Consider the following 42,442-nt stretch of genomic DNA (forward strand, 5'->3'; position numbering starts at 1 on the left):
AAGCTTCTAAAATAGGATTAAGATCTAAATATATTGTAACTGTTAAAGATGCTTTGTACTTATCAAAAGAGTGTATACAAAAATATCCTACAAATCAAGTACCTGAAATTAATGCGATGAAAAGGAATGTGTATTTTCCAATTGCTGTTAGATTGTAATAGTTTTATAAATATATTAAAATGAGTTTTTTTCATCGTTTTACATATAAAAATTATTAAATTAATTGCATAATGTGTTGGTTCTTTTTCTTTTTACATTTCACTAAATACCGCTTTATCCCGTTAAATCCCGCTTATTCGCTGTTGTGTGATGGTCTATTGCTTGGATTTATCACATACTATTTTACTTCCTAACATTTTTATAATGATGCAGTAAATATTAATACAATTTTTTTCATAGCTAATAATTTTCAAAATATAATTTTTTATATATCGAGGCTCAATGATTTTGCTATCATATCCATTGTAACATCCTTATATAGAGTTTTATTAGGCACTACATTACCATTAAATTGTTTAGGGGTTATTTTTAATTCATTAGTATTTTCTGTATTCATGTTTTAGGCAGCTTGTAAAATCATACTTGTTTTATCTAAATATACTTTTTTATCATCATTATATTTAAATGTTATATACATTCTCACATTTGACATAAGGTTATGCTCTATAGTAAAATAATTGTCTTTATAAACTATATTGCAAATAAGTCCTTCTATATTTTGATTATAGCTTTTAAAAGCAATATTGCCAATATATTTATACTGATTATTTTGTTCTATTTGAAATAAAGAATAATAATACCAGTAATTATTTTTTAATATTACCATCTCATATGATGAATTATCAGTAAATCTAATTTTTCTAATGGCATAAACTGACAGATCTTTATTGTTTTTTAAATTTCCATTTTCAGTAAAATATTTTTCATTTACTTTTATAGGTTTGCCGTCAATATTTTGAGAATAAAGATTAAAAGAAAATATAATAACAAATATTAATACAAATCTTGTTAACATAGATAACAAACTCCAAATTATAATAAATGAAGTTATACCCTATAACCCTTTATTTGTCAATATTTAATGATTGTTAAAATAAAAAAGCCATTCCTAAAATATTTAGAAACGGCTCATTATTTTTTAGTATATAATTTTTATGCTCCCATATCCATTATACCATCATTAAGCATAGCATCATTATTGTCTGGCATGTATGACGGGAAGTCATTAGGTGAAGAAGGTACTGTATTGTTACCCGGATTGGATCTTGCTTCATATTTCTCTAATATTCTAGCAGCAACAGTAGCGTCCATCAAACTTAAAAGGTATGAAGTAGTACTGTTTCTTCCTTCAGCAGCAGCTATAGAATCCATTTCAAGAAGTACATCTATTACCAAATCATCAGAGCCGTTTGCAGCAAGCTGATTAAGCAAAGCTACAGAGTTTTGAGGAGGCATGCTGTTTATTTTGTTTGCTAAATCTGAAAGTACTAATTGATACTGTGAAGATTCGTCCATTGTTGCCTGATAATTAGACCAAGCATTTAATAGATTTTGTCTGTCTTGTTCTATCAATTCAGACTGAGTATTTAATTCTAATGCTCTGCTTGCTATTAGAGATTCCTGAGCCTGTAAATCTTTTTCTCTTAAGTTAAAAGATTCTCTCATTTTATTTAAATCATCTCTTGCAAGTAGAGACATATCTTCTACTCTTTGCTTTTGAGTAAATCTGTTAAAAAATCCTGGTACATTAGGAGCTATTTTATTACGCATTAATGTGTAGTAATTCACAACTCCGAAAATATCAAACATATAGAGTAATGCTATAAATGCTATTAAATTGACTATAGTTAAAATTGCTATTTTAAATCTCATAACCCTTAATCACCTTATAATATTATTACAACATAATATAGATAAAACAATAATATGTCAACTAGATTTTGTTATCATAATTATTATCGTAATAATAAAATATTTAGTTATCATATTTTTTTTATTTTGTACAAATAAAAATAATAAAAAAAGAGGCTTTTTATTAAGCCCCTTTTATATATATGCCCTAATTTTATCTTATTTCTTAAATATGCCTAGAGGTTTTCCCACAGGAAGTACAACTCTTCCTAAATTTTTGTTTAAAACTCCAGCAGCAGCACCATAAAAACCTAATAAAGCAGCAGCAAGTTCTGAAATACCAGCTATTATTTGAGTTTCTTTTACTGCTATTCCTAAGTAATTTAATGCCATAGCCACTAAAAGTACATCTACAGCAACAAATATGAAGAATAATACTTTATGAGCTTCAGCAGCACCGAAAGTCAAAGGTCCTACAAGAAATAAATAACCTATACATACAACTCCGAATTGTCTCATATCTATAGTACTTTTCATTTCTTCTCCAAATACTCCCAAAGTAGTAAGCCAAATAAAGGCTACAGCTATCCAGAATAATCCGAAAGAACCAAATACTGTTGCCCCAAATACGTTTTCTTTTTTGAAGTCAACAATAGCAGCAACAAATTGTGTTATACAGCCAAGAAATATAGCCCAAGGAATAAGCCCTGAAAATCCAGATGTAAGCCCTAATTTTTGCGTTGAAGCTACGAATGTTATTACTGCAAGACCAAATAAACCGAAAGGTGCTGGGTCTGCAAGTGTTTGTGTTACTTTTACTTCATTATTCATAATACATACTCCTATATCCTATTTTTTAAATAGTATAGAAAAAAAAACTGCTATGTCAAATTTTATGAACATAAAATGATGAAAAATTTACAAAAAATATTGATTTATGTGATTTTTTTAATTTTTTATTATTTATTAATTTTAATATATTAATTATGAATTATCATTTAATAATATATATGTTTGTATTTATATGTATTTTATTTTATATTGAGTTCACATGTAATATGATAATATAGTTAAAAAATGTAAACGGTTACTTTATTTTTATAAAAAATATTTATATATAATTAATAGATTATTATATACTGTAGAATTTGGGTATTTAATAGTGTATTATAATATAGAATAATGATAAATTTAGAATATTATTCAGTTCTTCTTAACATTATCATACTTATATCATCAGATAATATATTGTTTGAGAAAGATTTTAATTCTTTTATTATACATTCTTTTATTACATTAACATCTTTATGTGAATGTTTTATGAATGTATTTTTTAAAAGTTCATCTCCGAACATTTTGCCATTTTTATCAAATATTTCATAAGCTCCATCAGTAAATATGAATATGATATCATTATGATTTAACTGTATTTTAGTTTCAGTATATTCTGTATCTTCCATCATACCTATGAGAGGACCTCCTATATCTATTTCCATTGCTTTATCTTTAGTTTTACATATAGGTTTTGGAGATCCTGCAGAAGAGCATATTAATTCTCCTGTTTCATTATTATATATTGCGAAAAAAACAGATGCGAATAAATTTTTATCAAAATTTTCTCCTATAAAGAAATTATTCATCTGTTTTAAAAATTCAGCGGGCTGAGTATTTTTAGAATCTATAATAACATGCGAATCAAAAAAGGATTTTATAAGTATGGTAAGCATACTAGCAGCCACTCCATGACCTGATACATCTGCAAGAAGTATAGCATACCATCCGTCATTAATCGATTTTATACCGCTATAATCTCCAGACACTTCGTTAGGAGCATAATGAAATATTGACATATCATTTTTTGGTATAGAAGTATTACCATAGGAGAGAATAGATTTCTGCAGTTTTGAAGCATATTCAATATCCTGTTTCAATATATTCATATACATAAGGTTAGATTCTATAGCTTTTTTTAGTCTTATATATGCTTTCATTTTTGCTAATAATATATCGGTGTCCATAGATTTAAGAAAAAAGCCATCAGCGCCGCATTCATAAGATTTTAAGCATTCACTTTTATTGTCAGTTGCAGTTAAAAACAAAACGGCTATATTTTTTAATATATTATCATTTTTTATATGTTCAGAAAGCCTTGAAGCACCTGAATTTGGAAGCATATAATCTACAAGTATGCAGTCTGGTATTTTATCATAAGCCATGTTTAGAGCATCTTCATATGATAGGGCTATATAAGATAAATACCCCGATTCTTTTAAAAACTTCTGTAAAAAACTTGCATAATCTATATTAGAATCTGCTATTAAAACTTTTTCTGTTAAAATATTACTATTTTTCATATTAACTGCTTATCAATTTTAGTGGACATATCTTCTAGCTTCTACATTAAATATTAAACCTATAGAAATAGAAAAAGTCCATATTGATGACCCTCCGCTGCTTATAAAAGGCAATGTTAATCCAGTAATAGGCATCATACCTACAACCATGCCTATATTAATTATAACATGGCATAAAAACATGGCAATAACCCCAGATACTATTAATGCCCCTAATCTATCTTTGGCAAAATATGCTGCCATAGTTCCGCGTATAAATATAACTGCATATGCTAAAACTACTAAAGCACTTCCAACAAATCCCCATTCTTCGCATATATTTGAAAATATAAAGTCATTTACCTGCTGCGGTATGAAATTTAATTGAGATTGGCTTCCGCTTAAAAATCCTTCCCCAAATAATCCTCCGCTTCCTACAGCTATAAGTGACTGTATAATATTATATCCAGAACTTAATCTAGTTAATTGAGGATTCATAAATACTAATAATCTTTGTTTCTGATATTCTTTTAAACCTATATCAAATATTAAGGCAGCTCCCATACATAAAAATAATACAAAAAATGTAAATGATAAAAGACCTACATATTTGCTGTTCATATAAAAATTAAGCGTAATTAAAAGAGCAGATACAAAAAGAAATATTCCAGCCAAATATCCTATATATATTCTTTGGGATAAAAAGTTAAAAAGTATATTATCTATATCATCAGACATTCTTTTATATTCCAAAAACATAGGTATTGAAAGCCCTACAACACCAATACTTATTAATGCTATAATATATCTAGTAGGCACACCTCCCACAAAAAGCATTATAAATACTATAAAACAATATACTAATACAGTACCTAAGTCTGGCTGCAATAAAACTAAACCTATAGGTATTGCAATAAAAACACCAGCTAAAGCAAAGTATTTTATTTCTTTTATTTTATCTCCTATTTGATCTAAATATCCTGCTAAAAATATTATAACTACAATCTTACCAAACTCAGAAGGCTGCATACCAAATAACCAACTGCTGCTGCCGTTTACAGTAGTTCCAACCCCCGGTATTAATACAAGTATAAGCACCCCAAGCATCGGTATATATAAAGACATTCTGTGTTCGGCCAATTTTGTATAGTTAATAAACATACTTATAAATATGAGTACAATTCCAGTAGCACAGAAGAATATAAATTTCAAAAACATCCAGCTAGTTTTACCAGATTCAGGAGAATATGTAGAAGAGTATACAGCTATAGCGCCTGCTACCATTAAAAATACAACAGCTGCTAATATTTTCCAATCGAAGACAAATAATTTTTTTAATTCTTTTTTATCATTCATATTTTATCCTTTCATCTTCATTTGCATCTTTTTTATCTTCTTCTTTTTGCTGTTCTCCGTCAATATTTTCTGGATTTTCGCCGTTTTCCTGTTCTTCTTTCATTTTTTCTCTTGCTAATCTTATCTGCTCATAAATATACTGCATTCTAGCATATATAACGTTTCTAGCCTCAACAGCATTTTCTCCGCCTAATATAGAACGAAGCATTGCAGTAGCAATAGGACCAGCAGTAGCACCACCACCACCACCGCTATGCTCTAACATAACTGTAACAGCTATCATATCATCAGTAGGTCTAGGATTATAAGGTCCGAATATTGTAACCCAAGTATGGTCTTTACCTTGAGCGTTTTGAGCAGTACCTGTTTTTGCGGCCAATTTTATATGAGGAGACCAAGCACCATTTCTTGCTGTACCGCCTGATACGGCCATTCTCATACCTTCTTTTACTACTGTAAATATGTTTTTATCTATATCTAGCTTTTTGATTATAATTTTATCATTATTGTATATAACTTCATCTGTTTGAGAACTTCTTATTTCTTTAACAACATGAGGTCTATACATAACTCCGTCATTAATTATAGCTGAAGTAGACATATGTACAGCTATAGGGGTAGCAGACATGTATCCCTGACCTATAACATATTGAATAGTATCTCCGTCCCACCAGTATTCTCCGATTTTTCTTCTTTTCCAATCAGCACTAGGAACAACCCCCACTTTTTCACCTGGTAAATCTATACCTGTAATGTCTCCGAAACCTAGCATTTCAGCATATCTTTTTATGAAGTTAGGACCAAGCTCATATGCCAAGTTATAGAAATATGTATTGCATGAGAACTGAATAGCTCTGTACATATTTACATAACCATGCTGACCAGTACATCTGTAGAACCTATTTTCAAGAAGCATACCGCCTCCGCAGTATCTTGTAGTATTTACTCCTATTCTTTTTTCAGCTAAAGCTCCTACAGCAGTAACTAGTTTGAATGTTGAAGCTGGTGGGTATCTTCCTCTTATAGCTTTGTTCCAGAATGGATTTGCAGGGTTGTTAATAAGTTCTGCGTACTTTTGTCTGTCTATTTTACCTATAAATATATTAGGATCATACCAAGGAGAGCTTACCATTGCTAATATTTCTCCTGTAGTAGGTTTTGATACTATTACAGTACCTACTTGCCCTCTGATTAGGTCTTCAGCATCCTTTTGTATTTTAGAATCTATGCTTAATATAAGTTTTTTTCCAGGTATAGGCTTTCCTATTGCAGGGCTTATAGTTTCTTTTACTCTGTTTCTTGAGTCTACTATCCATTGAACATAGCCGTCTATTCCTCTAAGCTCTTTGTCATAAAACTGTTCAACACCTTCTTTACCTATTACACTGTTTCTTCTGTATCCCTCTGCCTGTTTGCTTTCAAACTCTTCCTGTGATATGTTTCCTATATATCCAAGTACATGCGTCATAGTTTCGCCAAGAGGGTAGTGTCTTACCGATTTGCTTCCGTAATAAACCCCTGGATATTCTTCAGACCTCTCTGCCAAATAACTCATTTGTGCCATGCTTATATTTTCTGATATTTCTACTGATTCATAGCTGTTTTTTGATACTTTTTCTAAACTTGATTTTATATGTCCTAAATCTATATTGAATACTTTTGAAACTCTGTATAATAATTCCTCTCTCTCAAAATAATTTTTTGGAAGATAAACTGGTATCATATACATTGTGTATGTTTTTATATTTTCAGCTACTATAATACCGTTTCTGTCATAAATCTCACCTCTGTATGCATCTATAGGTATTATCTGTTCTTTATTATTTCTTGCCAAACTGTCATAATGTTCATTTTGTATTATCTGCAGATAAAATAATCTTAATAACAGCAATGTTGTTACAAGTACCGATATTATAAATACAACTATTAATCTTTTTCTATATTTGAAGTCTTCGCTTATAATTTTTTTATCTTTATTTAATTCTATTTCTAAAAAATTCATGCATAAACCTTCTTAAAGAATTTATATAAGTAATATTATACTAACAAAAAATTTTTATCAATACTATAAGTAACGGTATTTTTTACTGTATTATTAACATTATTATTTATTTATATAATAGAATGTTTCAGCATTAAAAATAATTAATATTTAAAATACTGAAACAAATAATTTTATAATTGAAAATATTATAAACAGTTATATTAATTTTATTTTAAATACTTATGATATTCATTTAAATCCAAATTATCAGTACTAGCCTGATATATGCAATATGGATTTTCTACTTTTAAGCCTAAATATTTAAAACTTGTGTTTATAGGAGATAGTATAGTATTAATACCAAACTCCAAAGAATCATAAAAAGATTTCTCTCCGCCTGCAGTAGTAATTATTTGAAAAGTTTTGCCTTCTAAACATTTGCTTTCACTTCCATAGAGTATATCAGTTAAAACAGTATCCTCCCATTCTTTTAATAGACTTGGAGTACTGAACCAAAATAATGGAAATTGAAATACTATTTTTTCATGTTCTTTTAATAAAGATATTTCTGACTTCACATTTTCCTTACTTATTTTATTATCTTTATATATTTCATTTAAATTATGAATTGTGATATCTTTAAAATCTTTTATCGATTCTAATAATTTACGATTAACCTTTGAATCATTCCAATAGGTATGTGAAAAAATTATAAGTGTTTTCATTTTATTTTTCTCCTTTTTGATATATTAATTTATATTATTATTATTTTTTCTAATTTTTGGTAAATAGTAGCTTATAAATATAAATAAACCCATTATAGATAAATAATCCATAAAGAAAAGTATTACAGGCTCTTCATAATTAAAAAAAGCAAACTCTACAAGCAAAAACATTTTATTATATAATTCTCTTTTTATAAATGAAATAATACCATATACAGCAATTAATGAAGCTATTATTAATGCTATTTGTTTTTTTATATTTATAAACTTTTTACTTATATTGATAAACATACCCCAATGCATTCCCAAATGTGCCGACATAAATATAAATCCCCAAGAGTTTGAAATCATATGAAGACGTCTTGTAAACATTCCGCTGTTATGAATATTCAAAAATCCAAGCACCCTTTGAGAAAATAGTATTCCGCTTATCATTAATCCTATCATACATAAAAAAAGCATAGTATTAATAAATGTACTTAAAACCCTATTAAAACTATATTTTCCTTTGGGCAAGTTTTTATACCAATTAAAATTAAGTATATGATGAAGTATAAAAAATATAAAAAGAAGAAAACCCAAATATTCATGTACGGCATCTCCAGTGAAATGATATGCCATCAAAATAAAAAATAGTAAAGTCATTATTATGTCTACGATTATTTTTATTATTTTTTTACTCATTATGTATTTTTACTCCTTAATTATATTATAATTATATTCATCACAATTTTTTAATATTCCAACTTTCTAAGCCAATCTAAAACCTTATTTTTTGATGTTTTTACTTCTGGTCTGTATATTCCTATAGGCTCTAATACTTTGCAGTCATCTGGAAGTAAGTTTCTCAAATCTCTTATCGTTCTTGAAAGTCCTCCTGTTCCATGAGTACAAAATGGTATTATGGTTTTTCCAGATAAATCATAGCTTTCAACGAATGTAAAAATAGCCATAGGGCAAGTATACCACCAATTAGGAAAACCCAAAAATATAACATCATAATCATCTATATTATTAACTCTTTGAGTAAGTCTTGGTCTTTCGTTATTATCCCTTTCTTTTCTAGCTTGATTAAGACATTCATCATAATCGCTTGAATATTTATTTTCTGTTTTTATACTAAATAAATCGCCTCCTGTTTCTTCTTGTATCCAGCTAGCAATTAATGCAGCATTACCCGGAGAAAGTACGCTTGCAGAAGTTTCAGCGTCTGGGTCTATAGATGAAGGATTTTCTACTACAGTATTGTCTGCCCAAGTGAAATATGCTATTAATATTTTTGAATTGCTTTGAGTATAATTGATGTTAACATAATTATTTTGAGTATTATAATTATTATCACTTTCTATATTAGAAGTATTGTTATTTCTGCATGATATAATTATTGATAAAAGTAAAAAAATTAAGATTAAATTTTTCATATAATCTCCTTAGTATTATTTTTATGCCGCTTATTGTTTTTGGTAAGTATTTAATTTAATAAGCGGCTTCAAAAAAGTTTTATTAACAAAATGGTATCTACTGTCTATTTTTTTAAATTTAATTTTCTTATCCAAGATTTTATTATACTGTCCGAAGATTGTATATTAGAAGAGTCTAATGCCAAGCCATCTAATATATTGGCATTTTTTATCATGTTTCTAATAGTATTATATGATCTTCCAGCACCGTATCCGTCATGAGTACAAAATGGTACTATAGTTTTTGATGATAAGTTATAATCTCTTATAAATGAACGCACTGCCATTGGTACATCAGTTGCCCATACAGGATATCCTATAAAAACTGTATCATATTTGTTTATATCAATGTTTAACGGCTTTATTTTCGGAAAATAATTGTTACGCATCTCTTCATGATTTTTATCAACTAAATCGTCAAAGTTATCAGTGTATTTATCAGATGTTTCTATTAATCTTATATCAGCATTTAATTCATTTTTTATTATATTAGCAGCATATTCTGTAGTACCTACTTTGTTATTATTTGCTACAATGCTTGCTGAAGTTGAGGCGTCTATATTATCTTTAAACAAAGTGTTTCCTACTCTTGAAAAATAAACAATCAGAATTTTTGAATTCTGTCCATACCCTATGTATGTAAATACTATAGAAAACATTATAATAATATATTTTTTCATGCACACTCCTTTTTATAATAAAATTGATTTCTATATTTTATAAATGTATTGTCAGCTTTTTTGACTCAGCATATTAAAATTTATTTACAAAGGCAAGTCTAATCCCAACAAATAAATATAAAATACATTTTTACAAACTTAAAAATTTTCAGTATAAACTAAAAGTTATGTCTGCTATCCTTTCTCCGTTGTTATATAAATCATGAAAAATACTTAAATCTGATGTAACTTTTCCAATTGGTATAACCTCCATAGTAAGATTGGGATTAGATGACTGTGAGTAGAATATTGCAAGTGAATTATTTCTGGCACAGTATGTTATATCACCGTTTTGAAAATTTAATTGTCCTTTTGTTATATTTTTTGGTCTGTAGTCTATTGAGCCGTAATATTCTCTATTACCATAACCTGCCATAGAAACGGTAATTGGAAATATATTCATTATCTCTTTTGATAGTTCTGTATCATAAATAACTCCTTCCAATACTTGATTGTTTACAGTAATTTTGATTTTTGTATTCTCTTGAGCATTACATAAACTAAAAAATATAAAAAACATCATTATAATAATTTTTTTCATAAGATTTAAACTCCATAATTAATTTTGACTTGCTGACAATTAAAAATTCTTTAATCAGCAGCAAGCCAATTATAAAAGCCTTAAAGTATATTTATATTTTGAAGCCATGTTCTTATATTATTTTCTGAGCCATTAACGCTTCTTCCAGATATACTTAGATGGTTTAATATATCAGAGTTAGGGCATAAAGTTTTTATATCATTTAAACTTCTTCCCATACCGCCGCCGCCATGTGTGCATAAAGGAGCTATTTTTTTACCGCTGAAATTATGAGTTTGTAATAATTGTTTTACTGCCTGAGGGATAGTGCCCCACCAATTAGGATAACATAATATTATAGTATCATAATCTGCCAAATTATTTATATTAGCACTTAATCTCGGTAAAACATTATTATTTAATTCATCTCTTGCCTGATTTATAGTGTCATTATAATCAGTAGGGTAGCTTTCTGCAGTTTTTACTTCAAACATATCTGCCTTAGTCATGTTTTTTATCATATTGGCAGCTGTTCTCGTGTTTCCTCCCCAAGAGAAATACACTATTAAAGTTTTTGAGCTTTGAGCATGCAAGCCTCCCATTAATAATGTAGATGAAAGAAGTGCATACATTAATATTGTTTTGATAAATTTTTTCATTTTTACTCTCCTTTTAATTAATTTTTTCATTAACTTTCATAAAAAATGTATAGTTATTTTGCATTTTTTATTTATGTTATTATTAATTAATATAATTTTTAATTTATTTTATTATATATTGTTAATTACTGTTATAGCGTTCAATGTTCTTGGGTATCCTATATAAGGAAGGCATTGAGTTACAGCTTCTATCATCATATCTTTTGTGTTTCCCATAGCTATATTAGCATTTGCATGTGCTATAGCCTGAGGTTCAGCACCGCCTAAAGATATTATCATTATGAATGTTAAAAGCTCTCTTGTTTTTAAATCCAAACCTGTTCTAGTATAGAAATCTCCGAAACAGTTAGCTGATAAATAGTTCTGAATGTGTTTTTGATTAGGAGCCGCATTTGAATGAGCAGTGAGTATTGCATTTCCAAATATGCTTATCTGAGTTTCTAATCCTTTATCAAATCTTGTTTCTTCTGTAACAGTAGATTGAGATTCTATAGGAAGTGATATATTTTTTGCTTTAAAAACTTCATTTGCTTTTTCTAATGCCGCAAATACTCTTGGAAAACCTACATAAGGAGAACATTGATATAGTGCCTCTTTTATCTCTATAGGTGTAACTCCAACATTCAAAGCTATTTCTACATGATCTTTTATAAAGTCAGTGCCTTGCGAAGCTGTTAGAGAAACTAATGTTACAAGCTCTCTTAATTTTGCATCTAATGAGCCATGATTATAAACTTCGCCGTATAAAAAGTTATTGAATATACTTTCTAATTCTTCATCATTGGGTTTTGTAGAAGCTGCATCTCTTTTAAATAATTCATTATATTTACTGTTTGCTTTTTCTGTCATAGTTAGATTTCCTCCTTTGATATTGGTATTATTATTTGCCTGACAAGATAATATTGTCATTAATAAAAATATAGATAAACTTAATTTTAACATTTTTTTCATTTAATAATCTCCTTTATATTAATATTTCATATTTAATAATTGTTTTATAAACTTTTCATCTTCATTAAGAAATATTATATTTTTATTATTGTCTAAAGTTTTTATAAGATTCATATCATTATCATCTAATATAAAATCAAATATTTTAGAGTTTTCTATTATTCTCTCTTTATTAACACTTTTTGGTATAATAGGTATATTTCTTTGAGTTAGCCATCTTAAAATAACTTGAGCTGCAGTTTTATTATATTTTTTTCCTATGCTTTTTAATATTTCATTATTGAAAATATTATTACTGCCTTCTGCTAAAGGAGCCCAAGATTCTAATGTGATATTATACTCTTTCATTAATTCTTGATCTTCCCATCTTTGAAAGAATGGATGTGTTTCTATTTGATTAATAGCTGGCATTATTTTATGATTATATAAAAAATCAATTAATCTTTCTTTATAGAAGTTGCAAACTCCTATAGCTTTTATATGTCCAGCTTCGTATAATTCTTCCATTGCTTTCCAAGCGGAATAATAATTACCAAAAGGCATATGGAGCAAATATAAATCTAAATAATCTAATCCTAATTTTTCCATAGATATTTGAAACGCTTTTTTTGCTTTATCATAATCTGCATCTTGTATCCATAATTTAGTAGTTATAAACATATCTTTTCTATCTATACCGCTTTCTTTTATAGCATCTCCTACCGCTTTTTCATTCATATATATAGCTGCTGTATCTATATGTCTGTAGCCAGCTTCAATAGCATAAAGACATGCTTTTTTGCATTCTTCGTAATTGTCTATTTTGTATACCCCAAATCCAAGAATAGGCATTTCAACACCATTATTTAATTTTATATTATTCATAATCTCTCCATTTCTTAATTGTACCTATTTTATTTTTTTATTTTATCATTAGAGTTTACTCCAATGTCAATATCAAAATTACAATTTTTTATTTAATTTTATAAATTAATAATTTTTAATTTGATTTCTCTATATGAATTTCAAAATCTCCTTTCATATTTGAAAGTTTTGATATATCAGAAATATTTTCAAATCTTCCCAAATAAATTAAATTATTTGAATATCTGAAGTCTTTATAAAATATAGCCAAATTACCCCAAGGAGCATAATAAGTTATATCACCTGCTTTTGGAGTTATTCCGTCTGGTTCATTTTGAGTATTTAGTTTTTTACTCAAATATGATATTTTCTCTGTACCATTAAAATCTTCTATTTTCAAATTCATAGGCAGAAGTGATAAAAAATCATTTCCAGCATTTGAATTTGTTATTAAAGCATAAATCTCATTATCATTAAATGTTAATTTTATTCTTGTATTTTGTGTAAAAGCATTCATTGTAAATATACTCAATATAAGTAATATAAAAGTAATAGTATTTTTCATAAATAAATCTCTTATAAAAATATTTTAATTAGTTTATTATTGATTAGTATAGCTGTAATATTCTTCATCAGTAACATGTTCCATCCAAGTAACATTGTTTCCGTTTGAATCACCTGTTATAGCAACATGTTTCATATAAGAATTAGGTGAAGCTCCATGCCAATGTTTAACATTTGAAGGGCAGTATAAAATATCTCCAGCTCTAAACTCCTGAATAGGTTTTCCTTCTTCCTGAGTAAGTCCTATACCTTCAACAACTATTAAATGCTGTCCAGCTGGATGGGTATGCCATGCACTTCTTGCACCAGCTTGAAATGTAACATAAGCTACTGAGAATTTAGATGTTTCATTAGGTGCTGTTATACTTTCAACTTCAACATCTCCTGTAAAATAGTCTGCTGAACCTTTGGATTTCTTACCTTCGCCGTTTTTTATCAATACTGTTCCTTCTGGTGATTTGGCATATTCATAAATGTTTGAAGCCTCTTTACTTCCTGCATTACATGATATAGCAGTAAATATTATTGATAAAGTAAAAGTAATTAGTAAATATTTTTTCATTTTCTCTCCTTATTTGTAAAAATGTTTTATGATTATAGCATTAGAGTGAACTCCAATGTCAATATATAATTATGAGAAATTGAAAATTTTAAATAATTTTTTAGTTATTATTTTGTTTAAAAGCTATTTGATGATTATCAGTTTTACTATTAGAATTAATTTTATTTATTTTTATTCTTAGAATTATTCCTATCAATGCTATTATGAATGTGATAAATAATGCTTGATATAAATTCAATTTTATATCATATTTTAGAAAACTTATGCTGCTGAAATTTTTTGCTAAATCTATTAAAAGTGAAGAACAAAACTCTACTGTTAAAGCAGGATAAACTGATATAGGACTAAATATTATATATGAAACTATAGTTATTATCGATGATGAAAGTATTATAAATGATAAAGGCACTGCAAATATATTGGCTATTATAGAGGTTAGATTTAATATTGAAAAATGATATATGCTGAGTGGAAGAACTATTACAAGTGCGAATATATTGATAGATAAAAACGATATAGATTTTATTATGATACTTTTTATTATTTCTGAGACTTTATTATTAGTATTTTTAATATTTTTTATTATATAGAAATTAATAATAGGGTAGTAAAGAATTATTCCTAAAGTTGCTAAAAATGAAAATTGAAAGCTGATATCTTTTATAGAATTAGGATTAAGTAGAAGTATTATCAAAGCAGATAAAAATAATGCATTAATAGAGTTTCTATTTCTGTCAAAATAATATGATATAGTGAAACATACTGCCATTATACTTGCTCTTATTATAGAAACAGAAAATAAAGTAATAGGAGGATATATTATTACTGTTATGATTGCTGATATTAATATTCTTTTGTAAAAGTTTATAGGGAAAAATGATAATATTAAATATAGAATTGAAAGTATCATTGAAATATGAAGACCTGATATAGAAAGTATATGAGATATTCCAGAATCTATAAAATATTTTCTTATATGATAAGGAATGATATTTTTATCACCTATCATAATACCTTGTGCTATAGTATAGGGTATTGCATCAATATTTTCTCCAAGTGATTCTTTGATAATGTTTCTTATTTTCAGAGCATATGCATTTATATAGTTTATAATAGAAAATCCTTCTTTTTGAACAACAAAATTATTATACGGATATATGCTTGCCACTCCGTAAAGCATTCTTTCAGAAAGTACTTTTATTATAGTTTTTGAATCGTAAATATCATCATTGGTTAATATATTTTTATATAGATTTAATTTTGAAGACACTGTTATTTCATCATTAATGTATATTGGTTTTATAGAACTATTATAAAGTCTTATATTTCCTGCATAATGATACCAATTCGTACCATCATAAACTTTATCTACATAAGCAATATATCTATCTCTGAAACCTACAACTCCGTCATATGATAATATTTTTGCATTGTATGCTTTTATTGGTTTATCAAAAGTATTAAGAGGATTTTTAAATATGTTATAATATCTTGTAATAGTGTAGCTGTATCCTATAAATAAAGATGATAGTATAATTATTATTAAAGAGAGATAATAATATTTTTTTAATGCTAGTATTATTGATATAATAATTAATGTAAATGCTACTGTAACCGAAATATATGGAAATTTTTGATTTACAAATGCTAAAGAAATACCTACAGCAAAAAATAAAGTTATGTATATAATATATGTAAGCGGATATATAAAAATATTTTTCATTATATTAAATTATCTTTTGACAATTCCGTAGAATATGATATTTATAATAATATCCAAATCCTTTTCATAGTCTCCAGAATTTTTATTTTTTACCCACTCAATCTCAAAGCCTTTTATAATAGCCAAAATAGCCTCTGTAGCAAGTCTTAAATCTATATTAAATAGTCCCTTTTTTACACCGCTTCTTAATATCATTTTTATAGTGTTGTACTCTTCCTTATGATACTGTGCTCTCATATGCTCTATAAGAGTAAAGTCTTCAAATATTTCGCTATGCAATGCCTCATAAAGATTTGCTAATTTTATATAACCTTTCTGTCTTGTGAGAATATATGCTCTTAATTTGGCTTCGGCTGTGTCTTCTTTTTTTATAGCCTCGTATAATTCTTTTTTTAAGTCATTAGCTTCATTTTCAGCTATGGCAAAAAATATCTCCTCTTTGCTTTTGAAATAGTGATAGATGCTGCTTTTAGATTTATGAACCATCAAAGCTATATCGCTCATAGAGGCTTTTTTAAATCCGTACTTTTTGAATAGTCTTTTCCCAGCATTTACTATTTGTTCACGAGGCGTCATCTATATTTACCTTTTCCCTCATATTTAATTATTATTATATACTCTATTTTTTATTTGTCAAAGATGTATATATTATCTTGTTTCATTAGTAATAATTAAAGTAGTTCTGTTTTCATTAGTATTTCCAACATAATCAATAGATGCAGCTTCAGTATTATTTTCGCTTACAGTTTTATCATTATATTTTTCATAATAATTTTTAACATCAGTCATATTGGATGCTTCAGGTATTATGGTTTCAACATAAGGCATAGAAGTTACTTCAATTATATTATTTGCAAACTCTTCATTATTAGGTTCTATATCTTTAATTGATAATTTATTAGAATTGTCAATATTAACTTCTGTAAACTGAGCAATTTTAGTTCCATTAACTTCGCCTTCTCCGTATAGGAATTGAGCTTTTGTGTTTCCGTTAGTATATGATATTGCAGCCGCTCCCGATACTTTAATACTTGCATTAGAAGTTAATACTGTAATAGAGTCTGCTTTAGCATTTGATGAAGATGCAATTAAAAAATCTCCATTATCTAAAGTTAATTTTGTATTTCCAGTTTTATCATAGGATTCATCTATATTTAGAGAAGAGTTTTCTTTAACTTTGAATATATTGTTGCTTTCTAAATATGAAGTTAGAGAAGAATTATTTTCTGTGGATATATTATCTTTAGTGAATAATAAATCTCCGTTTCTTGCAGGTTTTACTATAGCCTTTTGAGAAGATATTTTTACTCTTCCTTTAACATCGACTACTTTCATATACTGATTTGTTTTATATGCCGACTGCAGTGTTAAAGCTATGGAAAGCATTAACAATATAGAAATAATTTTCTTATTCATAGATAAACTCCGTAAAATACATATTACACTATTAATATTATCGGCATTAAAAAAATTATCAATACAGTTTTTTTTTACTGTACGTATATTTTTACAGTAGAGCTTTTTATAGTCTCTCCGCTATCTGTTTTTGCCTCTATATAAAAAGTGTAATCTCCATGTTTTAATGTCCATTTTATATAATCTTTTTTTAAATCATCAATATTTGCTATTACTTCTTTGTTGCAGTATAACTCAGCAGACACTATATTTTTTGGTATGTATGATGATATGAATATATTTTGATATTCTATAGGAAGAGTGGAGTCTATTTTGTATACAGAGTTATCAGTAGGTTCTTTTATTGAAAGTCTTTCTCTTATATTGTTATATGTTTTTATTTCAGATGATGTATTATAAGAATTTATATTATTTACATTCATTTGAACTCTGTCAGCTGAATTTAAATCAAAACCATTTTCCTGATTTATATTTTCTAAATTGCTGTTTTGATTATTATTTTTTATTCTATTATATGCATAAATATTATTAACTTTTCTCCACTCTGAAGTAGGACGCTCTATTTGCTGCTCTCTTATCCAGCCGTTATATTCATTAGGAAGATTAATAAAAACTTTTTCTGTAAGAGATCCGTCAGAATTTGTTTTTATATATAAGTTATGAACATCGCATTCTTCTTTAGGCACATTTATATGAGAGAACTCTTCAACTCTTGTTTCTTTGCAGAACTCCCCTCTAAGTTTTCCGCTTATAAGGCATATTTCTCTTTTTACTATAGTATCTGGTTTATCCCATTTAGTTTCTTTCTGACTTTTATTAAGCATAGTAAATAAATCATAAAGTATAGGCACAGCACCATTTCCGCCTGTTATATTAATCATCTCACTTCCAGCAAAATCTCCAAGCCAAATACCCACTATATAATCTTTAGTATAACCTACAGCCCATGCATCTCTTGATCCTTTTGACGTACCTGTTTTTATTGCTATAGAAAATGGATACACTATTCCTTTATAGCTTCTAAAAGAACCCATTCTTGCATTTCTGTCAGATAGTATGCTTGTTATTAAATATGCACTCTCTTCTGATATAACTTTTCTAGTAGTCTTTTTAGGAAGTGTTATAACTTCTCCGTTTGCTTTTTTTAATGAAGTTATTGAGTAATGATTTATAAATGTGCCAGAGTTTGGAAATATACTGTATGCAGAAGCTAAATCTATTAAACGAACTTCAGCACTTCCTAATACTAAAGAATATCCGTAATAGTCTGGGTTTTTATCTATAGAACTTAATCCTGATTTTAAAAGTATATTCTGAAAATCTCTTATACTGTATCTTGCAAGCCATTTAACAGCTGGTATATTAAGAGAATTGGCTAATGCATCTCTTATAGTAACGGGACCTCTATATTTATGGTCAAAGTTTTCTGGTATATAATCTCCGCCGGGTGAATTAATATAAGTTTTGATATCAGCTATAACAGAAGCAGGGGATTCTCCTTTATCAAATATATATGCATACATAAAAGGCTTTAATGTACTTCCAGCCTGTCTTAATGCAACCGCTCCATTTACTGCTCCATGAGTTTCTGTATCAAAATAGTCCATAGAGCCTATCATTGAAAGCACTTCTCCTGTTTTTGCATTAAGTATCACGCATGAAATATTGCGTACATTGAAAGTATGAAGCGACTGACTTGAATTGCTTATAACTAAAACTGCTTCCTTTTGCATATTATAGTCTAATGTAGTTCTTAATTCTGTTACACCTGTATATTTTAATTGTTCTAGAGATTCTTTTGCATACATTGTAAAGTGAGGGGCTTTGAAAGTATATTTATCTTTATCATTATATATATTTAATTTTTCATTGATATATTTGTTATAATCTTCTTCTGTAATAAAGTTATTATTTTTCATCTCTCCTAATACATATATTTTTCTTGATTTTAATCTCTCTTCATATTTATAAGGATTAAACTTTGTACCAGACTTTATTATAGAAGCAAGCATTGCAGATTCATTATTATTTAAATTATTAACTTTTTTATGAAAGTACAAATCACTAGCAGCCCCAACTCCGTAGCAGTTGTTTCCAAAAAATACTCTATTTAAATATTCAGTAAGTATTTCTTCTTTTGTGAGATTTTTTTCCAGTCTTACTGCATCAAGTGCTTCATAGAATTTATTAATATATGTTCTTTCACGAGGAATTATACTTTTAGCTAGCTGCTGAGTAATTGTACTTCCTCCTGAAACTACCTTTCCGCTTATTAAGTTTGATAAAAATGCTCTTATTATAGCCTTATAGTCTATACCATTATGATTAAAGAAATTTTTGTCTTCGGCACTCACTACGGCATTAATCAAATTTGTAGATAAATCTTTATATTTTACCTCTTCAAAAAATCCTCCATGCTTTGGAAATATGGTTGATATTAGTATTGAGTTTCTATCATATATTTTTAAAGCTCTCTCTTCATTTATGGATAATTCGTCTTTTGAGAATGGTTTGTTTATATATTCCTTGCAATGTTTATAAAAGTTATATCCTTTTGGTATGAATATAATTGATAGTATTATTAAAGATAATAATATAGTATATATTATAGTTAGTGCCGTTCTTCTTATGATTTTTTCCATTGGCATTATTTTACATAAAAGAAAAAAATAGTCAAATTATTTGTGATTTTATGCTGTTTCTTTGATAGAAGTAAATAGATTAAACTGTTTCAATTTTTTTTTATAACAGTTAGTATTATAAAATATATATTATAAGTTTACACACATTTATTGTTATATATCATTTTTTATTTTTTTATGTAATATCATCTAAATACTATGTAAATATATATTTTTACTATGCTAGGTAAGTTTTAGTATCTAGTAGGTGCCTAGACAGCAAAAAAAGTAGAATTTTGCGTATATTGCATAGCAAAGCTGAAATTATAAAAATTATAAAAATATCAGTATATAGATATATAAAAATGCAGTAGGTGTAATTTAAAATATTATTTTGTAAAATTATTGACAATAGTAATTTTTTGATTATACTTATCACATATACCCTAATAGTGTTTATATGATATTATCATATTTGGAGTTTATTATGAGCAAATTTAGTAGTTTATCATTTAAATTACCTGCTATTATTATTCTGATGTCTGTATTAATGCTTGGATTTTTATTAAGTGCTTCAATTTATTTTGCCAATAAAGGTATTACTCAGAGTACATATACAGGATTTCAGAATACTGCTGAAGGATATGCTAATTTATTCGATTCCATATTAAATGCTCAAATTATGGTTTCTGTAGCATATGCAAGCAGTTCAAATATAAGAAACTTTTTAATATATAAAGATGATGCCTATAGAAGAGCTGGTTTGGTAGATTTAGATTTGTTTGTAAAAAGAAATGAGTATATAGAAAATATTTATATACTTGACACTAACGGAACTATTGTTTTAGACAGAAATAATACCTTATATGGACAAAGTATAACACAATACAGACCAAATTTATGGAATAGTTTAAGAGGCGGGGAGGAGTATGCTTTTTCTAAAAGTTTAAGACTATCTCCTACAACGGGTGAACTTACTTTAGCTTTGGGTATAGAAGTTCTTGATTTTGAAAATAGAGTAATAGGTTATTTGATAATGGTTATACAAGGTGCTGTTATACATCAGAAATATTTTGCTCATGTTCAGCTTGGAAGAACAGGAAGAATAATAACTGTAAATGATAATTCTATAATTACTATGGATACAGATCCTACTGAAATAAGTAAAGAGGCTCCTTCAGAATATACTAAAATAATACAAAGCGGATCTTTAGAAGGGCAATTCAGATATGAATTTAATAATCATATAAGAGCTGGATATTATCAGAAAATGACGGTTCAGCCTTGGATAGTTGCTTATGCTATGGACGAGGAAGAAATATATGAAATTAATAAATCAATAGTTGCTACAAGTATAATCATAGGTATAATATCTGTTATTTTTATGGCATTGATTGTATTTTTATTTACTAGAAGCATTATAAAGCCTTTAAAAATTATAGTTGAAGAAGCGAAAGAAATAGAAAGCGGAAAGCTTATTATGCATAGAAGAAAACTAAACAGAAAAGATGAACTTGGAGATTTATCACATTCTTTTCATAATATGAAATATAAGCTTATAGAGGTAATAGAAACTACACTTCATAATGCTGATAAAATGGCACAGGCTGCTAATAGTCTGGCTGCTGGTAATAAAGATTTGGCACATAAGGCAGAAAATACGGCTGCTAATCTTGAAGAAACTGCTTCTTCTATGCAGGAAATAGCTTCAGCAATAACTATGGCTACTAATAATTCTGTAAAAGGAAATGAGATGATGAGTGACTGTAAAATAGCTATAGAAAATGCAGCTTCTGTCGTTTCAAATACTGTAAAAAGCATGAATGAAGTTAATAATGACAGTGAAAAAATTAAAGATATTATAAAGGTTATAGAAGGCATTGCTTTTCAAACTAATATATTGGCACTTAATGCAGCGGTTGAAGCAGCACGTGCAGGAGATCAAGGTAAGGGTTTTGCGGTTGTAGCGAGCGAAGTTAGAAGTTTGGCACAAAATAGCCAGACTTCTGCTAAAGATATCACAGAATTAATTAATCAGGTATATGAAAAAATAAATAAAGCTAATGAAATTGTAGAAAGTCAGGAGCAGTTATTTGTAGGAATAAAAGAACAAATAGAAGAGACAGCAAGTATTATAAAAGATATAAGTTCGGCCGCTTTAGAACAGCAGTCTGGGGTAACTCAGGTTAATAAAGCTGTTATGGAAATGGATTCTATTACTCAGGAAAATGCTGCTTTGGTAGAAGAGTCTACAGCTTCTTCTATATCGCTTTATAATGATGCTAAAGAGCTTCAAAATATTGTAGGATTTTTTAGTATAGAAAAGTAAATATTGATAATATTTTGTTAATACATTATCGTTAAATAATAAAATATATATAGATGAAAATAACGATATTATATATTTTTAATAAAAAAGAGATACTTAAATATAAGTACCTCTTTTTTTATATAAATACATAATTTTATTAAATTAATATTTTATAGTATTAGTTTGATTATAATTTATCAAGATATATGAATGAAGTCTTCCATCGCTTCCTTTATAAACATTCATATTAAGAGGGTCAACCTCCCATATTCTATCAACTACAAAATTGTAATAATAATTTCCTGATTCTGGTCTCAATGTTATAAACCATAAATTATTAGAATATGTCATTGGATATCTTAAACTGTCAAAACCTAATTTATCTGAAGTAAACATAACTTCTTTAGCTGTATTATTGCTGTAGAAGAAAGTAACTGTTCCGTCAGAATTATAAATAGGATTTTTTTCATAAAAACCTATATCATTAGTTAAAACAAAGTAACTTACAGACTGATTATTATTATCATATTCTGTATATGGATTTACAGGATCATTAATCCATACTCCATTAACTCTATAACGGTATGAATATTTACCTGCTTTTAAAGGAGTCTGCCAAAGATAATAATAAACACCATATGAACTTTTAATAAGAGGTATGCTGTCCTCCCAATTATTAAAATCTCCAGATACTTCTACAGAATCATAATTTTCAGCAAAAGTAAATAATACTCCGTCATCTACTATACGAGGTGCCATAACATCTTGTATATTATAATATTTCAAAAACTCAAGGCTATTCATTCTAGCTTCATACTGTTCCATACTTTCATAATCTTTATCTTTACAAGAAATAAAAACCATAGAAAGAATTATAATTGCTGATATTAATGCAGATATTTTTTTCATTGTTATTTCAACCTGTTATATTTAATTTACTTTCGCCTTCATCTTTTTTAGTGCCTGAAGCTTGAGCTTTGTTTTCGGCATTTCCTTTAGCAATCTGTTCTTCGACACCCTCCCAAGCCATTTTAAGTTCTTTAAGATATCTTATTACTTCAAGTAAAGGAGGTTTAGTTTTTGATATATTGCCTTCTGTGAGTTTTTGATTCATATAGGTATATATAGAAGCAAGTCTGTGAGCTATATCGCCTGCTTCGTAATTTAGAGAAGACAAAAGTTCATAAATAATTTCCTGAGCTTTTAATATATTATTATGGGCTTCTTCAGTGCCATGTTTTTTATCCATAGCTGCACAGGCAGTTTCTAAAAACTTTATAGCACCGTCATAAAGCATAATAATTAATCTGTTTTGAGAAGCTGTGCTTACATCAACCTTTTTATATTTTTCGTAACCGTTATTACTAGCCAATTGAATCCCCCAAATATATTATTATGTTAATTGTTTAATATTATCGGAAAATCATAAAAACCATAAGATATTTTTTAACAATTAACATCTTATAAAAAATTTGCTGTAATAATATCTATTATAGCATATAATTATATCTTATAACAGATTTATTTGAAAATTATTGATAATTTAATAAATATTATACACTATTTTTATATTTTCAATAAGTATTATAAATTAATAAAACTACAAATAGGAAAGAATTATGATTAATCTAAAATTAAATAACTCCATAGAAATGCCAATATTAGGACTTGGAGTATATAAAATAACAGATAAAAAAGAATTAGAAAATGCTGTAAGATTTGCAATAGAGGCAGGATACAGAAAATTTGATACTGCACAATTTTACAATAATGAAAAAGAACTAGGAGAAGCAATAAGAAAGACTGGAATAAAAAGAGAAGAAGTATTTATAACTACAAAAATATGGAATACCAAACAAGGATATAATTCTACAAGAAAGTCATTTGAAGAGAGTTTAGAAAAACTCAATATGGACTATGTAGATTTACTTCTTATTCATTGGCCTGGTCAGAACAAAGATAGATATTTGGATACTTACAGGGCTTTAGAAAATATATGCCAGAGTAAGAAGGCAAAATCAATAGGTTTGAGCAATTTTGAAATAAAGCATTTAAAAGATATATTTGCTCATTGTAATATTGCTCCTACTGTCAATCAAATAGAAAGACACCCGAATTTAGCTAGAAATGAATTAGTTAATTTTTGCAAAAAACATAATATGGCTGTAGAGGCTTGGTCTCCTTTAGGAAGAGGAAAACTTTTTGATAATGAAGTTATTATTGATATAGCAAAAAAATATAATAAAACACCTGCTCAAATAATATTAAGATGGAATATAGAGAGCGGTATTTCTGTTATACCTAAATCTGTAAATAAGAATAGAATAGAAGAAAATATTGATGTATTTGACTTTAATTTAGATAAAAACGACATAGAAAGGATTAATTCTTTAGAAAATGGGGATAGAATAGGTTCTGATCCTTTAGTTTTTGATTTTTAATAGAATAGATTTGTTTCAAAATTCAATTTATTAATATTCATAGTTTTTTAATTTAATATTTTTTATTATGGTTGGAGTTTTGCTTGTAAGCAGACAGCCGTATTATTTTTAGACTTGCACTTTCACGAAGCGTATCCGACTTGTCGAGGATATAAGGTTATTTTGACGAAGTCCGTAGAGCGTATGCAGATGTAATAAGATGTAAAAAGAACAATAAAAAAATTACAAACTATATTTGTTTAGGTATAAACTGTATAAAAATATAAAATTTCACACTCCAATGAATAAAAAAATGTTAAAGCAGTTTTTTAATAAACCGAGAATAATTGTAAGTATTATTTTATTATTTAGGATTAAAAAACTATGAATATGTTTGCTGATACAACTTATGCTAAAACTATGACAGTGGCTAAAAAGCTTTTAAATGTTTATGGGCTTAGAGCGGAAGTTATAGCGGATAATATAGCAAATGTATCTACTCCGAATTTTAAAAGAAGCGATGTAACTTTTGAATATCAGCTTGCAAGAGCTTTAGACAGTGAGAAATATGACGGTATGGAAGCTAAAAGAACAGATTCCAGACATTTTCCTTTTCATATGCCTATGAATTATCAGGACGTTGCACCTACTCTTACAGTAGATTATGATACTAGCTATAGAAATGATAAAAATAATGTTGATATAGATAAAGAGATGGCCGAAGAAGCTAAAAATACTTTGCGTTATCAAATGTTTACTCAAATAGTTAATGCTCAGTACAGAGAAATCAGAAGAATGATAGGTAATGCTTAAATAGTCAGTATTTACTAATATTGATTAATGAAGGAGAATAAGAGAATGGGAATATTTTCAATTATTAATACATCAGGAAGCGGTTTAACAGCTCAAAGAACAAGATTGGATGTTATAGCGGATAATATAGCGAATGTTAATACTACAAGAACTACAGAAGGCGGAGCTTTCAGAAGAAGCAGAGTAATATTTAAGCCTAGAGATGACGGAAACAAATATAGAAGCCCATTTTTACCAGAGGCTTTGCAGCCTAATGTTGGTACGGGGGTAAGAGTTTTCAGCATAGAAAAGGATATGGAAACTGCTACAAGATTTGTTTATGATCCTTCTCACCCAGACGCTATTAAATATGGTGAAAAGGCAGGTTATGTAGAGATGCCTAATGTTAATCCTGTTACTGAAATGGTTGATATGATGGAGGCTTCAAGAGCTTATGAGGCTAATTCTACTATGATTCAGTCTGCTAAAACTATGTTTGGAAGTGCTTTGAATATTATTAGATATTAATTAAGATTTATTTTTATAAATTTTTTATAAAAGGATATTTTTATGAACGTTGGAAATGTTGGCGATAATTACGGATTTGTACTTAAAACTACTGACCCTAGACATTACGGACCTGCTCAGCAGTTAAGAAGAAGTTCCAGTAATGATTTGATAAGTAATTTTGGTACTATGTTAAGCGATGCTATTGAAGCTGTTAATCAAAAACAAGTTGACAGAGATAATATCATAGTACAAGCTGGTATAAGACCAGATCAGGTTGATGTATCCGATGTGATGAATGCTATTGCTGAGGCTGAATTATCTCTTAGTTTTACAAAAGCAGTTGTAGACAGAGCAGTAAGAGCATATCAGGAAGTTACAACTTACAGATAATTAGATAATAAAGTAAAATATAATAAATAAGAAATAATGAACAATAATAAGCTGTTCTCCTTCAAAAAAGAGTTATTAAGGGCAAGCGTTTATGGTGTGATAGCCATAGCGTTTGCCAACTTAATTTTTTTCTCTATATACAATAATAATCAAATATATATAACAATTATTCTTATAATTCTTGAAATAATCACCATTGTATTTTTATATTTAGAAGCATCAAGCATAAACAAAAGAAAATTGATATTTATAAAAAATAATTCACAGCTAGAACATATTTTAAATAAAAATGTAACTAAAGAGCATATTATAGATAGGCTTAGATATTTTGGATATAGTATGTATTCTATTAATTCATCAAGAGTGTTTATAAATGCGGATGTAATAAAAAATAAAAAATCTATTACAATACATGCATACTATTTCTTTTTAGCAGATATTGATAAAGACGGCGAAGGTATTTTAAATAATATAAAAAATGAAGCAAATGAAATATTTGATTTATATATAGATGATAATCAAAAACTTTTTAGAAAAAATGAAAACGATGATAAAGATAAAATATTAAAAGCTAAATTATACAATCATGCAGTTTTTATTTTTTACGGAAATAATATACCAAATAGATTAATAGAAATGTCAGAATATGGATATACAAAAGAAAAATTATTAAACACTAATGCTCAAATATTTACCGTATCATATCTGCCTAATGAAAATAAATTATATTTTGCAGAAGCTATAGAAAATGTTATAAATATATCTAAATTTCCAAAGAATGATTTTATTTATATAATCAAAGATATTTTTTCATTGTAAATAATTTTTTATAAATTGATTATTATGATTTACAAGTATAATATTGTTTTTTATTATTTTTCGATTTATATTTTTATGATAGTTAATGTATACTGTTATTATATAAATAATTAAGATTTTATATTTTGATTTATATAATTATATAGCTTCGATAGAGGAAATATGTCAGAAAATAAAAATGTAAGCAAAGAAAAAATAGCCAAATCATCATTAAAAATGTCGCTTGTAACAACAATAAGCAGAGTATTTGGACTTGTCAGAGATCAAATACAGGCGACATTACTGGGAACTACATTTATAGCTGATGCTTTTGCTATAGGTTTTATACTTCCAAATCTTTTAAGGCGTTTATTTGCTGAAGGTAATATGGTGGCAAGTTTTATACCAGTATTTACAGAGCTTGAAAAAGAAAAGGGAAAAGAGGAGTCAAAAAAGTTTTTTAGGGCTGTTTTTACACTTCTTGGATTAATACTTATAGGTGTTGTTGCTGTTGGTATTATAATTTCTCCTTTGTTAGTTAATATACTTTACAAATCTGGAAAAGATAATATAGAAGCATTAAGTTTGGCATCTGATTTATCAAGAATAATGTTTCCATATCTTTTATTTATATCATTAGCAGCATTAATGCAGGGAGTTCTTAATATAAGAGGATATTATTACATTTCGGCAGCTAGTCCTATACTTTTAAATACAGTTATTATATCTATGGCACTGTTTTTTTATTTTTTTATGCCTAATTTTTTCAGCAATATGGCTTATGTATTTGCATTTGCTGTATTACTTGGAGGATTTGTGCAGTTTGTGTATCAAATGCCTTTTGTTCATAGACAAGGATTTAGTTTTAAGCCTTATTTCAATTTTAAAGATCCTTATGTTATAAAAATGATAAAGTTATTTGCCCCCGGTATATTTGGAGCTAGTATATATCAGATAAATTTACTGGTATCTACTGCATTTGCAGGTGCTATTGGAGAGGGTAGGGTTTCTGCTGTTACATTTGCTACTAGAATACATGAATTTGTATTAGGGGTTTTTGCTGTAAGTGTTGCAACAGTTATGCTTCCCACTTTAAGCAAACTTATAACAGACAACAAAAAAGATGAGGCTGTTGAAACTTTATCATATTCTTTAAGACTTGTGGCATTAGTTACTATTCCAGCCACTTTCGGGTTTATAGTGTTAGGTAAAGAAATAGTTAGAATGATATTTGAATATGGGGCATTTTCTTCAAAATCTACATATTTGGTATCAAGTGCTTTAAGGTATTTATCTATTTCATTATTTTTTGTAGCTAGCTATAGAATACTTGTACAGTCATTTTATGCTATGAAAGATATGAAGACTCCTGTTTATATAGCGTTTTTTACATTTATAATCAATGCTGTTAGTAATTATTTGTGTGTTTATGTATTTAAATTCGATATTATTGGAATATCTATATCAAGTGTTATTGCAAATATTGTATCTTTTTGTATACTATATGTATTACTTATGAGAAAGTTGGCTGTAAAGTCTATAATAAATAAAAAGATAGAGATAGTGAAAACGGCAGTATCCAGTTTATTTATGGCGGCTTCTGTTTACGGAGTTAAATATTATTTATTATCAAATGCAGCTGATTCTAGGATATTTTTTATATTTAAAGTATTTATAGTAATACTGTTGGGAGTTTTATCATATTCTATTATCAATATAGTGATAAGAAATGATGATTTTATATCTTTTATTAATATGTTTGTAGGCAGATTATTTAGAAAGTTTGTAAGAAAATAATAAATATCACTCTCAATAATAAATCAGAAATATCCGATAAGTTAAGTAGTAATTTTTTTAATAAAGATAAGGTTTTTTCTATGAGTCTAAAAAATAAGGTACTTTTATTAGTTATTATCGTTGTAATTTTAGCATTATCTCCTACAATTTTTATAAATACAAAGACTAATAAAGAAGCATTATACAATTCGGCTATGAATGTTTCGCAGAATTATTTTTATGATGTAGGTTCAACATTTGATAATATATTTTCTTCAACTACAGTAGGTACGGTGTCTTTGGCAGATATAGCTACAGTATCTTATGATTTGTACTCTACAGGAAGTGTTGCTGATGTTGCTACAAACATTAGAAAAGTTATTTATCGTTTCCATAAATCTCAGACAGCTTTGCATCATATTATAGCAAACGGAATATATTTTGAACCAAATATTATAGAAAATAATCCTTATATGAGAGGTATTTATTCATTATATCTATATGATGTAGGAAATACTGGAAATATGCAGCCTAAGATAGAGAATGCAGGCGAGAACTATACTCAGGAGGAATTTTATTCTTTAGCTTTGCCTGATAATTGGAACAGAGAATCAAAAAGGCCTAGAAATATTTATTATTCTTCTCCTTATCTTAAAAATATTGATAAGCCTCAAAAAGTCATCTCTTTTTCTTCACCTATATATTCAAGTGTAAATGATAATCTTATAGGAGTTTCTTTATCAGATCTTTCTTTGGATATAGCTTATGAAATGCTTACAAATATAGTAAAAACAGGTCCTTTTAATACTGTTATTTTTGATTCAAGAAATAAAAAGATAGTTTATCATGATAATCCTAATTATATATTAAGCAGTATAGAAGATATAGAATGGATTAATAATGCTATCAATAATACTACATTTTATACTAATACAAGAGTGAGAGAAAATTATCAAGTTGGAAACGAAAATTATACATTATTTTTCAGACAATTTGATAACGGATTCTATAATATATTCATGTATGTTCCTACAACTTTCTTTTACAATGTACTTACTACAACCAATAATACAATATTCTTAATATTAATAGTTGCTATACTTATTATTATAATAGTACTAAATATAACAATACCTATATCATTAAAACCTTTAGATAAAATTTCTCAGGAATTGGAGTCTGGTGTATTTGATAATAATATATTTGTAAATGTAACTAAAATTAATTCTAGGGATTCTTTGGGGGATTTAAGTACTTGGATAAGAATATTTTTTGATATGGTTCAGCATGTATTTTCAAGCGTATCAAAAACACTTAAAGTATCAAAGGAACAGAGTAATGCTTTAAAAGCTAAAATGACAGATATTTCTGAGGCTGCTGGTGCTATGACAGAGAATGTAAGTTTGATAATAGATAATATATCATCTCAGCAGACAGAGTTTAAGCATGTAGAAAGCAGTAATTTGGAAATATATAAAATTATAGCATCAAGTTTGGCACAACTTATATCTATTGATGATATGACTAATAATCTTCAAAGTAAAATAGATGATCAGTCAGTGAGTTTGAATCAGATAAACTCTCTTACTGTAACTATGCAGAAAGATATGCAGGAGGTATCTACTTCTGTAGGTAAAGCTAAAGAAGAATCAGAACATGTTGTTTCTTTGGCACAGGACAGCAAAGACAAAATAGTAAAAACAGAAAATATTACAAAATCTTTAATATCTTCAATAAGAGGTATTACAGACTTTGTAAACTCCACTATAGATATATCACAGCAAACTAACATGCTTGCGATGAATGCAGCTATTGAAGCAGCACATGCAGGAGAACAAGGTAAAGGTTTCGCAGTTGTTGCTGAAGAGATAAGAAAATTGGCTACTACTACAAATATGCAGTCTGAGAAGGCTTGGAAGATACTTAGAGACATAGAAAAAGAAATGAATCAGATTATGTCCAGTATGACAGAGAGAATAGTGGCAACAGAAGATATGCTTGCTAAAATGCAGAATTTTGTTAATACTATGAATAGAGTGAAAAAAGTAGCTGATGAGAAATATGTTTCTACCAAAGAAATAAGTGTTTCTATAGAGAGCTTGTACGATGCTGTAAAAGTTATTAAAGAACAATATACTGATTTGCATGGAAGAATATCTGTTGCCAAAGATGACTTGGTTAATCTATCCGATTTCTCTAAGAAAAATGATGAAGCTATGAAATTAGTATCTCAGAATACTGATGATATAGTTTCTAAAACTCAGGATATGGGCAGTCAGATAGGAAATGTATTTGATCTTATAAAAGAAATAGAGCAGCTTTCTACTGTTGCAAGCGATTCTGTAGATGATCTTGAAAAAGAGATGTCTAATTATGTTATTAAAGACTTTGAAGAGGTACTTAAAGAAAAAATTAAGATTATTAATGAAGGCGACAGAGCCTATAGCAGAAAACCTTTTGTTCAAAGCCTTTATAAATTTGTAGTTGCTTCTTTTGGTAAAGAGAAGTTCCAGAATCTATTGGAACAGATGCCTGATGAGTGCAGATATATATTTAAAGATATTACTAAAACTAAATTTAGAAAGAAATATCCTTTATCTTCTTCATTCTTTATACCTATGACTTCTATAATGGATGAGTTTTATGATGGTGCAAGAGAAGGTATAAGAGAAAAAGCAAGATATGATTTTAAGAAATTCTCTTTCTTTACAAAAATGTTTATTAAAATAGCATCTAAAAATGCTTTGGCTGATGTATTTGTTAACTTCAATAAAAAGATGTTTAAAAATATACATATAGAAGTGGTTAAGGCTGAAAAAAGACGTATAATTTATCATTTACAGTATTTCCCTAATTATGATTCTATTATAGAAACATATTATGATGAAATGATAAAAAATATATTCAGATTCAAATATCCTAATGGTTCTAAAGTAAAAATGACAAAATCTATAAGTAAGGGATATATCTATACTGAATATATTGTAACTTGGTAATATATAAAAACAGAGTATTAATAAAGCCTAAGTCTTAATAAATTTATGAGATTTGGGCTTTTTTATTGCTAATAGCTTTATATATTTTTCCGAAAAAAGAGTATATAAATTTATTATTAGGGATAAATTATGAATATAACTGATAAATATAATTTGAGCATGAATAGTGCCAATTTATCAAAATTAGAAAATACCAAAAAACAGTATGGAAATGCAAAGTTCTCTATAGATGAGAATATACAAAATACATCTGATAATAATGCTGTATCAAAGTACGTAAAAGATTTTGAGAAAAAACGTCTTAGACAGGTTTCAGAAGATTTTGAGGCTTTGATGATTAATCAAATGCTTAAAGAAATGAGAAAAACAGTAGATAAAAGCGGTTTGATAGACGGAGGCATGGCTGAGCAGATATTTGAAGATATGCTTTATGATGAATATGCAAAAGAGTTTTCAAAAACAAAAACTTTCGGTCTTGCTGATATTATATACAATCAAATGGAAAAATATGTTTGAATATTTATTATATTCAATTTTTTGACTTTAATATCTATAACATATAATTTTTTATAAAGTTATGAAGATATTAAAATTAATACTATTAGCTTTTTTAGCTTTGTTTATCATTTATGACAGTAAAAATCATATTAAATATTATAATATAGAAATAGGAGAACTCTGTTTAATAAAAAGAACTACAGGTTTTCCTTGTCCTGCCTGCGGTATGACTAGGGCACATATAGAAGCTCTTAGATTAAATTTTAAAAAAGCATTTTATTATCACCCTTTATTTATACTTCCTTCAATTATATTTGCTGTTATTATATTAAGAAATAAATCAAAAACAGCAGATTATATTTATAACAACAAATATATAATATTTGCGTTTTTATTTATTTTTGTTGCAGTCTATATAGTAAGATTTGTATTATTGTTTCCGCATAAAGAGCCTTTTACATATAATTATGACAGTAATTTATATAGTATATTGAAATTTTTTAAAAATATATTTTAATATTTTTATAACTTTTATATATAACTTATTTTCCAAAATATTATTTTTTTGGTTTATTTTTTATAGTTGGAAGTTTCTTTAATAGAGTGCAGGAATATAAAATGAGAAATATATTATTATTAATATTACTATGTGTATTTTTATATTCCCCTCTTTACTCTGAAGAGGAAATTGATGATTATGAAAATACTGATGATATTCAGGTCTTACATAAAGAAAAACAGCTTCTTATAGATAGAGCAATTATAATTAGAAAAAGTCAGATAAAAGTATCAAAGTCCAAAAATATAGCAGAATTAATTAAAGAGTATGCTAATATAGATATAAAAAATAAAACAGTATATTCTCAGTCTACTTTTATATTAAATGGTGAAATATTAAATAATGAAGAGAAAAAGGTTTATCTTTTTTTGTATGATAAAAATAATATAGATTCTATAGATATCAATTATCATGTTTTAAGCGGATCTATAGTGTATAATATTTTAAGTAAAAAATATGCTGAAGCAGAAAAGGTTTTATATGTTAATTTATCAAGAGATGTTCAAATAGATTCTGATAAAACTATCAAATATAAGAAAACACAGACAAATGAAAGCAAAACTACTGGAAAGATGAATTTACTTGAATATAATTTAAAAAATGAAAATAATAGTTCATTAAAATTTAACGTTAATACTTCTGGAGAAGAAAGGGGAGGAAGTACTAAAAAAAGTACATCTGCTGATTTTAGGTCATATGTTAATGGAGACGTAAATTTTAATGTAAATCCTATAAAACAAATAACTCTCACAGGTAAATATTTTGTTAATATGCAGACGGATATTGCTCTTCTTAATAAGGGATATACTAATAATATAAAATCGCAGAATCTATATCAGGGGGGAAATATAGGATTAGCATTAAAACCTCATGATATAGTAACTATAGAAGCCGTATATTTTGTAAGCTCCAAAAAAAACTTATTAACTAATAATAATGAGTATTTAACAACTCAGGGAAGCAAAACTAGTGTAACATTCAGCATACCTATAAAAGATGTTAATTCTACAATAAAAATAAAAGGAAATTATTCATATTTGGTTGGTAAGAATTTGTATAATGTAAGCGTGCAAAATGACAGTCTTCCGGGGCTTCCAAGGCATCAGTTTAATACTTCTCTTGAGTATGTGTATAGTAAAAACAGTAAATTTGAATCAAGTATTCTTCTCAATGTTCAGTATATAGGTGATAAATACAATAATACAACAAAATCAGAAGCAGATAAATCTTATACTACTTTTGATGTGATAAGTTCATTTGTATTTAAAAAAGATATATCATTAAAACTAGGTATCAAAAATATATTGGATGTAAAGTATGAAACTATTAAAGGATATCCCATATCAAGCAGAGAATATTTTGTAAATGTTTCTGCCAAATTACGATAATAATTAAGTTATAGTTTAATATTTATTAATCTATTAAAATAACAGTATATGGAAATATTATGAAAAAAACTTTTCTTATTATCGATGCTTTCGGTATACTTTACAGATACCACTTTATTTTTCTAAAAAGACCTCTATTAAACTCTAAGGGGCAGAATGTTTCATCTATTAATGGGTTTATGAGAACTTATTTTTCTCTTATAAATACCTATCCTGCAGAATATACAGCTATAGCTTTAGACAGTTCAAGAAAAACATTCAGAAATGAAATATATAAAGAGTATAAAGAAAACAGAGAAAGTATGCCTGATGATTTGAGAAGTCAGATACCTATACTTTATAATTTGATAGATGCTTTGGGAATATCAAGAATAGTGCTTGATAATTATGAGGCTGATGATATTGTAGGAACTATTGCTGAAAAAAATAAAAAAGAGAATATTAAAACTATTATTTATTCTCCGGATAAAGATATACTTCAGCTTGTATGCGATGATGTTAGGGTAGTGGCTAGCAATAAAGATAATGAGCTTATGGAGTATGATGAAGAGACTGTTAAAGAGAAGAGGGGAGTTTATCCTAATCAGATAATAGATTTACTTGCTTTAATGGGGGACGCTTCTGATAATATACCGGGAGTTAAAGGTGTAGGGGAGAAAACAGCTTTAAAACTTCTTGAAGAGTATAAGAGTTTAGACGGTATATATGAAAATATTGATTCTATAAAAGGAAAAGTGCAGGAAAAATTAATAGAATCAAAAGACATGGCATATATGAGCTATAAACTTGCTACTATAGAAAAAAATATAAAAGATTTTAATTTGGATTATGATGAGATAGCAAAAAATAAAATAAATATTGAAGAAGTTAATAAAATATTAGATGAACTAGAATTAAAACAAATAAGAGATAAAATTAATTCTTATATATACGGAGTAAGCAGCAAAAAAGAAGAAAAGGTAAAAATATCAAATAATGCTGCTGATTCATCTAAAGCTGAAGAAAATAAAAAAGAAGATAAAAAAGATGAAAGCCCAATACTCAGTGCCAAAGATAATAAAGCAAGCTATTATTTAATAGAAAATGAAACAGAATTAAAAAATTTATTAAATGATATTAATAGCAAAAAATTAGTATGCGTAGATTTTGAAACTACAGGTCTTGATGTATTTAAAGATACTATAATAGGAATATCTTTTGCGATAAGGTCTAATGAAGCATTTTATTTAGATGTAAGCGGAAGAACAAATATAGATAAAGATAAATGTTTAAATATGGTATTTGAAACTTTAGCCAAAGAAGATATAAAAGTTATAGGGCATAATCTTAAATATGAATACAAAATGATGAGGGCTATCAATAAAAGTTTTGGAAATATGTATTTTGATACTATGGTAGCGGCATATTTGATTAACCCAACAAGAGGAAGATATAATATGGACGATTTGGCTATAGGATATCTTTCATACAATACTATTAAGTACAGCGATATAACAGATAATGCTAAAAAAACTTTATTGGACGTGCCTTTAAAAGATGTTGTTGAATATGCATGCGAAGATGCGGATATAACATTTAGATTTTATGAATGCTTTGCTCCTCTTTTAAAAACACATAATCTTGAGGAATTATTTTTTAATATAGAAATGCCTCTTGTAAGCGTACTTGCCGATATGGAGTTTGATGGAGTATATATAAGCAGCGAAAAAATGAAATCATTATCCGATGAATATTCTTCTCTTTTAGAAAAAACAAAGAAAAAAATATATGCAGAAGCTGGAGAAGAGTTTAATATTCAGTCACCAAAACAGCTTGAATATATACTATTTGATAAAATGGGAATACCTCCTACCAAAAAAACTAAAACAGGATTTTCTACCGATGAGGAAGTATTAACAGAATTATCACAGAAGTATAAAATAGCTGAGTATATGCTCACATACAGAAAATACGCAAAATTAAAAAACACTTATCTTGATGTATTTCCTACTTTGATAAATGAAAAAACTGGAAGAATACATGCTTCATTTAATCAGACGGTAACGGCTACTGGACGTTTATCATCATCAGAACCTAATTTGCAGAATATTCCAGTAAGGGGAGAAGAGGGCAGAGAAATAAGAAATACATTCATAGCTGAAAAAGGAAATTTACTTATAGCAGCAGACTATTCTCAAATAGAATTAAGACTATTAGCACATTTCAGTAATGACCCTGTATTAGTAGAAGCATTCAAAAATAATGATGATATTCATAGAAAAACAGCAATGAAAATATATTCTGTAAGTAAAGAGCATGTAACTGCTTCAATGCGAAATATAGCTAAAATAATAAACTTCTCTATTATTTATGGTAAAACAGCATTCGGACTTTCAAAAGAGCTTGGCATAAAACGTAAAGAAGCAGAAGATTTTATAAAAGGATATTTTGCTACTTATTCAAGGGTAAAACCTTTTTGCGAGGAAGTTGTTGAAGAAGTAAGAAATAAAGGCTATGTTCGTACTATGTGCGGAAGAATTAGAGATTTATCAAAGACTATAAACTCATCAAATGCTATGGCTAGAAATGAGGCTGAGAGAATGGCTTTAAATACTCTTATTCAGGGAAGTGCTGCAGATATGATAAAGGTAGCTATGGTTGCTATACATAAAGAGTTTAAAAATCATTTTAAAACTGCAAAAATAGTTATGCAAGTTCATGACGAATTAGTAGTGGAAGTTTCAGAGGCTGAAGCAGATAAAGCTATGACTATAATGAAAGAGATAATGGAGCATTCAGTAAAAACTAATGTTCCTATAACAGTTGATATACATAAGGGCAACAGTTGGGGCGAGGTTCATTAAAATTATGATATATATTTTGAGTTTTCTATATGATAGACTTTTTTAAGACTACTTGACAAGATTATATATAAAATTTTGATAATTTATAAATTATCAAAGTAATGTTTTATATGTTGTATAACTTATTATTTTAGTATATAAATATGCAGTCCTTTTGCTTCTTTGGGTCACCAAAAGAAGTAGGGTCTGGGGCAAAGCCCCAGTTATAAAATAAAAATACTAAAAATTGAAATAGTATAAATATTTCTTAATTTGGTTTTGAAACAAGTCTAATATTCTTATTTTTTTATCAAATATTATAAAAATTTTTTATTGTTTCAGCTACTTTATCCAAATCATTTCCATTTATTCTCATATGTTCTTCTCTTCTAAACCAAGTAAGCTGTCTTTTAGCAAAATTTCTAGTACGCTTTTTTATAAGTTCAATAGTTTCTTCCAGAGACATAGAATTATTAATCAAATAATCATAGACTTCTTTATATCCTATGGCCTGCATAGATGTATAATTATTATCAATACCCATATCTATAAGTTTTTTTACTTCATCAACAAGTCCTTTTTTAAACATTATATCAACACGCTTATTTATATTATCATAAAGAATGTCTCTTTCAATATCGATTATATAACTTAAATATTCTAAATCAATTACAGGTTTTCTCTGTTTTTTTAATTCTGAAAATTTTTTTCCAGTGTTATAGTAAACTTCCAAAGCCCTTACAACTCGCCTGCTATTAAATCTATCTATATTTTCAGCGGCTTCTTTATCTATTTCTAAAAGCTCAGAATATAGGTTTTCAAGTCCGTATTTATCTATCCTGTCATAAAGCTCTTTTCTGATTTTAAGAGAATTTTCTTTATTATCATTTTCTTCATCGAATATACCGTATTTTATAGCGTCTATATAAAATCCAGTACCTCCTACACCAAATATAGGTTTGTTATCAATGCTTTCAATAACATTTTTAAATATATCAAGATATTCTTTTATATTGAAGTTAATATTAGGTTCGAGTATATCAACCATTTTATAGTTATATTTATCAATTTCTGATTTGGTAGGTTTAGCTGAGCCTATATCCATATATCTATAAACTTGTATGGAGTCTATAGATATTATGGCGGCATTATTAAAATATTTGTCTATCAATTTATGAGCAAAACTGCTTTTTCCTGATGCTGTGGCACCAGATATAAAAACTATTTTTTTCACTTTATTTATTCATCTTTCTTTTTAGAAGCTCTTTTCTTCTTTTTAGGTTTTTCATCATCTTCCTGATAATCTTCATAATCATCATCATCAGAATCATCTATATCAGGAGCTATGTATTCTGCAGCTGTCTCTTCTTCTGAATTATCTTCATCAGATTTATACTCATTTTCATCATATACAGTTTCAGTATGTTTGAAAGGTGCTTCTTCATCTATAGTCATGTCCACGCCTTCTTCATATTCATACTTAATTTTTCCGTCAAGTATATTTTTCATAACAGTAGGTATGTATTTTCCGCCTCTGTATTTAGTTTCACCTTTAAGAAGTGTAGAACCATTTTTAGCTAATTCTATCATAGCTCTGCTAAGTTCATAGCGATTACCTTTATATTCTATAAGTTTCTCTAACGGTATTATACCCATATATTAAACTCCATATAATTGATTTTTATAATTTAGAATTGATAGCTTCTTCTAATTTTGTATAAGCTTCTTCAATATCATTGTTTTCTATAACAATGTCAAATTGGTCTTTATATTCTAATTCTCTTTTGGCATTCCATATTCTCAGTTTGATACTTTCTTCTGTTTCAGTGCCTCTTTCTTCGAGTCTTTTTTTCAGTTCATCTATAGAAGGAGGAGTTATGAATATATAATTTGCATCTATACCTTTTTCTTTTATATATAATGCTCCCTGAATATCTATATCCAGTATTAAAATAACATTTTCATCATCGGCTTTTTCTAATTCTTTGAAAGATGTTCCGTAATAATTATCATGCACAGAAGCCCATTCTATAAAATCGCCTTCATTAATCATTTGTTCAAACTTTTCTTTGTCTATAAAATAATAATCTTTGCCTTCAACTTCATTAGGACGCTGAGGTCTGGTGGTATAAGAAACGCTGAAGGTTGCGTTGGGGTGATTGGATAGATATTTTTTTATTAAAGTAGTTTTACCTGCAGCTGATGGGGCTGTAATAACAACGATATTACTCATAGTACACCAAATATAGAATTGTGATTAAGTATATCATATTGATTTAAAAAAAGCAAGTTTTAATATAATAAATTTTATATTAGACTTGTTGCAAAACTAATTTTATTTATGATAGCGGGGACTAGCCCCCGCCCCCCCCACTTCTTTTGGTGACCCAAAGAAGCAAAAAGACTGCATATTTATATACTAAAATTATAATTTATACAACATATAAAACATTGTTTTAACAATTTATAAATTATAAAAATTTCATATATAATCTTGTCAAGTACTTTTGAAACAAATATATTGTAGTTATATACAAAAACTCAGAAGTTTTTATATTAAAAGTTATGCAATATATACTGTAAATAAATATATATAACCATAAACTAATATATTTATAATGTATTATTTTGCTTAAAATTTATTTTTGCATAAAACATTTATATTAATTGATATTTATTTGTTTTGATGTATAATTAGGAAAGTTTAAAAAGAACAAGGAGTAATTTTTATGTCGGATATAAGAGTTCGTTTCGCTCCATCTCCAACAGGTTTTTTACATATCGGAAATGCTAGAACTGCATTATTTAATTGGCTGTATGCCAAAGCTATAAAAGGTAAATTAATTTTAAGAATAGAAGATACCGACCAAGAAAGAAGCACTAAAGAAGCCGTTGATATGGCTATAAAATCTTTAAAATGGCTTGGTATAGATTGGGACGAAGGTCCTGAAGTTGGAGGAGATTACGGACCATATTTTCAGTCTGAAAGACTTGATATATATAAAAAATATACTGAAAAACTAATGGAAGAGGGTAAAGCATACTATTGTTTTTGTACTTCTGAAGAGTTAGAAAAAAAATCTAATATGCAGAGAACTCTTAATCAGCCTATTATTTATGACGGCAAATGTAAGGATATACCTTTAGAAGAGGCTAAAAGAAGGGTAGCTAATGGAGAACCTGCTAAAATAAGATTTAGAGTACCTAAAGGTCAGGTTGTTACTTTTGATGACTATGTAAGAGGTGTTGTAAAGACAAACAGTGATGAAATAGGCGATATCATTATTGTAAGAGAGAATGGCTTTCCTACTTACAACTATGCTGTAGTTATAGATGATATGCTTATGAAAATTTCTCATATTATAAGAGGTGAGGATCATATATCAAATACACCTAAACAGATACTTATTTATCAGGCATTAGGTGCTGAAGTTCCTAGATTTGCTCATACTTCTTCAATACTTGGAAATGACAGAAAGAAATTGTCAAAAAGACATGGGGCAGCAACCTTAATGGAATATAAAGATGAAGGATATCTTCCTCAGGCTATGAGAAACTTTTTGGCTTTGCTTGGCTGGACACACCCAGATGCTTTAGAGACTATGGTTGATGATGATATGATTAAAGCTTTTAAATTAGACCGTTTCTCTAAAAGTCCTGCTATTTTTGATACTGCCAAATTAAGATATTTAAATGCTTGGCATATTAAAAATACAGATTTGGATGAAATAACTAAACTATTTATACCTTATTTAGTTAATGGCGGATTTTTAAAAGAAAATTATACAGAAACAGAATATGCTTGGGCTAAAAAACTGGTATCAGTTATAAGACATAACTGCGTTGTTTTATCAGATATTGTCAAATATGTACCAGTATTTTTTGAAAATGATTTTGAGCTTACAGATGAAATGAAAGAGCTTGTAAACAAAGAAGAAAGTAAAAAACTTCTTCAATTCATCAAAAATGAGATAGAAAATACCGATGAAATCACAGATGAATATATGAAAGCATTGATTAAAAAAGCACAGAAAGAAACAGGATTAAAAGGACCTAATCTATACCACCCAATACGTTATGTATTGACTGGAAGTGCAGCAGGAAGCGAATTGTCTCATATATGCGAACTTCTGGGCAAAAAAAATGTTCTTTACAGATTATCTAAATACATTTAATATTGGGGAATTAAAATATGATAAATGGTAAACCTTTGATACTTGCTGTAGATGACGAAGAGCCTATTAGGGATCTTATTACATATACTTTTGAGCCTCATAATCTTGAAGTTGTTACAGCAGAAAACGGCAAATCGGCTATAACTATATTAGAACATAATCCAGTAGATGTTATTATTACAGATTTGCTTATGCCTTCTATGACAGGGCTTGCTCTGATAAGAGAGATGAAAAAGAGAAAAAGTTCTATACCTATCATAATAATTACTGCTTACGGCAATACTGAAATGGTAAAAGAGATTATTGCTGAGGGAGTATTCAGACTTATAGAAAAACCTCTTGACTTTGATGTATTGGTTCCAATAGTTCATGAGGCCATAGAATATAAAAATAAGCAGGAAAATAAATAAATTAGTTTTTAATTATAAAAAGGCTTGAGTTATTGAAACTTGAGCCTTTTATTTTTTATTTATATACATTTTGCTGCATAAAAATCTATGAGTTAGTTTGTTGTATTATATTATAATATTTAAAACTTTCATAAAAAATATTATAAAAAATATTGACATAATGAAATATAAATATATAATGTCTTTATGTATAATTTTATCAATAATATAATTATCTCCAAGCTCCAAGCTCCAAGCTCCAAGCTCCAAGCTCCAAGCTCCAAGCTCCAAGCTCCAAGCTCCAAGCTCCAAGCTCCAAGCTCCAAGCTCC

At 27.7% G+C, this 42,442-nt stretch carries 40 protein-coding genes; 14 read left to right on the forward strand and 26 right to left on the reverse strand.

Annotation, left to right across the window (positions count from 1 at the left end; all coding sequences use genetic code 11):
• Positions 1 to 424 precede the first annotated feature (424 nt).
• From F811_RS17110 to pbpC, 21 genes are all read right to left on the reverse strand, one after another.
• Entirely contained in the window at positions 425 to 556 is a 132-nt protein-coding gene (locus F811_RS17110; protein WP_020004411.1) for a hypothetical protein, read from the reverse strand.
• Between the two features lie 3 nt (positions 557 to 559).
• Positions 560 to 1,015, reverse strand: a complete 456-nt coding sequence (locus tag F811_RS16025; protein WP_020004412.1) for a hypothetical protein — start codon at positions 1,013 to 1,015, stop codon at positions 560 to 562.
• A gap of 137 nt (positions 1,016 to 1,152) precedes the next feature.
• Positions 1,153 to 1,872, reverse strand: a complete 720-nt coding sequence (locus F811_RS0106225; protein WP_020004413.1) for a periplasmic-type flagellar collar protein FlbB — start codon at positions 1,870 to 1,872, stop codon at positions 1,153 to 1,155.
• Positions 1,873 to 2,070: 198 nt separating this feature from the next.
• Complete coding sequence (locus F811_RS0106230; RefSeq protein ID WP_020004414.1) at positions 2,071 to 2,682, reverse strand: acetate uptake transporter; 612 nt, start codon at positions 2,680 to 2,682, stop codon at positions 2,071 to 2,073.
• Between the two features lie 368 nt (positions 2,683 to 3,050).
• On the reverse strand, positions 3,051 to 4,205 hold the full coding sequence (locus tag F811_RS0106235) for a fused response regulator/phosphatase (RefSeq protein WP_020004415.1): 1,155 nt from the start codon (positions 4,203 to 4,205) through the stop codon (positions 3,051 to 3,053).
• A gap of 18 nt (positions 4,206 to 4,223) precedes the next feature.
• Entirely contained in the window at positions 4,224 to 5,540 is a 1,317-nt protein-coding gene (locus F811_RS0106240) for an FtsW/RodA/SpoVE family cell cycle protein (RefSeq protein WP_020004416.1), read from the reverse strand.
• Positions 5,533 to 7,542 carry a penicillin-binding protein 2 gene (mrdA, locus tag F811_RS0106245; protein ID WP_020004417.1) on the reverse strand — a complete coding sequence of 670 codons (2,010 nt, stop codon included), beginning with the start codon at positions 7,540 to 7,542 and terminating at the stop codon, positions 5,533 to 5,535. The genes F811_RS0106240 and mrdA overlap by 8 nt, the downstream gene beginning before the upstream one ends.
• Positions 7,543 to 7,751: 209 nt before the next feature.
• On the reverse strand, positions 7,752 to 8,249 hold the full coding sequence (locus F811_RS0106250) for an NAD(P)H-dependent oxidoreductase (RefSeq protein WP_020004418.1): 498 nt from the start codon (positions 8,247 to 8,249) through the stop codon (positions 7,752 to 7,754).
• A gap of 24 nt (positions 8,250 to 8,273) precedes the next feature.
• The gene (locus F811_RS0106255) at positions 8,274 to 8,933 is read right to left on the reverse strand and encodes a DUF4405 domain-containing protein (RefSeq protein WP_020004419.1); all 660 of its coding nucleotides are present in this window, start codon (positions 8,931 to 8,933) and stop codon (positions 8,274 to 8,276) included.
• A 50-nt stretch (positions 8,934 to 8,983) separates the two neighbouring features.
• Positions 8,984 to 9,670, reverse strand: a complete 687-nt coding sequence (locus tag F811_RS0106260; RefSeq protein ID WP_020004420.1) for a flavodoxin — start codon at positions 9,668 to 9,670, stop codon at positions 8,984 to 8,986.
• A 104-nt stretch (positions 9,671 to 9,774) separates the two neighbouring features.
• Positions 9,775 to 10,389, reverse strand: coding sequence for a flavodoxin (locus F811_RS0106265; protein ID WP_020004421.1), 615 nt, complete (start codon positions 10,387 to 10,389; stop codon positions 9,775 to 9,777).
• Between the two features lie 148 nt (positions 10,390 to 10,537).
• Positions 10,538 to 10,969, reverse strand: a complete 432-nt coding sequence (locus F811_RS0106270) for a cyclophilin-like fold protein (protein ID WP_020004422.1) — start codon at positions 10,967 to 10,969, stop codon at positions 10,538 to 10,540.
• An 80-nt stretch (positions 10,970 to 11,049) separates the two neighbouring features.
• Complete coding sequence (locus F811_RS0106275; RefSeq protein ID WP_020004423.1) at positions 11,050 to 11,607, reverse strand: flavodoxin; 558 nt, start codon at positions 11,605 to 11,607, stop codon at positions 11,050 to 11,052.
• 111 nt (positions 11,608 to 11,718) lie between these two features.
• Positions 11,719 to 12,558, reverse strand: coding sequence for a carboxymuconolactone decarboxylase family protein (locus F811_RS0106280; RefSeq protein WP_020004424.1), 840 nt, complete (start codon positions 12,556 to 12,558; stop codon positions 11,719 to 11,721).
• Between the two features lie 18 nt (positions 12,559 to 12,576).
• A complete protein-coding gene (locus F811_RS0106285) occupies positions 12,577 to 13,422 on the reverse strand; it encodes an aldo/keto reductase (RefSeq protein WP_020004425.1) in 846 nt (281 codons plus the stop codon).
• Between the two features lie 115 nt (positions 13,423 to 13,537).
• Entirely contained in the window at positions 13,538 to 13,966 is a 429-nt protein-coding gene (locus tag F811_RS0106290) for a cyclophilin-like fold protein (RefSeq protein ID WP_020004426.1), read from the reverse strand.
• A gap of 36 nt (positions 13,967 to 14,002) precedes the next feature.
• Positions 14,003 to 14,527, reverse strand: coding sequence for a (R)-mandelonitrile lyase (locus tag F811_RS0106295; RefSeq protein WP_020004427.1), 525 nt, complete (start codon positions 14,525 to 14,527; stop codon positions 14,003 to 14,005).
• A 100-nt stretch (positions 14,528 to 14,627) separates the two neighbouring features.
• Positions 14,628 to 16,250, reverse strand: a complete 1,623-nt coding sequence (locus tag F811_RS0106300) for a ComEC/Rec2 family competence protein (RefSeq protein WP_020004428.1) — start codon at positions 16,248 to 16,250, stop codon at positions 14,628 to 14,630.
• 9 nt (positions 16,251 to 16,259) lie between these two features.
• Positions 16,260 to 16,826, reverse strand: coding sequence for a TetR/AcrR family transcriptional regulator (locus F811_RS0106305; RefSeq protein WP_020004429.1), 567 nt, complete (start codon positions 16,824 to 16,826; stop codon positions 16,260 to 16,262).
• Positions 16,827 to 16,898: 72 nt separating this feature from the next.
• Positions 16,899 to 17,666, reverse strand: a complete 768-nt coding sequence (locus tag F811_RS0106310; RefSeq protein WP_020004430.1) for a FecR domain-containing protein — start codon at positions 17,664 to 17,666, stop codon at positions 16,899 to 16,901.
• A 74-nt stretch (positions 17,667 to 17,740) separates the two neighbouring features.
• Complete coding sequence (gene pbpC / locus F811_RS0106315) at positions 17,741 to 20,308, reverse strand: penicillin-binding protein 1C (RefSeq protein WP_020004431.1); 2,568 nt, start codon at positions 20,306 to 20,308, stop codon at positions 17,741 to 17,743.
• Between the two features lie 466 nt (positions 20,309 to 20,774).
• Here pbpC and F811_RS0106320 point away from each other — a divergent pair, with 466 nt between their 5' ends.
• Positions 20,775 to 22,616 (forward strand): methyl-accepting chemotaxis protein, encoded by a 1,842-nt coding sequence (locus tag F811_RS0106320; RefSeq protein ID WP_020004432.1) that lies wholly within the window; start codon positions 20,775 to 20,777, stop codon positions 22,614 to 22,616.
• Positions 22,617 to 22,760: 144 nt separating this feature from the next.
• Here F811_RS0106320 and F811_RS0106325 read toward each other — a convergent pair whose 3' ends face one another.
• Positions 22,761 to 23,507, reverse strand: coding sequence for an early set domain-containing protein (locus F811_RS0106325; RefSeq protein ID WP_020004433.1), 747 nt, complete (start codon positions 23,505 to 23,507; stop codon positions 22,761 to 22,763).
• A gap of 7 nt (positions 23,508 to 23,514) precedes the next feature.
• Positions 23,515 to 23,970 (reverse strand): flagellar export chaperone FliS, encoded by a 456-nt coding sequence (gene fliS, locus F811_RS0106330; protein ID WP_020004434.1) that lies wholly within the window; start codon positions 23,968 to 23,970, stop codon positions 23,515 to 23,517.
• A gap of 247 nt (positions 23,971 to 24,217) precedes the next feature.
• On the opposite strand from fliS, the gene F811_RS0106335 reads away from it, so the two are divergent.
• The 11 genes from F811_RS0106335 to polA all read left to right on the forward strand — a co-directional run bounded on the left by F811_RS0106335 (position 24,218) and on the right by polA (position 37,568).
• Positions 24,218 to 25,039, forward strand: a complete 822-nt coding sequence (locus tag F811_RS0106335) for an aldo/keto reductase (protein ID WP_020004435.1) — start codon at positions 24,218 to 24,220, stop codon at positions 25,037 to 25,039.
• Positions 25,040 to 25,402: 363 nt separating this feature from the next.
• On the forward strand, positions 25,403 to 25,831 hold the full coding sequence (gene flgB, locus F811_RS0106340) for a flagellar basal body rod protein FlgB (protein WP_013114932.1): 429 nt from the start codon (positions 25,403 to 25,405) through the stop codon (positions 25,829 to 25,831).
• Between the two features lie 45 nt (positions 25,832 to 25,876).
• Complete coding sequence (gene flgC / locus F811_RS0106345; protein ID WP_008724603.1) at positions 25,877 to 26,338, forward strand: flagellar basal body rod protein FlgC; 462 nt, start codon at positions 25,877 to 25,879, stop codon at positions 26,336 to 26,338.
• 42 nt (positions 26,339 to 26,380) lie between these two features.
• The gene (gene fliE / locus F811_RS0106350) at positions 26,381 to 26,710 is read left to right on the forward strand and encodes a flagellar hook-basal body complex protein FliE (protein ID WP_020004436.1); all 330 of its coding nucleotides are present in this window, start codon (positions 26,381 to 26,383) and stop codon (positions 26,708 to 26,710) included.
• A gap of 36 nt (positions 26,711 to 26,746) precedes the next feature.
• Positions 26,747 to 27,529: a hypothetical protein gene (locus tag F811_RS0106355; protein WP_026364370.1), complete on the forward strand. Its 783-nt coding sequence runs from the start codon at positions 26,747 to 26,749 to the stop codon at positions 27,527 to 27,529.
• A 162-nt stretch (positions 27,530 to 27,691) separates the two neighbouring features.
• Positions 27,692 to 29,305 (forward strand): murein biosynthesis integral membrane protein MurJ, encoded by a 1,614-nt coding sequence (murJ, locus tag F811_RS0106360; RefSeq protein WP_020004438.1) that lies wholly within the window; start codon positions 27,692 to 27,694, stop codon positions 29,303 to 29,305.
• An 80-nt stretch (positions 29,306 to 29,385) separates the two neighbouring features.
• Positions 29,386 to 32,280: a methyl-accepting chemotaxis protein gene (locus tag F811_RS0106365; protein WP_020004439.1), complete on the forward strand. Its 2,895-nt coding sequence runs from the start codon at positions 29,386 to 29,388 to the stop codon at positions 32,278 to 32,280.
• Between the two features lie 129 nt (positions 32,281 to 32,409).
• Positions 32,410 to 32,796: a rod-binding protein gene (locus F811_RS0106370; protein ID WP_020004440.1), complete on the forward strand. Its 387-nt coding sequence runs from the start codon at positions 32,410 to 32,412 to the stop codon at positions 32,794 to 32,796.
• 61 nt (positions 32,797 to 32,857) lie between these two features.
• Positions 32,858 to 33,295, forward strand: coding sequence for a DUF2752 domain-containing protein (locus tag F811_RS0106375; protein ID WP_020004441.1), 438 nt, complete (start codon positions 32,858 to 32,860; stop codon positions 33,293 to 33,295).
• A gap of 101 nt (positions 33,296 to 33,396) precedes the next feature.
• Entirely contained in the window at positions 33,397 to 34,725 is a 1,329-nt protein-coding gene (locus F811_RS0106380) for a TonB-dependent receptor domain-containing protein (protein ID WP_020004442.1), read from the forward strand.
• 59 nt (positions 34,726 to 34,784) lie between these two features.
• On the forward strand, positions 34,785 to 37,568 hold the full coding sequence (gene polA, locus F811_RS0106385; RefSeq protein ID WP_020004443.1) for a DNA polymerase I: 2,784 nt from the start codon (positions 34,785 to 34,787) through the stop codon (positions 37,566 to 37,568).
• Positions 37,569 to 37,857: 289 nt separating this feature from the next.
• Here the strand turns inward: polA and miaA are convergent, their stop codons facing one another.
• The 3 genes from miaA to gmk are packed head-to-tail and all read right to left on the reverse strand — an operon-like array spanning position 37,858 to position 39,780.
• Positions 37,858 to 38,781 (reverse strand): tRNA (adenosine(37)-N6)-dimethylallyltransferase MiaA, encoded by a 924-nt coding sequence (gene miaA, locus F811_RS0106390; protein WP_020004444.1) that lies wholly within the window; start codon positions 38,779 to 38,781, stop codon positions 37,858 to 37,860.
• A gap of 5 nt (positions 38,782 to 38,786) precedes the next feature.
• A complete protein-coding gene (locus F811_RS0106395; protein ID WP_020004445.1) occupies positions 38,787 to 39,203 on the reverse strand; it encodes a hypothetical protein in 417 nt (138 codons plus the stop codon).
• 25 nt (positions 39,204 to 39,228) lie between these two features.
• Entirely contained in the window at positions 39,229 to 39,780 is a 552-nt protein-coding gene (gmk, locus tag F811_RS0106400; RefSeq protein WP_020004446.1) for a guanylate kinase, read from the reverse strand.
• 496 nt (positions 39,781 to 40,276) lie between these two features.
• On the opposite strand from gmk, the gene gltX reads away from it, so the two are divergent.
• Entirely contained in the window at positions 40,277 to 41,722 is a 1,446-nt protein-coding gene (gene gltX / locus F811_RS0106405; protein WP_020004447.1) for a glutamate--tRNA ligase, read from the forward strand.
• Positions 41,723 to 41,739: 17 nt separating this feature from the next.
• On the forward strand, positions 41,740 to 42,132 hold the full coding sequence (locus F811_RS0106410) for a response regulator (protein WP_020004448.1): 393 nt from the start codon (positions 41,740 to 41,742) through the stop codon (positions 42,130 to 42,132).
• Positions 42,133 to 42,442 lie beyond the last annotated feature (310 nt).

Origin of the sequence: Brachyspira innocens ATCC 29796, assembly GCF_000384655.1 — a bacterium.
GTDB lineage: Bacteria > Spirochaetota > Brachyspiria > Brachyspirales > Brachyspiraceae > Brachyspira > Brachyspira innocens.

What these genes read in the sequence shown, in the direction of transcription:
- F811_RS17110 (WP_020004411.1), bottom strand. Translation starts at nt 556, where the DNA reads ATGAATACAGAAAATACTAATGAATTAAAAATAACCCCTAAACAATTT.
- F811_RS16025 (WP_020004412.1), bottom strand. Translation starts at nt 1,015, where the DNA reads ATGTTAACAAGATTTGTATTAATATTTGTTATTATATTTTCTTTTAAT.
- F811_RS0106225 (WP_020004413.1), bottom strand. Translation starts at nt 1,872, where the DNA reads ATGAGATTTAAAATAGCAATTTTAACTATAGTCAATTTAATAGCATTT.
- F811_RS0106230 (WP_020004414.1), bottom strand. Translation starts at nt 2,682, where the DNA reads ATGAATAATGAAGTAAAAGTAACACAAACACTTGCAGACCCAGCACCT.
- F811_RS0106235 (WP_020004415.1), bottom strand. Translation starts at nt 4,205, where the DNA reads ATGAAAAATAGTAATATTTTAACAGAAAAAGTTTTAATAGCAGATTCT.
- F811_RS0106240 (WP_020004416.1), bottom strand. Translation starts at nt 5,540, where the DNA reads ATGAATGATAAAAAAGAATTAAAAAAATTATTTGTCTTCGATTGGAAA.
- mrdA (WP_020004417.1), bottom strand. Translation starts at nt 7,542, where the DNA reads ATGAATTTTTTAGAAATAGAATTAAATAAAGATAAAAAAATTATAAGC.
- F811_RS0106250 (WP_020004418.1), bottom strand. Translation starts at nt 8,249, where the DNA reads ATGAAAACACTTATAATTTTTTCACATACCTATTGGAATGATTCAAAG.
- F811_RS0106255 (WP_020004419.1), bottom strand. Translation starts at nt 8,933, where the DNA reads ATGAGTAAAAAAATAATAAAAATAATCGTAGACATAATAATGACTTTA.
- F811_RS0106260 (WP_020004420.1), bottom strand. Translation starts at nt 9,670, where the DNA reads ATGAAAAATTTAATCTTAATTTTTTTACTTTTATCAATAATTATATCA.
- F811_RS0106265 (WP_020004421.1), bottom strand. Translation starts at nt 10,389, where the DNA reads ATGAAAAAATATATTATTATAATGTTTTCTATAGTATTTACATACATA.
- F811_RS0106270 (WP_020004422.1), bottom strand. Translation starts at nt 10,969, where the DNA reads ATGAAAAAAATTATTATAATGATGTTTTTTATATTTTTTAGTTTATGT.
- F811_RS0106275 (WP_020004423.1), bottom strand. Translation starts at nt 11,607, where the DNA reads ATGAAAAAATTTATCAAAACAATATTAATGTATGCACTTCTTTCATCT.
- F811_RS0106280 (WP_020004424.1), bottom strand. Translation starts at nt 12,558, where the DNA reads ATGAAAAAAATGTTAAAATTAAGTTTATCTATATTTTTATTAATGACA.
- F811_RS0106285 (WP_020004425.1), bottom strand. Translation starts at nt 13,422, where the DNA reads ATGAATAATATAAAATTAAATAATGGTGTTGAAATGCCTATTCTTGGA.
- F811_RS0106290 (WP_020004426.1), bottom strand. Translation starts at nt 13,966, where the DNA reads ATGAAAAATACTATTACTTTTATATTACTTATATTGAGTATATTTACA.
- F811_RS0106295 (WP_020004427.1), bottom strand. Translation starts at nt 14,527, where the DNA reads ATGAAAAAATATTTACTAATTACTTTTACTTTATCAATAATATTTACT.
- F811_RS0106300 (WP_020004428.1), bottom strand. Translation starts at nt 16,250, where the DNA reads ATGAAAAATATTTTTATATATCCGCTTACATATATTATATACATAACT.
- F811_RS0106305 (WP_020004429.1), bottom strand. Translation starts at nt 16,826, where the DNA reads ATGACGCCTCGTGAACAAATAGTAAATGCTGGGAAAAGACTATTCAAA.
- F811_RS0106310 (WP_020004430.1), bottom strand. Translation starts at nt 17,666, where the DNA reads ATGAATAAGAAAATTATTTCTATATTGTTAATGCTTTCCATAGCTTTA.
- pbpC (WP_020004431.1), bottom strand. Translation starts at nt 20,308, where the DNA reads ATGGAAAAAATCATAAGAAGAACGGCACTAACTATAATATATACTATA.
- F811_RS0106320 (WP_020004432.1), top strand. Translation starts at nt 20,775, where the DNA reads ATGAGCAAATTTAGTAGTTTATCATTTAAATTACCTGCTATTATTATT.
- F811_RS0106325 (WP_020004433.1), bottom strand. Translation starts at nt 23,507, where the DNA reads ATGAAAAAAATATCTGCATTAATATCAGCAATTATAATTCTTTCTATG.
- F811_RS0106335 (WP_020004435.1), top strand. Translation starts at nt 24,218, where the DNA reads ATGATTAATCTAAAATTAAATAACTCCATAGAAATGCCAATATTAGGA.
- flgB (WP_013114932.1), top strand. Translation starts at nt 25,403, where the DNA reads ATGAATATGTTTGCTGATACAACTTATGCTAAAACTATGACAGTGGCT.
- flgC (WP_008724603.1), top strand. Translation starts at nt 25,877, where the DNA reads ATGGGAATATTTTCAATTATTAATACATCAGGAAGCGGTTTAACAGCT.
- fliE (WP_020004436.1), top strand. Translation starts at nt 26,381, where the DNA reads ATGAACGTTGGAAATGTTGGCGATAATTACGGATTTGTACTTAAAACT.
- F811_RS0106355 (WP_026364370.1), top strand. Translation starts at nt 26,747, where the DNA reads ATGAACAATAATAAGCTGTTCTCCTTCAAAAAAGAGTTATTAAGGGCA.
- murJ (WP_020004438.1), top strand. Translation starts at nt 27,692, where the DNA reads ATGTCAGAAAATAAAAATGTAAGCAAAGAAAAAATAGCCAAATCATCA.
- F811_RS0106365 (WP_020004439.1), top strand. Translation starts at nt 29,386, where the DNA reads ATGAGTCTAAAAAATAAGGTACTTTTATTAGTTATTATCGTTGTAATT.
- F811_RS0106370 (WP_020004440.1), top strand. Translation starts at nt 32,410, where the DNA reads ATGAATATAACTGATAAATATAATTTGAGCATGAATAGTGCCAATTTA.
- F811_RS0106375 (WP_020004441.1), top strand. Translation starts at nt 32,858, where the DNA reads ATGAAGATATTAAAATTAATACTATTAGCTTTTTTAGCTTTGTTTATC.
- F811_RS0106380 (WP_020004442.1), top strand. Translation starts at nt 33,397, where the DNA reads ATGAGAAATATATTATTATTAATATTACTATGTGTATTTTTATATTCC.
- polA (WP_020004443.1), top strand. Translation starts at nt 34,785, where the DNA reads ATGAAAAAAACTTTTCTTATTATCGATGCTTTCGGTATACTTTACAGA.
- F811_RS0106395 (WP_020004445.1), bottom strand. Translation starts at nt 39,203, where the DNA reads ATGGGTATAATACCGTTAGAGAAACTTATAGAATATAAAGGTAATCGC.
- gmk (WP_020004446.1), bottom strand. Translation starts at nt 39,780, where the DNA reads ATGAGTAATATCGTTGTTATTACAGCCCCATCAGCTGCAGGTAAAACT.
- gltX (WP_020004447.1), top strand. Translation starts at nt 40,277, where the DNA reads ATGTCGGATATAAGAGTTCGTTTCGCTCCATCTCCAACAGGTTTTTTA.
- F811_RS0106410 (WP_020004448.1), top strand. Translation starts at nt 41,740, where the DNA reads ATGATAAATGGTAAACCTTTGATACTTGCTGTAGATGACGAAGAGCCT.